Below are 49,536 nucleotides of genomic sequence, written 5' to 3'. Positions count from 1 at the left end.
GGGTACGCTTCCTGTGGTCAAATCGGATGGATCAGCCGGCGGGGCCGGTTTGTCGAGCCGTTTAAGGGTTTCGTCGCATTTGCGCAAGACTTAATTGCGTGCGCCGGAACGGCAAGGTCTCGCCTCTTCAGAAAGGCAGCGGCAAGCGGCGGCAGAAGTACCCAAAGCGTTACGCCTCGGGCTGGAAAATAGAACGTAAACAAGCGCGTGCGGCACAAACCTGAAGTGCAGCGGAATTTTTGGTGCTTTGAAAGAGAAGCTGGAGCGGGTAGCGGGAATCGAACCCGCGTATTCAGCTTGGAAGGCTGCTGCTCTACCATTGAGCTATACCCGCGGGCCTTCGATCCTGAAGCAGAATGGTGGAGGGAGTTGGATTTGAACCAACGTAGGCTGAGCCAACGGATTTACAGTCCGTCCCCTTTAACCACTCGGGCATCCCTCCATTTTTCTGTCGGGATCAATCGACCAAGCATTTGAGATCGCGTAAGAACCGGCGTCGTTTGTCGCCGCCCCGCGATCTGCGCCGGGTATATGACCGCCTGCATTCGTCCTGTCAACACGGCGAAATGCAAATTCTCAGAATTTCTCCACTGCCGACCGCAGCGGCGATTTCCGAAATCAGTTTCAACCGGAGGCGAAGCTCACTATAAGACCGGCATGAGCAAGGACAAGACCGGCGACAAGAGCGCCAAAGACACCCACTATGCAAATCTGCGCCGTGCGCATCGGGACGCCCGGCGCGAACGCGGGGAGATTCCGACTCCACGCCAGGACAAGCGCGGAAAGCTGCCCGCCGACTGGAAGCCGCCGGCACTCGCCCCGGACCAGGTGCTTCTCTACGGCCTGCACACGGTCCGCGCCGCCCTCGACAATCCGGAACGCCGCATCATCCGCCTCTCGGTAACGCAGAACGCCGCCGCGCGCCTGGAGCTCGGCGATCTTTCGGCGCTCCCCTTCCCGGCCGAGACTGTAACACCGCAGGAGCTCGACCGCATGCTCGGGCCCGATGCCATTCACCAGGGCGTGATGCTGGAGACGCAGCCTCTGCCGCACCGCAAGCTCGAGGCTCTTCGCGACTGCCCCTTGATTCTCGTTCTCGATCAGGTGACCGATCCCCACAATGTCGGAGCGATCATGCGCTCGGCGGTCGCCTTCGACGCAGGCGCGCTCATTACGACGATGCGCCACAGTCCAACCGAATCAGGTGTGCTGGCGAAATCGGCCTCGGGTGCGCTGGAACTCATTCCTTATATCCAGATCACCAATCTCGCCGACACCCTCGAAGAGCTCCACGAACTCGGCTTCATGACGATAGGCCTCGATTCCGAGGGGCCGCAGCCGCTCGAAGGCACATTCGCCGGCGACAAAATCGCGCTGGTGCTCGGTTCGGAGGGTAAGGGCCTGCGCCAGAAGACCCGGCAGACGGTCAAGGCGCTCGCACGGCTCGACATGCCCGGCGCGATCAAGTCGCTGAACGTGTCGAATGCCGCCGCCATTGCGATGTACGCGGCAAGACATCATCTTAGGGGATAGGAGCCGGCGGGACGATCGTCACGGCGAGCCCCGCCGTCGGGCAGCCGTCCTGCAATCTCTTCCAGGTCGTGACGTTGAGGTTCATTTCGCAGCGCGCGAGATAGGAGACGTCGCCGATGCGGATGCACGCAGTCTGGCCGAGTTCGTATTTGCCCCCATCGCGGTGACGGCAGGTGCACCGCCCGCCCGGCGCAGACGCGGAAACACTTCCGGCCACCAGGGCGACGGCCGCGAGCGACAACGCCAGAAACCGCAGGGCGCGCACGCATTTCATGCCCGACAGAATAGCGCAGTTTCGACCCGATCAGAAACGGAGAATGCCGGCTGATTGCTCGGCCGGCATCCTCCGCAACGAACCGGCGCCACGGCGCCGGCCGAATGATTAGCTTGCGAGCTTCAGAACGTTGCCCTGAGCAATCGTCTTTTCGGCTTCGGCTATGGCGAACTGCTTCTGGTCGGGGCCGAGGTTCAGGCCCTCAGCGCGGATGAACTCGATGTCCGTTATGCCGAAGAAACCGAAGACCGACCGCAGATAGGTTTCCTGGTGATCCATGGCGGAAGCCGGGGCGACCGAATAATGACCGCCACGGGTGGAGGCGACGATAACCTTCTTGCCCTTGGCGAGGCCTTCCGGTCCTGCTTCGGTATAGCGGAAGGTTTTGCCGGCAACGGCCAGACGGTCGATCCACGCCTTGAGCTGGCTCGGGATCGAGAAGTTATACATCGGCGCACCGACGACGACCGTGTCGGCAGCCAGGAATTCCTCGAGCATCTGGCGGCCGATGCGCACATCGGCGGCCAGAGCGGCATCGACACCATCGAGGTCTGCAGGCGCCATGATCTGTGCGCCGGTCAGGTGCGGAACGCGTTCGGATGCGAGATCCCGATAGGTGATCTCCGCATCGGGCTGGTCGGCCTTGAGCTGCGACACGATTGCCGATGTCAGGCGGCGGGAGACGGAGTGTTCGCCGAGAATGCCGGAGTCGATATGAAGGATTTTCATGGGAAGCACCTTTGCTTACGTTGCGGTGCATCACATATGATCTGCAAACAATCATTCGATAAGTCAGCGAATATTTGACATTCCGTTTCCCCAGGGAAACAATTCGGCATATATCGCGGCAGATGGCCCCCTGAGCTCCAATCGTTACCCTCCAATCGACGGGGAGCCGCACCGAACGTCGATACCGCCTTTGATGGGAGGCACTCATGCAGGATCTCAACGATATCGCGCTTTTTGCCGCAGTCGTCAAACACAACGGCTTCAGCGCCGCCGCGCGCGACTTGAACGTGCCGAAATCCAAGCTCAGCAAACATGTCGCACGCCTGGAGGAGCAATTGGGCGTGCGTCTGCTCGAGCGCTCGACGCGCAAGCTTCGAATGACCGAAATCGGCCGTGTCTTTTACGAGCACGCCCAGGGGCTGCTCGACGGCGTGGCCGCCGCCGAAGCCGAGATCGCCGCAGTGCGCGCCGAGCCGACGGGCGTCGTCCGGCTCGCCTGTCCCATCGGCTTCACACCGATGCTCGCCGACATCCTGCCCGCCTTTCACCGCCGATATCCGGGTGTCCGCCTGTTGATCACCGCCTCCAACCGGCGGATCGATCTCATCGAGGAACGGATCGACGTGGCCTTGCGCGCACGCGACCAGCTCGACACCGACAGCCAGCTGATCGTCCGCAAATTCGGCGAAGTGCGCCAACGCCTCGCCGCCAGTCCGACGCTTCTCGCGCGCCTCGGTGAGATCACGACCGACAATCTTTCGCAAATGCCGACGCTGTCGATGAACGAGCAGCACCCCAATGATGTCTGGCGGCTCGTACACGCAACCGGGGGAGCGATCGAGATCGCTCACCGGCCCGTCGTCGGCTGCAGCGATTTTCTCATCCTCGAACGCGCGGCCATCGAAGGCATGGGCATAGCGCTTCTGCCCGACCACATTTGCGAGCGCGCCTTCCGAACCGGCGCCCTCGTTCCGGTCCTGCCGGAGTGGACCTCCGGCAACGTCATGGTTCACCTCGTCTTCCCCTCGCGCCACGGCCTGCTGCCCGCGACCCGCGCCCTCATCGACTTTCTGGCGGAAAATCTGATCAAGGCGCTGGAGCGCTGCCGCGAGGTCGACCCAAGGCCGGCCGCGTCGTTCGAGATTTGATGCGACGGTTGGATGGCTGCGCCACTTCGATGCCGATGAAACCTTGCCGGAGCGAAGGGGGCAACCGGAAGGAAGCGTGGGCGACGCATTGTTTTCAGGGTTTTCTGGTGCCCCCAGAGAGACTCGAACTCCCGACCTACTGATTACAAATCAGCCGCTCTACCAACTGAGCTATAAGGGCACGTTAGGGCTGGGAGTTACCATATTCTCTCCCGGTGTAAAGCAAAAATGCGGCTTCTCCCAATTTTTCGGATGCGTTCGTGCCGAGGCCGTGCCAGAAAAAGCGACCGTGGCGTCTATAGCGCCGCCCGCCTAAATTGACGCGAAAACAAGCGGAAGCGCCCCTGCCCCCGCAATGACAGACGGACTGAGTTCATGGCCCGCAAGTTCAACTCCCTCGCCTTCATCGCATCGCCGGCAGAGGAAGCGCAGAAGGCGGCCGAGGATCTCCGGGCCCTCTATGGAGATCATGATGCGGACAAGGCCGAAGTGATCGTCGCGCTCGGCGGCGACGGCTTCATGCTGCATACGCTCCACAGGACGATGAATACCGGCAAGCTCGTCTACGGGATGAACCGCGGCTCGGTCGGGTTCCTGATGAACCGCTACAGCACCGAGAACCTGCATCAGCGCATCGCCAATGCGGACGAAAATGCATTTCATCCGCTTGAGATGCGCACCACGGACGTCAACGGCGACAAGTTCACCGCGCTTGCCATCAACGAGGTCTACCTTTTCCGCCAGTCCTACCAGGCCGCAAAGTTGAAGGTCATCGTAGACGGAAAGACGCGGCTCGACGAACTGACCTGCGACGGGCTGCTTCTGGCGACACCTGCGGGCTCCACCGCCTATAATCTTTCTGCGCACGGGCCGATCCTGCCGTTGGAAGCGCCGCTTCTGGCGTTGACGCCCGTCAGCCCATTCCGGCCGCGGCGCTGGCGCGGGGCGCTGTTGCCGAATCACGTGACGGTGGACATCGAAATTCTCGAGGCCGACAAGCGCCCGGTCAACGCCGTGGCAGACCACCAGGAAGTCAAGTCCGTCGTGCATGTCCGCATCGCCGAATCGGAAAAACTCACGGCGCGGATCCTTTCGGATCCGGACCATTCCTGGTCCGATCGCATTCTCGCCGAGCAGTTTTCCAATTGAAATCACACGTTGCAAGGCCGATATGGTATGATCACGGGCGGTAGCGTGCCTCGCGGTCCCGGCGTTCGGTTGCGAAGGATATCCACAATGCACAAGGCCCTGCTGATAGCGCTCTGCCTGACCCTGCCCTCAAGCGCGCTTTTCGCTCAGGACAATGGCCTCCTGCCCTCGAACGTCATCTTCGTGACGAGCACGGGCTTTTGGGAGGAGAGCGGCGGCGCGCCGCAGCCGGACGAAAGCAGGGATGGCGAAAAGGGTGCGAAGACTGCGGCGCCCGGTGGGCGGCGCGGCTATTATAAACTGATTGCCGTTCGACAGGAGGACGGCACCGCGCAGGTCCATCTGCAGCAGATCGCCTCCACTCCGACCGGTCCCGAGGTGGTTTCCTCCGCGGAACTGGAGGAATTCACGGCGCTGAAACCCTATGTCACCGATATTCGCCCCGAAACCTCGACAGGGATCACGCCGCAGCCGGGAATGTTCGCGACGGTTTATCTGAAGACCGAAGCGGGCGCGACCGAGCCCGAGACCTGGACGGTCCTCATCGACGAGCTCGGCGACATCAAGATCGAGCGCGCGACGAATTGAGGGGCACCGAACTTCGCCCCCTCATCCGCCTGCCAGCACCTTTATAACTTGTCATTAACCGAATCCGCCATGCTTGTGGATGCGGTGGCGAAGGGGACTGGGGCCTGCCGCGAGTCCCCTTCGCCCCGCTTGCGGGGAGAAGGTGGCCGGCAGGCCGGATGAGGGGCGGCTTTCAGCGCAGACCGCATGCCGCGCATGCCGAAAGGAATTTCCCCTCGCCCCCTCAACACCGGGGCAACGGCAATCAGCTCAGGTCGTCGACGGCCGCATCCGCGCCACCGCTGACGCGATGCGCAAGGGCTGCCTCCATGAACTCGTTCAGTTCACCGTCGAGCACGTCGCCCGGGCTGGTGCTTTCGACGCCCGTCCTCAAATCCTTCACCAACTGATAGGGCTGAAGGACGTAGGAGCGGATCTGGTGACCCCAGCCTATATCGGTCTTCGACGCCGCCTCGACGTTGGCGGCCTCCTCGCGCTTCTTCAGTTCAGCCTCGTAGAGCCGCGCGCGAAGCATGTCCCATGCCTTGGCGCGGTTCTTGTGCTGCGAGCGTTCCTGCTGGCACTGCACCACGATGCCGCTCGGCATATGGGTGATGCGCACGGCCGAATCGGTCGTATTGACGTGCTGACCGCCGGCGCCCGAGGAGCGGTAGGTATCGATCCGGCAATCGCTTTCGTTGATGTCGATCTGGATCGATTCGTCCACGACGGGATAGACCCAGATGGACGAAAAGGACGTATGGCGGCGAGCGTTGCTGTCATAGGGAGAAATGCGGACGAGGCGATGCACGCCCGATTCCGTCTTCAGCCAGCCATAGGCATTGTGCCCCTTGACGAGAAGCGTAGCGGATTTGATGCCTGCTTCTTCCCCGTCCTGGATTTCCATGAGCTCGACCTTGTAGCCCTGGCGTTCGGCCCATCGCGTATACATGCGAAGCAGCATGTTCGCCCAGTCCTGGCTTTCCGTGCCGCCGGCGCCCGAATGGACTTCGAGATAAGTGTCGTTCTGGTCGGCCTCGCCCGAAAGCATGGCCTCGACCTGCTTCTTCGCCGCCTCGCCGCGCAATTGGCGAAGCGCTTCCTCGGCCTCGGATACGATCGCCGAATCGCCCTCCTCTTCACCGAGTTCGATGAGCTCGATGTTGTCGTTGAGCTGCTGCTCGAAGCGGCGCAGGCCATTGATGCCATCGTCGAGCTGCTGGCGCTCGCGCATCAGTTTCTGCGCCTCGGCCGCATCGTTCCAGAGCGACGGATCTTCCGCCTTGTTGTTCAACCAGTCCAGTCGTCTTACCGCCTGATCCCAGTCAAAGATGCCTCCTCAGCAGGCTTATGGCCTGCTTGATTTCGTCGACGATGTTCTCGATTTCGCTGCGCATGATCCTGCTTCTTCAGGTGACTTTTCCAACGTGACGGTCAAATAGCGGTGCCCGCCGCCGATGTAAAGGCGACGGGCACCGCGTGCAATGGAAAGGGTCAGAACAGTCCGTTGGAGCCGGAGGTTACCGCCTGGTTGGCCTGCGGAGAGGTTCTCAATATTTCTTCCGGCGGCGCATATTCGTCGAGGTCGCCGATGACCGAGAAGGTGTCCGCAGGGCCGGTGCCCGGCTTGAAGGCTTCGATGATCGTGTCCGGCTCGCCCTCGACGGCCGCCATGCCGGTTTTGCGGTTGACGGGAATAAGGCTCATGCCTTCCGGCACCACGAACTTGCCGGGACGGGTACCCTCCACCGCCTTCTGCATGAAGGCGTTGAAGATCGGCGCCGACAGGCCGCCGCCGGTCGACCCGCGCCCGAGCGGTGCCGGGTCGTCGAAGCCGAGATAGAGCCCCGCGACGAGGTCGGGAGTGTAACCCACGAACCAGGCGTCCTTCTCGTCATTGGTCGTGCCGGTCTTGCCTGCGACAGGGCGATCGAGTTTGATCTTGCCTGCCGCGGTTCCCCGCGCGACTACGCCTTCCATCATGGAGGTGATCTGATAGGAGGTCATCGGATCGAGGACCTGCTCACGATTGTCGATCAGCACCGGCTCTTCCTGAGCTTCCCAATGATCGGCATTGCAATTCTCGCAGGCCCGGTCCTCATGGCGGAAGATGGTCTTGCCGTAACGGTCCTGAATCCGGTCGATCAGCGACGGCTTGATCTGCTTGCCGCCATTGGCGATGACGGCATAGGCGGACACGAGACGCAGCACAGTCGTTTCGCCGGAACCGAGCGACATCGCAAGAAGCGGCGCCATCTTGTCGTAGATCCCGAAACGCTCGGCATATTCGGCGACGATGTTCATGCCCAGGTCGTTGGCAAGCCGGACCGTCATCAGGTTGCGCGATTTTTCGATGCCGAGGCGGAGCGTCGACGGTCCGGCAGAGCCGCCGCCGTAGTTTTCGGGCCGCCAGACCTGACCGCCCGCGACGATCTCGATAGGCGCATCCAGAATGACCGATGCCGGCGTATAGCCGTTGTCGAGGGCGGCCGCGTAGACGAAGGGCTTGAAGGCGGAACCGGGCTGGCGCATCGCCTGAGTCGCGCGGTTGAACTCGGACTGTCCGTAGGAAAACCCGCCGACCATCGCCAGCACGCGGCCGGTATGCGGGTCCATCGCGACCAATCCGCCCTGAACCTTCGGCGGCTGGCGCAGCCGATATTCGCCGGCCTCTTGCAACGGCTCGACATAGACGACGTCGCCCGGCCCGAGGACCCCCTCCGGCGACTTGGCGTTCTTGCGCTTTCCGCCCGCGGAGCGATAGGCCCACTGCATGTTCTTGGCGGCAATCCGCCCGGTCACCCGTTCAGGCACGATCTTGCCCGAGACTTCCTTTTCCGGCTGGACGCCGATTTCGGCGCCTTCGCTATCTACCGAGAGCACGACTGCCAGTTTCCATTCCGGCACGTCGCTGAGCGTGGGGATCTTGCTCAGCGGCTCGCCCCAGTCGCCGCCGATCTCGATTGTCTTCACCGGACCGTGAAAGCCCCGCCGCTCGTCGTAGTTCAAAAGCCCGTCCTGAAGCGCCTTGCGCGCCGCAATCTGCAGCCGCGGATCCAGCGACGTACGTACGGAAAGCCCGCCCTCGTAAAGCGCCTTGTCACCGTATTTCTGGATGATCTGACGACGCACTTCTTCGGCGAAGAAATCGGAGGCGAAGAGGTGCGCGCCGCCCCGCCGCGGCTTGACGCCGAGCGGTTGTTGCTTTGCCTCCTCACCGTCAGCCTTGGTGACGTAACCATTCTCGACCATCCGATCGATCACCCAGTTGCGGCGCTCGATCGCAGCCTCGACCTGGCGGAACGGGTGGTAATTGGCCGGCCCCTTGGGCAGGGCCGCAAGATAGGCGGTCTCGGCAATCGTCAGTTCCGTCACCGACTTGTCGAAATAGGTCAGCGCCGCGCCGGCGATGCCGTAGGAATTCAGCCCGAAGAAAATCTCGTTGAGATAGAGCTCGAGAATGCGGTCCTTGCTGTAGGCCTGTTCGATGCGGAAGGAGAGGATCGCTTCCTTGATCTTGCGATCGAGCGTCTGGTCGGAGCTCAAAAGGAAATTCTTGGCGACCTGCTGGGTGATCGTCGACGCGCCGACCGGGCGCCGGCCGGAGCCGAAATTCTGCACATTGACCACGATGGCGCGCGCAAGGCCCGTCACGTCGACACCCGGATGCCGGTAGAAATTCTTGTCTTCCGCCGAGATGAATGCGGCCTTGACGCGATCGGGTATCGCCTGAATGGGCAGATACAGCCGGCGCTCGCGCGCATATTCGGCCATCAGCGCGCCGTTACCCGCATGGAAGCGGGTCGTCACCGGCGGCGCATAATTGGCCAGCACCTCATAGTCGGGCAGGTCCTTGGTGATGCCGCCGAGATAGATCGCGACGGCCGCGGCTGTGCCAAGCAGCAGAAACGCACCAATGCCAAAAAAATATCCAATCAGTCTGATCATCAGTCAGGTACCGGTATCTAATTATCGTCCTATTGCGAGGTCGCCGAGTGCCCGAACGCTCGTTTTCCGCGAAAGGAGGCCGACGTCGCCAAACTCTTCCAAAGAAAACGTCCGGCATTTTCAGTTACACGCGTTTGGGCTCCCTCATATGGCCAGGAACCTGAAGCATCAACACCGTTTCCCACAAATCGGGACGCCCTCCCCCTAAGGGGCCTGGATTGTGAGTAAAATAGGGCTGTTACCGGATTATACAGTGCGCATCCGCTGAAAAGCATATCGCTGTTACCGGCTCGACACAAATCACATCCCCATTCCGTGGCGCCGGGCTGGGACGAGATCAGCGGCCCCGGAATGCCCTGCACATTCAACCGCCGTTTGCAACCGCGGTGTTCCGGTAGCGCTGAACGGCGCCGGCAAGCAGGGCGGATACCTTCTTCCTCCATTCCGCATCGAGCAGTTGCTTCTCATCTTCCTTGTTCGACAGGAAGCCGAGCTCGAGCAGAACCGAGGGCACGTCCGGCGCCTGCAGGACCCGGAACCCCGCATAGCGGTGCGGATTGTTGATCAGCTTGATCTGCCCTTCGAACGAGGAAATGACGCTTCGGGCGAGATTGACCGAGAAAGCCTGAGTTTCGCGGCGGGTGAGATCGATGAGAATATCCGCGACTTCGGCCGGCTCGCTTTCGAGCGGAATCCCGGCAATCTCGTCGGAGAGATTCTCGCGTGCGGCAAGATCGGCCGCGAGGTGGTCGGACGCCTTGTCGGAGATCGTGTAGACCGTGGCGCCCCGAATATCCTTCTGCCGTAATGTGTCGGCGTGAACCGAAATGAACAGGTTGGAGCCTCGCTGGCGTGCAATCTGCACGCGTTGAGGAAGGGAGAGAAATTCGTCGCGTTCCCGCGTCAGAAACGCCTCGATGCCGGGTTCGTGATTGAGCCGTTCCACCAGCTCCTTCGCGAAGGCCAGGGTCACGTGTTTCTCTTCGGTTTTCGTGACGCCGCCGATTGCACCGGTATCGATTCCGCCATGGCCGGCATCTATCGCAACCACGAAGGCCCCGGCCTTCGGGGGCGGCGCGGCGGCCGGCCGGTCGGTCTTGGCGGAGGGCACCGTGCCGGTCCACTGCTGCTCGGCCAGGAGCGTGTCGAAGCGGTCCTGGCCGATCCTCTCCGCATCGAGCACGAGGCGAAAGCCCTTCCCGTCCTCCACCGGCTTCACTTCCGCGTGGGTCACCTCCGTCGGCCCCTTGGCGGAGAGCACAAGCCGCGAGGCCCCTGCCCCCATTCCGCCATAACGGATGGCGTCGAACAAGCCGCGAGGCTCCAGGCTCTCCGGTTTCAGTCCGAACGACGTTTCCGGCAGATCGACGATGACGCGAACGGGATTGGCGACGTAGTGGATGGAGAAGGCCGGCTCGCGATCGAACTCGATGACCAGGCGCGTGCGGGCATCGTCGCCGGCAATCCGCGCGGCATAGGCGAGGAGAGGCACCGGCTCGCCGGCGCGCAGGCCCGCCACGGGCGACAGGAGAAGCAAAACGGCACCAAAGGCAGCGACGAGCACGCGCATACCGCGACGACGCCCGATCGCCTCCATGGAACACAGCCTAGTCGCCGAACGCTTCACCTGAAACCCCGCATCCATCCAATAAATGTGCCGGCGAAGGTCTCCCCGGCACCCCCTTATCCGCCCCTCAACCAATGAACCCTCAGGGTTAACCAAAGCTTGACGCGGAGGCCGTCGCACCGCCCGTCAGCCGGCGCTGTCTTCTCCTGAAGGTCCGGTTACACCCGCGCAAGCGAATCGATCAATATTGTGGCGGCAAAGGCTTTTCCCTTGCCAATGTGACATGGAAAACATAAAAGCGTCACAAGGAGAAAGTGTTGACGGGATAGAATCGTCGGCCGGGCAGCCGGAGCTTTTAGACGAGCTTGGCGCCAGGGAGTGATCGAGCCGGAACAACCGGTTGCAACCGTATCAAGCTTCCGCGGCCGCAGGAATTCATCCGCCGTCGCCGCATTTCCTCCTCCGTATACTGGTTCGCAAATTTCCGGCGGTGGCCGGAGTTCTTGATGGTGAATTTCACCGGATGCCCGCAAGCGGGCGCATTCATCGGGCCTCTTCCAGAGGTCCAGGACATTGGCATTCTTGTTTGGTCTTTGATGTGACTCAGCAGTATCGGTCAGAAGTAGAGCGGCCCCGGGACCCCAGCGTTCCGGCTGCCGTCTGGCTGCTGCACCATCGCTTGCGCCAAACAGGACCTTTCATATCCGGCGCAGCCTCCGACGTCTTCGACAGCCTTCTTGAAAAAGGCACTCTGTCTGTCGTCCCGCCGCGCCGAGGAGCACAGCTTAGATGGCAGAGAAAATGCTTATCGATGCGTCTCACTCAGAGGAGACGCGCGTCGTTGTCGTACGCGGGAACCGCATAGAAGAATTCGATTTCGAATCGGAACATAAGAAACAGATCCGCGGCAATATCTACCTGGCGAAGGTAACCAGAGTGGAGCCGTCGCTCCAGGCGGCCTTCGTCGATTACGGCGGCAATCGCCACGGGTTTCTGGCCTTCGCCGAAATCCATCCCGACTACTACCAGATCCCCCTCGCCGATCGTCAGGCCCTGTTGAAGGCGGAAGCCGAAGAGGCCCGCCGCGACGATGACGAGCCGAACGACACCGTGGCGGAACAGAAGTCCGCGCCGGCCGGCGATACGGTTGCCGAAGTCGTGGCACAGGCCGAAGCCGCCGAGGCAGCCGGAGAAGCCGCCGAGGCCGCCGAGGCCGCTGCGGAGAAGCCCAAGGCCAAGGCCAAGCCGAAGCGTACCCGCCGCGCAAAGCCGAAGGCCGGCGAAGAGCCCGTAGCGCCTGAGGGCGGCCCGTCGGAAGACGGAGAAGGCGACAAGAACGAAATGGCCGCGGTGGTCGATACCGATTCGATCTCCGAGGATATCGACGCGCGTCGTCAGCGTGACGACGACGATGACGACGACAATCACGACGGCGAAAAGGAAATCATCGAATCCGTCGGCGCCGAAGATGCCATGGAAGAGGTGGCGGATCGTCATATCCGCAAGCCGCGCAAGCAATACCGCATTCAGGAAGTGATCAAGCGCCGGCAGATCCTGCTGGTTCAGGTCGCAAAGGAAGAGCGCGGCAACAAGGGTGCGGCACTCACGACCTATCTTTCGCTCGCAGGCCGCTACTCCGTTCTCATGCCGAACACGGCGCGCGGCGGCGGTATTTCGCGCAAGATCACCAACCTGCAGGACCGCAAGCGTCTGAAGGAAATCGCCCGCGGTCTCGACGTGCCGCAGGGAATGGGTGTGATCCTGCGCACCGCCGGAGCCAATCGCACGAAAGTCGAGATCAAGCGCGACTTCGAATACCTCATGCGGCTGTGGGAGAACGTCCGCACGCTGACGCTGAACTCGACTGCCCCCTGCCTCGTCTACGAAGAGGGCAGCCTTATCAAGCGATCGATCCGCGATCTCTACAACAAGGACATCAGCGAGATCGTCGTTTCGGGCGAGGAAGGCTACAAGGAAGCCAAGGGCTTCATGAAGATGCTGATGCCGAGCCACGCAAAGGTCGTGCAGCCCTATCGCGACGTGCATCCGATCTTCTCTCGCTCCGGCATCGAAGCGCAGCTCGATCGCATGCTGCAGCCGCAGGTGACGCTGAAGTCTGGCGGCTACATCATCATCAACCAGACCGAAGCTCTGGTTTCCATCGATGTGAACTCCGGTCGTTCGACGCGCGAGCACTCGATCGAGGATACGGCTCTCCAGACGAATCTCGAGGCAGCCGAGGAAGTAGCGCGGCAATTGCGCCTTCGCGACCTTGCCGGCCTGATCGTGATCGACTTCATCGACATGGAAGAGAAGCGGAACAACCGCTCCGTCGAGAAGAAGCTCAAGGATTGCCTGAAGAACGATCGGGCCCGTATCCAGGTCGGCCGCATCTCGCATTTCGGCCTGCTCGAAATGTCTCGCCAGCGCATCCGCGCCTCGGTGCTGGAAAGCACGATGCAGACCTGCCCGCACTGTAACGGTACGGGCCATATCCGTTCGCAATCCTCAGTTGCCCTGCATGTCCTGCGCGGCATCGAGGAACATCTGCTCAAGAACACCACGCACGACATCAGCGTGCGCACGACACCCGATATCGCGCTCTATCTGCTCAATCAGAAGCGCAGTTCGATCACGGATTACGAACAGCGCTTCGGTGTCTCCATCTTCATCGAAGCGGACGCCCAGGTCGGGGCGCAGCACTTCGCGATCGATCGCGGTGAACCGGTCGAAAATCCGGTGAGGATCGACCAGATCCTGCAGTTCGAGCCGGAGCCGGAAGACGAAGAAGAGGTCCTCATCGAGGAGGAGTCCGACGAAGAGGAAGCGGAAGAGATTGCTGCCGACCGTCAGGACCAGAAAAAGGCGCAGACCGACGAACAAGGCGGCCGCAAGCGCAAGCGTCGTCGCCGCCGGCGCGGCAAGGGTGCGGGTCAGGGAGCGGACGAAGCCTTCGCTGAGGCAGCCGACGCGGCTGAGGACGAGACCGGCGATGAAGGCGCCGTGGACGATGCCGAGGATGAAGGCGACGCCACGGATGCCCTGAATGGCGATAGCGAGCAGAAGCGCAAGCGTCGCCGCCGCGGCAAGCGTGGCGGCCGCCGCAGTCGTCAGGATGAACTGGCTGAAGCCGAGGGCGAGGCCGGCGTGGCTGCAGAAGCCGGCGAAGCGGCCGGTGACGACGCAGAGGCGGAAGTCCCCCCAGCCGCGGCAGCCGAGGAGACGTCGCCGGATATCGCGGCAGCCGCTGCCGTCGAGGCAGCAGCGGAGGAGCCGAAACCGGCAAAACCCCGGCGCAGCCGCAAGAAAGCAGTCAAGGCCGAGGAGCCGGCCGAGAGTGTCGATGAAGGAGCCGAGAAGGCCGTCGAGTCCCAACCCGAAGCACCCGAAGCCGCCCCTGAGGCGGTGGAGGAAGCTGTTGCCGATCTGGAAGGCGCAAAGCCCGCGCGCGCAAACCGGGATCTGTCGGCGATCGCTACCGAGCCGGTCGTGACGTCCAGCAAAAGCGAGGGCGAAGAGGAGCCGGCAAAACCCAAAAAGGGCGGCTGGTGGCAGCGCCGCGGTTTCTTCTAAGAAGCAAAGAAATAGCCCGGAGCGATCCGGGCTTTTTCATGGCTGGGATGGGTGGCGGCTCAGGTGTGAGCTTCCCCTTTGAAAAACTCCGCCCTTTCCGGACGGAATGCCGCACATAGTTTTCCTTGTCCCGCTCTATACTTTCCAGAGGGAGACGAGGCCATGCACAAGTTCACAGTCATCGTTACGGAAGAGTTCGAAGCCGACACTGCCGAGGAGGCTGCCTTGCTCATGTATCAGCAACTGACCAACGGGCCGGCCCCTTTGCATTATTCGGTCAGCGATGAAACGAAGATCGCAACCAACCTGACACTGGACCGGAAACAGGCAGATGAGTTTGCGAGTGTCGATCACACCGCAGACCCCGGCAACTGGTAAAACCCGGCGCGGGCGGCCCGAATCTCAACAGGCCTTAGGCCAGCCAGCGCGCGATGCGGTTCATCGCCTCCTCCATCTCGGTAGCCGCGCCCGCATAGGAAAAGCGCATGGTGCGATGCCCTTCGACGGGATCGAAGTCGAAGCCGGGCGTTGCCGCGACGTCGATCTCGGCCAGCATCCGACGGGCGAAGGCCATGCTGTCATTGGTGAAGCGGCTGACATCCGCATAGGCGTAAAATGCGCCGTCCATTGGCGAGGCGATCGAAAAGCCGATCTGCGGCAGCCGTTCGAGCAGCAATGCCCGGTTCGCGGCATAGGCACGCTTGTAGCCGTCGAGCTCCTCATGCGCGCCGAGAGCCGCCTCCGCGGCAATCTGTGACAGCTCCGGCGGCGAAATATAGAGGCTCTGCGCGATGCGCTCGAAGGCACGCACCCGCGCCTCGGGCAGAACCATCCAGCCGATGCGCCAACCGGTCATGCAGTAATATTTGGAGAAGGAGTTGATCACGACGGCGTCGTCGGCGACTTCAAGCGCCGTCGTCTCCTCCCCGGCGAAAGTAAGGCCGTGATAGATCTCATCGGAGATGAAGGCGATCGAGTGGTCCCGGCAATAGTCGGCGAGCGCCTTCAGCTGCGCCTTTCCGGTCACCGTTCCAGTCGGGTTCGCCGGGCTTGCGAGAAGCACGCCCTTCAACGGTTTTCCGCCACGTGCCGCGGCGCGCTCGAGGCTGTCCGGGGTCAAAGTGAAGCCGGCATCGGCATTGGCTTCGATCTCGACCACTTCGAGCCCGAGCGCGGCCATGATGTTGCGATAGGCGGGATAGCCCGGGCGGGCGATGGCCACGCGATCGCCCGGATCGAACAGGGCGAGAAAAGCGAGATTGAACCCGGCCGACGATCCGGTCGTCACCGCAATCCGCTGCGGATCGAGCGTGATGCCGTGTCGGTTGTGATAGTGAGCGGCAATCGCCCTCTTCAGGGAGAGTGTGCCAAGAGCATCCGTATAGCCGAGCCGACCGTGATCGAGCGCACGCCTTGCTGCATCGAGTGCCGCTTTCGGCGCCGGATGCGCGGGCTGACCGACCGCCATGGATATGACCGGGTGACCGGAATCGCGCCGCCGCGTGGCCTCGGCCAGCACATCCATGGCGTGGAACGGCTCGACTGCGCTGCGTTTCGACATCTGTGCCAAAAGTACGGTCCTCGCAAGTTTCTCAATGCCCTTTGCCCCATCGCTCGCGGCTTCACAAGTCCGCGAACGCCGCAATTCGGCCGATTTTGCCGTTTCGTTTCCCCCCGCCACGCCCTATGCTTCAACCAGTCGGCGCAAGCCGGGACTTGCCGTCGTCTTCAAACTGGCGCATTGACGCAAGCGTGCGGAGCCTACGACCGACATAGAACAGCAGACCACGAGGAAAGAATGACGCTCAAGATGAAGATGATTGCCGCAGCATCCCTGATCGCGCTTGCTGCCGGCGTCGCCCTGCCCGGTCCCGCGGCGGCGCTCGATGCCAAGCAGAAGGAGGAATTCGGCGCCTTCATCAAGGAGTACCTGCTCGCCAATCCGGAGATCATGCTGGAAGTGCAGGAAGCCCTCACCTCCAAGCAGCGGGCCAAGCAGCAGGAAACCGCCCAGGCGGCAATCGCCGACAACAAGAAGGCGATCTTCAACTCTGCCTACGACATTGCCCTCGGCAATCCGGAAGGCGATGTGACGATCGTCGAGTTCTTCGATTACAACTGCGGCTATTGCAAACGGGCTCTGTCCGACATGGACGACATCCTCGCCAAGGACAAGAATGTCCGCTTCGTTCTCAAGGAGCTCCCAATTCTCGGACCGGACTCGCTCGCGGCCCACAAGGTCAGCGCCGCCTTCCGCGTGGTCGCACCAGAGAAATACGGCGATTTCCATCGCGCCCTGCTCGGGGGAGAGGAGCGCGCGACGGAGGAAACCGCGATCGCCGTTGCGGCCAAGCTCGGCGTGACGGAAGCGCAGTTGCGCGAGAAGATGGATGACGGGCCGTATGATGCCTCGATGCGCGAAGCCTATACGCTCGCCAACGAGCTCGGCATCACGGGAACGCCATCCTACGTCGTCGGCAACGAGGCGGTCTTCGGCGCTGTCGGGGCGCCAGAGATCGAACAGAAAGTCGCCAACATGCGTGCGTGCGGCAAGACCGTCTGCTGACGGCCGGCCGGCCACCGCCCCTATAGGAACAGCACGACTTGTGGACAAAGCCCGCTGGTACCCAGGGGGCTTTTCCTCGGGGAACCATCAGTCTATAGGTAACCCTCCATCACCGGACCGGATTCCCTTATGCCTTCGACTATCTTTGTGCTGAACGGCCCAAACCTGAACGCGCTCGGCAAACGCGAACCGGGTATCTATGGCGGCAAGACGCTTGCCGACATCGAAGCGATGTGCAAGGAGGAGGCCAGACACCTCGGCTTCGACGTCGACTTCCGGCAGTCGAACCATGAAGGCACGTTGGTCGACTGGTTACACGAGGCTGGCGAAAAGGCAGTCGGCATCGCCATCAATCCCGCCGCCTACGGACACACCTCCATCGCCATGCACGATGCCATTCGGGCGATCACCGTCCCCGTGGTGGAGCTGCATCTTTCCAATATTCATGCGCGCGAAGAATTCCGGCACAAGTCGATGATCGCGCCAGCCGTCAAAGGCGTTATCTGCGGTTTCGGCGCACAGAGTTACATTCTGGCGCTGCATGCGCTAAAGAACCTGACGGAAAAATCCAAATAAGAAGAACACGAGGCTCATATCCCATGGCTGAAAAGAAACCGGGTATCGATCAGGCGCTGATCCGTGATCTCGCCAATATCCTTAACGATACCGACCTCACCGAGATCGAAGTGGAGCAGGACGATCTGCGCATCCGCGTTTCGCGGAACGGCACGCCTGTTGCCATGTCCATGCCGGCGATGCCCGCCTACCAGGTGCCGCCCGCCATCGCCGCTGGTCAGCCGGCTGGTGCGCCCCAGGGTGCCGCCGAAGGCGGTCACAATGCCAAGAACGCAGTGACGGCCCCCATGGTCGGCACCGCCTATCTCGCCCCGGCTCCGGGCTCCCGCCCCTTCATCGAAGTCGGTGCGGTGGTGAAGGAAGGTCAGACGATCCTGATCATCGAGGCAATGAAGACGATGAACCAGATTCCGGCCCCCCGCTCCGGCAAGGTGACGGAAATTCTCGTGCAGGACGCCGCCCCGGTCGAATATGGCGAACCCCTGATCGTGATCGAATAGGGCACGGTGGCGATGATCTCGAAAATCCTCATTGCCAATCGCGGCGAAATTGCTCTGCGCGTCCTGCGTGCCTGCAAGGAGCTCGGCATCGCGACCGTGGCCGTGCACTCGACGGCGGACAGCGACGCCATGCATGTCCGGCTCGCTGACGAGAGCGTCTGCATCGGCCCGCCGCCTTCGCGCGAGAGCTATCTGAACATCCATCAGATCGTTGCCGCCTGTGAGATCACCGGTGCGGATGCGGTGCATCCGGGTTACGGCTTCCTCTCGGAGAACGCCAAGTTCGCCGATATCCTCGATGCGCACGGCATCACATTCATCGGACCGACTGCCGAGCACATCCGCCTCATGGGCGACAAGATCACCGCCAAGAAGACGGCGGAAGAACTCGGCATTCCGGTGGTTCCGGGCTCCGATGGCGAAGTGAAGCCGGAGAACGCACTGGAGATCGCCCGCCAGATCGGATTCCCCGTGCTGATCAAGGCGACGGCGGGTGGCGGTGGCCGCGGCATGAAGGTCGCCCGCACCGAGGAGGAACTCGAAAACGCGGTTGCGACGGCACGTTCCGAAGCGGCGGCCGCATTCGGCAACGACGCGGTCTACATGGAGAAGTTTCTCGGCAAGCCGCGCCATATCGAAATCCAGGTCGTCGGGGATGGCGAAGGCAATGCGATCCATCTCGGCGAACGCGACTGCTCGCTGCAGCGCCGCCATCAGAAGGTCTGGGAAGAAGCCAATTCCCCGGCCCTGAACGTCGAACAGCGCATGAAGATCGGTCAAATCTGCGCCGACGCGATGAAGAAGTTGAAATATCGCGGCGCCGGCACGATCGAGTTCCTCTACGAGAACGGCGAGTTCTACTTCATCGAGATGAACACGCGCCTGCAGGTCGAACACCCGATTACCGAAGCGATCACCGGGATCGACCTCGTGCACGAGCAGATTCGCGTTGCGTCCGGAGCCGGCCTCTCTGCCAAGCAGGAAGATATCGTCTTCTCCGGTCACGCCATCGAATGCCGCATCAATGCCGAAGATCCGCGCACCTTCGTCCCTTCTCCGGGCACGATCACGCATTTCCACGCCCCGGGCGGCCTCGGTGTGCGCGTCGACAGCGGCGCCTATCAGGGTTACCGCATCCCCCCCTACTATGACAGCCTGATCGGTAAGCTGATCGTCCACGGCCGGACGCGCGTCGAATGCATGATGCGGCTGCGCCGCGTACTCGATGAATTTGTCATCGACGGCATCAAGACGACTCTTCCCCTTTTTCAGGACCTGATCAACAATCAGGATATCGCAAACGGCGATTATGATATCCATTGGCTGGAGCACCATCTGGCCACAACATCCGCATAGGATACGACATTGAAGGAGACGCGCAGCAAACAACCGGATATCACGCCGGACATGTTGTTGCGCGCCTACTCGATCGGCCTCTTCCCCATGGCCGACTCGGCCGACGATCCTGAACTTTTCTGGGTCGAGCCCGAGATCCGCGGCATCATCCCGCTGGACCGGTTTCACGTCTCGCGCAGCCTCGCCAAGGCGATCCGCAGACGTCCCTTCGACATTCGCTTCGATACGGCCTTCACTGAAGTCATGGAGGGGTGCGCTCAGCCCGCACGGGACAGGCCGACGACCTGGATCAACGACACGATCCGCTCCCTCTATGCGGCCCTGCACCAAATGGGCCATGCGCACAGCGTCGAGGCATGGGAGGGAGACGTACTCGTCGGCGGGCTCTACGGCGTTTCACTCGGCGCAGCCTTTTTCGGCGAGAGCATGTTCTCGCGGCGCACCGACGCATCGAAGATCTGCCTCGTCCATCTGGTCGAGCGATTGAGGTCCAAGGGATTTCGGCTCCTCGACACGCAATTCACGACCGAACACCTGAAGTCCTTCGGCGCAGTCGACGTGCCCAAGGCTCAGTACGAAGTTCTGCTCGCGAAAGCCATAGCTTCGCCAAATCTCGAATTCTGAGGATCATGCCTTCTCAAGGGAAGGCTTACGCTTTGCGTCGCTCCGGTGAGTGGCAGGCAAAGAGAGATGGATCGCAGGAGGCGCCTTGCCAAGTGCTCTATTGCTTTGCCGCCGTGTCCGGCGGGGGGACGTCCGACGAGGTCTTGCAGGACTGCAGCCAAACGTCATAGACGGGGTGCTCGACCGCATTGAGCCCCGGGCTGTCGGCAAACATCCAGCCGGTGAAGATGCGGCGGATCTTCCGGTCGAGCGTGATTTCGTCCACCTCCACAAAAGTGGTCGTCTTCGGCGCTTCCGTTTCGTCGCGGCTGTGGCAGACGCGCGGCGTTACCTGCAGCGCACCGAATTGCACCGTTTCGCCGATATAGACGTCAAAACTGGTGATGCGGCCGGTGATCTTGTCGATGCCGGAGAAGACCGCGACGGCGTTGGAAAGGCGCGCCGCCTGCGCGGTTTCGACGGTAGACGTCACCGGAGCGGCAAGGAGAAGGGCAATGGCAGCGAACCGCCCTCCCCGGCCAATCAAATCCCGCAGACAGAAACCCGCCATTACCGCCAATCCCCCGCACATTGCTGTTAGTCCCGGATGGACTTCAGGCGCTAAACCCGAAATGTGGCTGCGCCGTGATCGTCCCGCATGTCGCGGGATGATACCCGAAGAGCCCAGGCTCAGGAGCGCGGCGTCCAGGCGTCGTAGTCGCCGGTCACACGCGGGCGCTTGCCGGCGCCGGCAATCGACCCCTTCGGCCGGTAGGCACCGGGCGTGCCGGTCGGGTTGGCGCGGTGGGGCTTCTGCCACTCGCGGACGACATATTTCTCGTCGGCGGGGGAGACGTCGGTGCGGTGATGCATCCAGCCATGCCAGCCCGGCGGGATCGCAGACGCCTCGGCAGGGCCGTTGTAGATCACCCAACGCCGCGTCCGGCCCTCGGAGTCGGTGCCGCCCTGATAGTAGACGTTGCCGAACTCGTCTTCCCCGACGCGCTGGCCATGGCGCCAGGTGTGAAACCGGGTACCGATCGTCTGTCCGTTCCACCAGGTGAAAATCTGCAGCAGGAGCTTCATAGGCATCGTCCTTTACCGGCCGATGGGAGCCAGCCGGATGTCAAAATCTCGCCCCCGCTTATGCCGCGCCGCTTCCGGCTTGTCCAGTGATTCCGCTCTTTGCTGCGGGGCATTTCACCTGCATCTGGCGGCCGAAGCGGCTGTGTCGCATCGATGCGAGCGGCGTCAAAGGTCAGGATAGACGCTTTTCGAGGATGAGCGCCGGTATGCCGGACTGCTCGTCGCCGCAACTGGATGTTTTTGCGACTTCCACAAATCCATGCGCGCGATAAAAGGCGAGCGCGTGCAGGTTCTGCGGCTCCACCTCCACCCGCATGCGTTCCGCATCCGGGAAGCAGGTCTCGAGCTCCGCGAACATGTCGCGACCGACGCCATGGCGTTGATACTTCGGCAGCACATAGAGCTGGTGCAACACGGCTGTCTTTTCCAGCGACTCGGACATGGCGGCATAGCCCATCCCGGCAAGCTCGCTGCCGTTGTCGGCGACGACAAACTCGGAGTGCTTGCGCTGCAACCGCGCGCGAAGGGCCTCGACGGAATGCCACCTCGCCGTCAGTTCATTGACCTTTTCGACACCGTAGAACGTATCGTAGGTCGCGTGCCACGTCTCGGCAAGCAGAGCGCGAACCTTTTCGAGGTCGCGCTCGCTCGCGGTACGGACGAAGAACATCGTCACTCCTCGATGCCGAGCTTGGATTTTACGAGGGCCTGCACCGCCTGCGGATTGGCCTTGCCGCCGGTCGCCTTCATCACCTGCCCGACGAACCAGCCGGCCAGCGACGGCTTCGCCTTGGCTTTTTCAACCTGGTCGGGATTGGCGGCGATGATCTCGTCGACCGCCTTCTCGATCGCACCGGTGTCGGTTACCTGCTTCATACCGCGGCTCTCGACGATCTCGGCCGGATCGCCTCCCTCGCTCCAGAGGATTTCGAAGAGATCCTTTGCGAGCTTGCCGGAAATGGTGCCGTCCTTGATGAGATCGATGATACCGCCGAGCTGCGCCGGCGAGACCGGCGTTTCCTCGATGGTCTTTCCGGCCTTGTTCAGCGCGCCGAGAAGATCGTTGATCACCCAGTTCGCCGCCGCCTTGCCGTCACGGCCTTCGGCCACGGCTTCGAAGTAATCGGCAATCGCCTTTTCCGAGACGAGAACGGACGCATCGTAAACGGACAGACCGAGATCGCGAACGAAGCGTTCCTTCTTGTCGTCCGGCAATTCGGGAAGATCGGCCTTGAGCGCTTCCACGAAGGCATCGTCGAACTCGAGCGGCAGGAGATCCGGATCGGGGAAGTAGCGGTAGTCGTGCGCCTCTTCTTTCGAACGCATCGAGCGGGTCTCGCCCTTGTTGGCATCGAAGAGACGGGTCTCCTGGTCGATCGCGCCGCCGTCCTCGAGGATGGCGATCTGGCGACGGGCCTCGTATTCGATCGACTGGCCGACGAAGCGGATCGAGTTGACGTTCTTGATTTCGCAGCGCGTGCCGAAAGCTTCGCCCGGGCGGCGAACCGAGACGTTGACGTCCGCGCGCATCGAGCCCTCGTCCATATTGCCGTCGCACGTGCCGAGATAACGCAGGATCGAGCGGAGCTTGGTGAGATAGGCTTTCGCCTCGTCCGACGAACGCAGGTCCGGCTTCGAGACGATCTCCATCAGCGCGACGCCCGACCGGTTGAGGTCGACATAGGACATGGCGGGATGCTGGTCGTGCATCGACTTGCCGGCATCCTGCTCCAGATGCAGGCGCTCGATGCCGATCTCGACGTCTTCGAACTGCCCCTGGCGATCCGGACCGACGGAAATGATGATTTTGCCCTCGCCGACGATCGGATCCTTGTATTGCGAGATCTGATAGCCCTGCGGCAGGTCCGGATAGAAATAGTTCTTCCGGTCGAAGATCGAGCGATTGTTGATCTTTGCCTTCAAGCCGAGGCCGGTGCGCACGGCCTGCTTGACGCATTCCTCGTTGATGACCGGAAGCATGCCGGGCATTGCGGCATCGACCAGCGACACATTGGCGTTCGGCTCCGACCCGAACTCGGTCGACGCACTGGAGAACAGCTTCGAATTGCTCAGCACCTGCGCATGGACTTCCATGCCGATGATGACCTCCCAGTCGCCGGTGGCGCCTGGAATGAAGCGTTTCGGATCAGGAGTGCGGACGTCGACGATGCTCATGTCATGCTCTTCTTTGAAGCCTGAATTCGTGGTTTCTCGGTAGAGCAATTGATCCCACGGTGCAAGCTTGTAAGGCGCGGCCGCACATGGGGCACTGGACAATGCCGGCTCTCGCAGCCGGTCATTGCAACCTTGACGATTGCGCGGCGATCTCCTAGAAAGCGCGATATCCGACAGGAGTCTTTATGTTCCATCAGTCTGAGTCCCGCTAAGGGCCCTGCCCGCTTCCACTGAAAAGCGCGCATGGGCCGGAAACGTAAACCCCGCTCTTCTCACGAAGAACGGAACGTTTTCCTGCGTTCTGACGAACGCCATTCCGGAACACTCCAACGATGGACATTTCACGCGCCGAACAGCGCATTCTTCACCATTTGGCCCAGGGCGGCCGCATTGAAATCACCCGCGAAGGCAAGGCGATCGCGGACGTTCGCTGCTTTACGAGAGACGGCTGGGTCTATCCCGGTGTCGATCTCGAGCTTTTCCGTAAGCTGAAACGAAAGAGAGCGATCAAGTCGTCGGCCGGTAAGCCCTATCGCATCACCGAACGCGGACTGCATCTGGTCAGATCGGAGCTCAACAACCGCTGAGCGCCGGCGATCCGAATTGCACCGGATGCCGGAGATATCGTCTCCGGTGTCCGATGCGGTCGGTGTTGCCGCGATTTCGACGGATTACGTCTCTTTACGCCGTCACCACCACTTGGACGGCGTGAAGCGGCCGGCGGCCTGTTCGATGACATGGGCCGTCTTGAACAGCGTTTCTTCTTCGAAGGGCTTGCCGATGAGCTGCAGACCGAGCGGCAGCCCCTTGCGGTCGAGCCCGCCCGGCACCGCAATACCCGGAAGGCCGGCCATGTTCACCGTCACGGTGAAGATGTCGTTCAGGTACATCTTCACCGGATCGGATGCGAGGTCCTCGTCGGCAATGCCGAAGGCGGAGGACGGCGTGGCCGGCGTCAGGATCGCATCGACACCCGCCTGGAAGGCGAGCTCGAAGTCGCGCTTGATCAATGTGCGGACCTTCTGCGCGCGCAGGTAATAGGCATCGTAATAGCCGGCGGAAAGCACATAGGTGCCGATCATGATACGGCGCTTGACCTCCTGGCCGAAGCCGGCGGCGCGCGTCTTCTCATACATGTCGATGATGTCCTTGCCGTCGACGCGCAGGCCGTAGCGAACGCCGTCGTAACGCGCGAGGTTGGACGACGCTTCGGCCGGAGCGACGATGTAGTAAGCGGGCAGCGCGTATTTCGTATGCGGCAGCGAGATATCGACGATTTCGGCGCCGGCGTCCCTGAGCCAGGCGATGCCCTGCTGCCAGAGCGCCTCGATATCCTCCGGCATGCCGTCGACGCGGTATTCCTTCGGAATGCCGATCCGCATGCCCTTGATCGACTGGCCGATCGAGGCTTCGTAATCCGGCACCGGCAGATCGACGGAGGTCGTGTCCTTCGGATCGATGCTCGCCATCGACTTCAACAGGATCGCCGCATCGCGCACGTCGCGGGCGATCGGGCCCGCCTGGTCGAGCGACGAGGCGAAGGCGACGACGCCCCAGCGCGAGCAGCGGCCATAGGTCGGCTTGATGCCGACGGTGCCGGTGAACGCCGCCGGCTGGCGAATCGAGCCGCCCGTATCGGTCGCGGTGGCGCCGGCGCAAAGACGCGCCGCGACCGCGGCCGCAGACCCGCCGGAAGAGCCGCCCGGAACCAGGTCCAGATTCGAGCCTTTAGCGCGCCACGGGTTCTTGACCGGTCCGTAATAGGAGGTCTCGTTAGACGAGCCCATCGCGAACTCGTCCATGTTAAGCTTGCCGAGCATGACTGCGCCGTCGTTCCACAGGTTCTGGGTCACGGTCGATTCGTAGCGCGGCTCGAAGCCGTCGAGTATGTGGCTGCACGCCTGCGTGTGGATGCCCTCCGTGCCGAAGAGATCCTTGATACCAAGCGGGATGCCCTCGAGCGCGCCGGCCTTACCGGCCGCGATGCGGGCGTCCGATGCCTTCGCCATCTCGCGCGCCTTTTCCGGCGTGACGGCGACATAGGCATTGATCGTCTGGTTGGCTGCCTCGATCGCGGCAAGATAGGCGTCGGTCAACTCGACCGCGGTGATCTCCTTGGCGGAAAGCTTCGCGCGGGCTTCGGCGATCGTGAGGCTCGTAAGGTCGGTCATGGTGCAATCGGACTTTCGCATTCAAAACGGCGGGGCGGACGGCGGGTGGTTATTCGACCACCTTCGGAACGAGGAAGAAGTTGCGATCCGAGTTCGGCGCGTTTGCGACAATGTCGTCCGCCTTGTCACCATCCGCGACGATGTCGTCGCGCTTTTTCATCTTCATCGGCATCACCGACGTCATCGGCTCGACTCCGTCGACATCGACTTCGGAGAGCTGCTCGACGAAGCCCAGGATACCGTTGAGTTCGCCGGTCATCCGCTCGGCTTCCTCATCGCTGACAGCGATGCGGGCAAGGCGCGCGACGCGCTTCACGGTGGCAAGATCTACGGACATGATCGTCTCCGGTATCGCAAAGTTTCCCCCGCTATAAAGGCGAGTTGCACAACGTGCAACTCGCGAATAGCGCCGACCGGTTTCCGGCTGGGCTGCGCTCCTCTTCAGAGGGTTACTGCGCCACCGACCTCGGGGATGGCGACCAATGTCGAGGCACCGTCCATGCCCGCAACGAAGGTCTCCGGCGTCTGGTCGATGATCGGGAAGGAGCCATAGTGGCAAGGGATCGCCGTGTTGAACTTGAAGTAACGCTGGCATGCGAGCGCGGCCACGGCACCGCCCATGGTGAAACGGTCGCCGATCGGCACGATGCCGATTTCCGGCTCGTGCAGTTCCTGCACGAGCGCCATGTCGGAGAAGATGTCCGTGTCGCCCATGTGATAGAGCGTCGGCTCGTCGTCGAAATGGAGAACAAGGCCATTGGCGTTGCCGAGCGAATGCGAAACGCCGTCGTCGGTGATCTGCGCCGACGAGTGCAGCGCGTTGACGAATGTGGCGGTGAAGCTCCCGAGCTGAATGGTTCCGCCCGTATTGCCCGGCTCCAGCTTCGAAATACCCTGCCGGCCGAGCCACATGCAAAGGTCGAAATTGGCAAGGACCGTCGCGCCCGTTTCCTTGGCTATGGCAACGGTGTCGCCGACGTGGTCGCCGTGGCCGTGGGTGAGCAGAATGTGGGTCAGCCCCGCCGTTGCGGCCTTGCGCTCCTCGTCCCGAAAGGCGGGATTGCCGGTGAAAAACGGATCTATCAGGATTTTGGCTTTCGCCGTTTCGATGTGGAAGGCGGAATGTCCCAGCCATTTGATGTTCATGATGTTCTCCTCAGATCGCGCGCGGCACCCCAGACGAGTCGGGCGATAAAATCGTTCGATTTATGTCTAGGACAAGCATATGGATCAGACCAGCGCACTGGAAAGATCGAATCGGTAAATCCCATGGCAATTCTCACGATGGAGGAACTCGCGGAGCGGCTGCCGCCCTATAGGTCGGTGGCCGGCCTGGATCTCGGGACGAAAACGATCGGCCTTTCGGTTTCCGATCTGGGGCGGCGCTTTGCGACGCCGCGCGATGTGATCCGCCGCGTCAAGTTCGGCGCCGACGCGCAGGCGCTCCTGGCCTTTGCGGAGAAGGAAGGGATCGCGGCCTTCATCATCGGCTTGCCGGTGAACATGGACGGATCCGAGGGGCCGCGCTGCCAGGCGACGCGGGCCTTCGTGCGCAATATGGGGGAAAAGACGGATATCCCCTTCGTCCTATGGGACGAACGCCTGTCGACGGTGGCAGCCGAGCGGGTCCTGATCGAAATGGACGTATCGCGTAAAAAGCGGGCCGAACGTATCGACTCGGCAGCCGCTTCCTTCATTCTTCAGGGAGCGCTGGATAGATTGGCATCGCTGGCGAGAGGCGCTTCCGGCGATCGTGACGCACCGTAACGGCGCCGATACCAGGCCGCGATCTGCCGCCGCTTCCTGAGCGCGACAAGGCCGAACACGATCAGGCTGTCGACGATCATGGCCCGGGCGACGAGCGGCGGAATGGTTTCCGGCGGCATTCCCAGGATATTCCCGTAAACCCGGAAGACGAGCTCATGCGCCTCCCGCGTCAGCATGAAGACGCCGAAGCTCATGTCGTAGTAGGAGAGCCCGTACCAGCCCGTAAGCAGCATCACGGGACCGCCCCAGAAGATCAGCAACCACTTCATGAGGCGCCCCTCTCCGGCTGATGGCCGCGCAGAAGCGAGCTGATCGCACGATCAAGCAGGACGAATGTGGTCAGGACGGTCGCGAGGCTCGCTATATCGAGCGCCAGGCCGGCAAAAAACATCACCATGATGATCAGCAAGGCAGCTCTCATCGGCCGCTCCGTTCCATCCTTGAAAAAATCGCACCGCCAGTATCTCCGCCTCTGAGGCAGAAGCGCAACGTAAACCATTTGTTAAGGTTAATATTCACGGTAAACGCCGGCTTGCGGCCGGCGGTCCAGCGGCCTACAGCGAGTTCTGCGCACCTCATAAGAATGCGCGGCGCTACGTGCTTGAACCTGCCTGGAGCCCTGATGACCATCGTCTTCGAAAGCATTCTGCCCGTCTTCCTGCTCGTGCTCCTTGGTGTCGCGCTCCGACGCTCTACGCTTGTCGACCAGGGGCTATGGATCGGGCTCGAGCAGTTCGGCTATTATTTTCTCTTTCCCGCGCTGCTCTTCTCGACGCTGGCGAAGGCGGACTTGGCCGGACTCGAGGCCGATGCGACGGCCGTCGCTACGGTCGGCAGCGTGACATTGATGTCGGCCGCCCTCCTCTCGGCCTGGCCTCTGCTGCGTCGAAGCGGCATTTCGGGCCCCACCTTCACGTCGGTCTTCCAGACGGCCACGCGATGGAATGCCTTCATTGCACTGGCGGTCGCTGAAAAACTCTTCGGCGCGGTTGGACTCAGCCTGACGGCCCTCGTCATGGCACTGCTCATCATCCCGATCAATTTCTACAATATCGCCGTTCTGACCTGGTTCGGCGGCGGCAGCCGTGGCATCGGTTTTTTCTTTTTGAAGATCATCACCAATCCCCTGATCATCTCGTCGGCGCTCGGGATATTGTTCAACTTGACGGGCATCGAACTCTATGAGCCGGTGATGACGGCGGTCGACATGCTGGCGAGCGCTTCGCTCGGGCTTGGGCTGATCCTGGTCGGGGCCGGCCTCAAGGTCGCCGACGCCCTGAGCCCGAGCATCCCAGCCCTCTTCGCGGTCGTGCTCAAGCTGATCGTCATGCCGCTGTTCATGGTGGGCGGCAGCGCGCTTCTCGGCATCCGGGGGGATGCCCTGCTGGTCATCGCCGTGGGTGCGGCCGTCCCCACCGCCATGAACGGCTATCTTCTGGCCAAACAGATGGGGGGTGACGCGGAGCTTTACGCCTCCGTCGCCACGATCCAGACGGCGGCCTCCTTCCTGACGATACCGCTCGTGCTCTTCGTTACGGGCTATGTCGCCGCCGGATAGAGCAGGTCCAGGACATAGGCCGAATCGAAGCGCGAATCGAGCATGCCGTAAGTCGAGCGCCAGCCGGCGGCCAGGCGCGATTCCAGAAACGCATCGGCGATGCGCCCGGCCCCGAGCCTGTAGAGTTCGGCAGCAGCCGCCGCCAGCGCCAGTTGCTCGACCAGCATGCGTGCCGCGCCCTCGTCACGCTCGCAGAGCGACATGGCGGCACGCAGTACCTCGATCGTCTTGCGCCCGGCGGGACCCAGATCGCGGCCGATCGTTGCGAAGAGCTGCTCGAACAGTTCCTTGCGGCGCCCGAGCACCCGCAGGACGTCGAGCGCCATAACGTTGCCGGAGCCTTCCCAGATCGCATTGACCGGCGCTTCGCGGTAGTGGCGCGCAAGCGCCCGCTCCTCGACATAGCCGTTGCCGCCCATGCACTCCATGGCCTCGTAGATCAGCGCGGGGGCGATCTTGCAGCACCAGTATTTCGCGACCGGCGTCATGATGCGGGCATAAGCGGCATCCTCGGCGCTGCCATGGGCATTATCGAAGGCTTCCGCCAGGCGGAACGACAGCGCGCTTGCGGCCGCGACATCCAGGGCCATGTCGGCGAGCACTCTGGTCATCATCGGCTGGCTGACAAGCGCTTTGCCGAAAACCTTGCGGCCGCGGGTATGATGGACGGCTTCGGCGAGCGATGCGCGCATCATGCCGGCCGAGGCCAGCGCGCAGTCGAGCCGGGTCAGCGTCACCATGTCCAGAATCGTACGGATACCGGCATCCGGCGTACCGAGCAGGAAACCGAAAGTGTCGGAAAACTCGACCTCGGAGGACGCATTGGAACGGTTGCCCAGCTTGTCCTTCAGGCGCTGGAAACGCAGGCCGTTGGCCCCACCGTCCTCCAGCAGCCGTGGGACCAGGAAGCAGCCGAGCCCCTCCCGGGTCTGTGCCAGCATCACGAAAGCGTCGCTCATCGGCGCGGACATGAACCATTTGTGTCCGGTGAGGCGATAAATGCCCTCCCCCACCCGTTCGGCCGTGGAGGTATTGGCGCGCACGTCCGTGCCGCCCTGCTTCTCGGTCATGCCCATGCCGATCGTGACCGCGGATTTCTGCATCCACGGCCGATTGGACGAATCATATTTGCGCGAGAGTATCTTCGGCGCCCATTCCTTCTGAACGGCGGGGGAAGCGGTAATCGCCGCGACCGAGGCACTCGTCATCGTCAGCGGGCAGAGATGGCCGCATTCGAGCTGCGCGGTCAGATAGAAGCGGATCGCCCTTACCTTGTGCGAGCGGCCACGCTCATCGGGCAGGTTCTCCCAGGCGGAAGAATGCAGGCCGGTCGTCATGGATCGGCGCATCAGCGCATGCCAGGCGGGATGGAACTCGACGACGTCAAGGCGCTCGCCGCGCGGCCCGTGCGTCTTCAGCTTCGGCACGCCTTCATTGGCCATCCGGGCCAGTTCCTGCGCCTCGGGCGAAGTCACATAGCGCCCAAGCCCATCGAACTCGTCGCGCAGCGTCTTCGGCATGCTGGACGTGATGTCGACCACCAGCGGGTCGGAGCGAAAGGCGTTGACACCGGACCAGGGCTTTGGCTGGTTCAGTTCTGCAAGTTTCTGTTCTGTCCGGTTCATCTGATTCATGGGCCGGTTTTAGAGCCTTTCCTGTCTAAATGGAAACAATTCTGTCGGCCCAAGTTTTCTTCGGAACGGGCGGCGCGCCGCTTGCCGCGCCGGGGTCCACGTTCTATAGAGCGACCGAATTCCAGAAATGCAAGGGCGGCCCATGATCACCTTCCCGCATCGCCACCTGCTCGGCATCAAGGGGCTGACGGAACAGGATATCACGCTCCTGCTCGATCGCGCCGACGAGGCCGTCAAGATCTCTCGACAGAGGGAGAAAAAGACCTCCTCGCTGCGCGGGCTCACGCAGATCAATCTGTTCTTCGAAGCCTCGACCCGGACCCAGTCTTCATTCGAGCTCGCCGGAAAGCGGCTCGGCGCCGACGTCATGAACATGTCCGTCGGCAATTCCTCGGTGAAGAAAGGCGAGACGCTGATCGATACGGCGATGACGCTGAACGCCATGCACCCGGACGTGCTGGTCGTTCGCCACTCGTCGGCCGGGGCCGCCTCGCTGCTTGCCCAGAAGGTCTCCTGCTCGGTCGTCAACGCCGGCGACGGCCAGCACGAACACCCGACTCAGGCGCTGCTCGACGCGCTGACGATCCGGCGCGCTAAAGGCAAGCTCTCGCGGATCATCGTGGCGATCTGCGGCGACGTTCTCCACTCGCGCGTCGCCCGCTCCAACATCCTGCTTTTGAACCAGATGGGCGCCCGTGTGCGGGTCGTCGCGCCGGCGACGCTGCTTCCCGCCGGCATCGCCGAGATGGGCGCCGAGGTCTACCACTCCATGGCCGAGGGCCTCAAGGATGCGGACGTGGTGATGATGCTGAGGCTCCAGCGCGAGCGCATGGCCGGCTCATTCGTGCCTTCGGTGCGCGAATACTTTCATTACTACGGGCTGGACGCCGAGAAGCTCAAGGTCGCGAAGGACGACGCGCTCGTCATGCATCCGGGGCCGATGAACCGCGGCGTCGAGATCGCCTCGGAGATCGCCGACGGGCCGCAAAGCGTGATCGAACAGCAGGTCGAGATGGGCGTCGCCGTGCGCATGGCCGTGATGGAAACATTGCTTCTCTCCCAGAACCAGGGGCCGCGCCTATGACCAGACCACTCGTTCTGCAGAACCTCCGCATCGTCGATCCTTCTCGGAACCTCGACGAAACCGGCACCATCATCGTCGGGGACGACGGCCGTATCCTCGCGGCGGGGAAGGATGCGCAGAACCAGGGCGTACCTGCGGGCGCCTTCGTCAAGGACTGCGCCGGTCTCACCGCCGTTCCGGGCCTGGTCGATGCGCGCGTCTTCGTCGGCGAACCGGGCAGCGAACATCGCGAGACGATCGAGTCGGCCTCGCGTGCCGCGGCGACCGGCGGCGTCACTTCTTTCATCGCCATGCCGGACACCGATCCGGTGATCGACGATATGGCGCTGGTCGAATTCGTGCAGAAGACCGCGCGCGACAAGGCGCTCGTCAACGTGCATCCGGCGGCGGCCCTGACCAAGGGACTGCTCGGCCAGGAGATGACCGAGATCGGGCTGCTTCGCGATGCGGGCGCCGTCTGCTTCACCAATGGGCGACAGCCGGTGCACGATACGCTCGTGCTTCGCCGCGCGATGACCTACGCGCGCGAGTTCGGTGCCGTCGTCGCGCTCGAGACCCGAGATAAGTATCTCGGCGCCAACGGCGTCATGAATGAAGGACTGCTGGCGAGTTGGCTCGGCCTTCCCGGCGTTCCGCGCGAAGCCGAGATCATTCCGCTCGAACGCGACCTGCGCATCGCCGGCCTTACGCGTGCGGCCTATCACGCAGCCGAAATCTCCGTTCCCGAATCGGCCGAGACCATTCGCATCGCCCGCGAGAACGGCACCAACGTCACCTGCGGGATCTCGATCAATCACCTGACTCTGAACGAGAACGACATCGGCGAGTACAGGACTTTCTTCAAACTCTCGCCGCCTTTGCGCACCGAGGACGATCGCGTCGCAATGGTCGAGGCGCTGGCCGACGGAACGATCGATATCATCGTCTCGTCCCATGATCCCCAGGATGTCGACACCAAGCGCCTGCCCTTCGCGGATGCGGCGGACGGGGCGATCGGTCTCGAAACACTGGCGGCAGCGGCGCTGCGGCTCTACCACAGCGGCGAAGTGCCGCTGATGCGGCTGATCGATGCTCTGTCCACCCGCCCGGCCGTGATCTTCGGCCTGGATGCCGGCACGCTGAAGCCCGGCGCCCGGGCCGACATCGCCGTCATCGACCTTGACGAGCCTTGGGTTCTCCACAAGGAGACACTCGTCTCACGCTCCAAGAACACGCCTTTCGAAAATGCACGCTTTACCGGACGGGTCGTCCAAACCTATGTTGCGGGCGAACTCGTGCATTCGGCATAACCGGCGCGGGTCAGCGGAAGGGGGGACCGGTGGACATGTTTTCCTGGCAGTTGGGGCTGCCTTCGACGCTCGCATGCCTTGTTTTCGGTTATCTGCTGGGCTCGATCCCGTTCGGCCTCATCCTGACGCGGATGGCCGGCCTCGGTGACGTACGCAAGATCGGCTCCGGCAATATCGGCGCGACGAACGTGCTCAGAACCGGCAACAAGAAGCTTGCCGCCACGACGCTGCTGCTGGATGCCCTGAAGGGCACGGCTGCCGCGGCGGTCGCATCCTACTGGGGTGTCGAAGCGGGCATCGCCGCCGGTTTTGCCGCCTTTATCGGGCACTTGTTTCCGGTCTGGCTTTCGTTCCGGGGCGGCAAGGGCGTTGCCACCTATATCGGCGTGCTGCTCGGCCTCGTGCCGGTGATGGTGCTCCTCTTCGCCGTCATCTGGCTGGCAATGGCAAAGATCACGCGCTACTCATCCCTGTCGGCGCTCGTCGCTACCGCTGTCGTCCCCATCGCGCTCTATGCAGCCGGCCACGGCAAGGTGGCCGTGCTCTTCGCGGTCATGACGGCCATCGCCTGGATCAAGCACCGCGCCAACATCCAGCGCCTTCTGAGCGGCACCGAAAGCCGGATCGGAGAAAAGGGCTGATGCCGCCGGGCGCTCGACGTGCCGGGATGGCGCTGAGCGAACGGCAGAAAATCGCATGGTTGCGGCTGATCCGAAGCGACAATGTCGGCCCCGCAACCTTCCGCGATCTGATCAGCCATTTCGGCACTGCAGAGGCGGCGCTCGAGGCGCTGCCGGAACTTTCGCGTCGTGGCGGGGTGGACCGGTCCTTCCGCGTCGCCACGGTGGACGAAGCCGAGCGAGAACTCGAGGCCGCACACCGGTTCGGCGCCGTGTTCGTGGGCATTGGCGAGCCCGATTACCCGGATGCGCTCAGACAGATCGACGGCGCCCCGCCGCTTCTCGCGACGAAGGGCAATTTGAAGGCGGCGGCCCGCCCCTCGCTTGGGATCGTCGGTTCACGCAATGCCTCGGTCAGCGGCGCGAAGTTCGCGGCGATGATCGCCCGCGACGCCGGAGCTGCCGGCTATGTCATTACATCAGGGCTCGCCCGCGGCATCGACACCGCCGCCCACCGCGCCAGTCTGCGGACAGGCACGATCGCCGTGCTCGCGGGTGGCCTCGACCGCCCCTACCCGCCGGAAAATCTCGGCCTGCTGCAGGAAATCGTCTCCGGCGAGGGGCTGGCGGTCAGCGAGATGCCCTTCGGCTGGGAACCGCGCGCCCGGGATTTCCCGAGGCGGAACCGGCTCGTCGCGGGCATCAGCCTCGGTGTTGCGATCGTCGAGGCCGCGAGCCGCTCAGGGTCACTGATCACTGCGCGTTACGCCGCCGATTTCGGCCGGCTGGTCTTTGCCGTGCCCGGGTCGCCTCTCGATCCGCGCTGTCACGGCACCAACGACCTCTTGAAACAGGGCGCGACCGTCACGACCTCTTCGGCGGACGTGATCGAGGCACTGGCGCCTCTCAGCCGCGACGATCTTTTCTCGCGGCTGGACCTGAAGGAACCGGGTATCGAGGAACCGCGATCGACGCCGCCGGCCCCGGACGACACCGATCGCGCGCGCGTCGTCCAGGCTCTGGGGCCGACCCCAGTCGAGATCGACGATCTCATTCGATATACGGGGCTTGCCGCACCGCAGATCCATATGGTGCTCGTCGAACTGGATCTTGCCGGTCAGCTCTGCCGGCACGGAGGCAATCTCGTATCGCTTGCGACCGCCGAATGACGGCCAGGATCCGCCGCTCCGCCGCCCCAAAGACAACGGCAAGAAAGACGACCACCGGTTGAGCCGAATCGAATGTTGCCGCTTGGTTGCGGTCGAGCGCGATATAGCTATTTTCGATCAAACCCCTTGACCGCGCCCGAATCCCTGTCCATGTCGTGGCGTCGGTATTGGCGCGCAGGGTCGCCAAACAAGTTGTCTCAGAGAATGTCGATGAATGTTGTAGTGGTGGAATCGCCTTCCAAGGCCAAGACGATCAACAAGTACCTGGGCCCAGGCTACAAGGTGCTTGCCTCGTTCGGCCATGTGCGTGACCTGCCTGCCAAGGACGGATCGGTTCGCCCCGACGAAGACTTCGAGATGTCCTGGGAGGTCGACGGCGCCTCCGCCAAGCGGATGAAGGACATCGCCGATGCGGTGAAATCGTCCGACGGTCTCATTCTCGCAACCGACCCCGACCGCGAGGGCGAGGCGATCTCCTGGCATGTGCTCGACCTTCTCAGGAAGAAGAAGGTCATCGGCGACAAACCGGTCAAGCGCGTCGTCTTCAATGCGATCACCAAGAAGGCCGTGCTCGATGCGATGGCCGAACCCCGCGACATCGATGCCTCGCTGGTCGACGCATATCTCGCACGCCGCGCTCTCGACTACCTCGTCGGCTTCAATCTTTCGCCCGTGCTCTGGCGCAAGCTGCCGGGCGCACGCTCCGCGGGCCGCGTGCAATCGGTGGCGCTGCGCCTCGTCTGTGACCGCGAGGCGGAAATCGAGCGCTTCGTCACCGAAGAATACTGGAACATCTCGGCGCTTCTGAAGACGCCGCGCGGCGACGAATTCGAAGCGCGCCTCGTTTCGGCCGACGGCAAGCGGCTGCCGCCGAAGGCGATCGGCAATGGCGAGGAAGCCAACCGGTTGAAGTCCCTGCTCGACGGCGCGAGCTACGTGGTAGAGAGCGTCGAGGCAAAGCCGGTCAAGCGCAACCCCTCCCCGCCCTTCACCACTTCGACGCTGCAGCAGGCCGCCTCCTCGAAACTCGGCTTCTCGGCATCGCGCACCATGCAGGTTGCGCAGAAGCTCTATGAAGGCGTCGATATCGGCGGAGAAACCGTAGGTCTCATCACCTATATGCGTACGGACGGCGTGCAGATGGCGCCGGAAGCGATCGCCGCCGCGCGCCAGGCGATCGGCAGCCAGTTCGGAGAGCGCTATCTTCCGGAAAAGCCGCGCTTCTATTCCACCAAGGCAAAGAACGCCCAGGAAGCGCACGAGGCCATTCGCCCGACGGATTTCGACCGCACGCCGGACCAGGTTCGGCGCTTCCTCGACGGCGACATGCTCAGACTCTACGATCTCGTCTGGAAGCGCGGCATCGCGAGCCAGATGGCATCTGCGGAGATCGAGCGCACCACCGCCGAGATCGTTGCCGACAATGCCGGCAAGAAGGCGGGCCTCAGGGCAACCGGTTCGGTCATCCGCTTCGACGGCTTCATCGCAGCCTATACCGACATGAAGGAAGACGGCGAGCAGTCGGATGACGGCGACGAGGGCGGCCGCCTTCCGGAAATCAACGCGCGCGAAAATCTTGCCAAGCAGAAGATCAACGCCAGCCAGCACTTCACCGAGCCGCCGCCGCGCTATTCGGAAGCGACGCTCATCAAGAAGATGGAAGAGCTCGGCATCGGCCGTCCGTCCACCTATGCGGCGACCGTCACGACCCTCATCGACCGCGACTATGTGGAAATCGACAAGCGCAAGCTGGTGCCGCAGGCGAAGGGCCGTCTGGTCACGGCGTTCCTCGAAAGCTTCTTCACCCGCTATGTCGAATATGACTTCACCGCATCGCTCGAGGAGAAACTGGACCAGATTTCGGCGGGCGAGCTCAACTGGAAGGACGTGCTGCGCGACTTCTGGAAGGACTTCTTCTCCCAGATCGAGGACACCAAGGAACTGCGCGTCACCAACGTGCTCGATGCGCTCAACGAGGAATTGGCACCGCTCGTGTTCCCGAAGCGGGAAGATGGCGGCGACCCGCGCCTTTGTCAGGTCTGCGGCACCGGCAAACTGTCCCTGAAACTCGGAAAGTACGGCGCTTTCGTCGGATGCTCCAACTACCCGGAATGCAACTACACGCGGCAACTCTCCTCCGACAGCAGCGGTGACGCCGAAGCAGCCGCAGCGAACGAGCCGCAAAGCCTCGGCAAGGATCCGCATACCGGCGAGGAGATCACGCTGCGCAACGGCCGCTTCGGCCCCTATGTCCAGCGCGGCGACGGCAAGGAGGCGAAGCGTGCCAGCCTGCCGAAGGGCTGGACGCCTGCAACGATCGATCATGAGAAGGCCCTGGCTCTTCTCTCCTTGCCGCGCGACATCGGGCCGCATCCGGAAAGTGGAAAGATGATCTCCACCGGCATCGGCCGTTATGGCCCCTTCGTGCTTCACAACGGTACCTATGCCAATCTGGAGTCGGTCGAAGACGTCTTCTCGATCGGTCTGAACCGCGCGATTTCCGTCCTCGCCGACAAGCAGTCCAAGGGCGCCGGCGGCGGTCGCACTGCCGCGGCGGCCCTCAAGGAGCTTGGGGAACATCCGGACGGCGGCGCGATTACTGTTCGCGACGGACGCTTCGGACCCTATGTCAACTGGGGCAAGGTGAATGCCACGCTGCCGAGGGGCAAGGACCCGCAATCGGTGACGGTCGAGGAGGCGCTTGCGCTCATCGCCGAACGCGAAGCGAAGGGCGGCGTGACCAAGGGCAAGGCGGCAAAGGGAAAATCGGCCGCAGGAAAATCGGCAGGAGCGAAGTCTGCCAAGGCTGCATCGGCCGGAACCGCGAAAGCGGAGAAGCCGAAATCAGCAACGAAGACGAAAACGAAAGCGGCCGCGAAGGCCAAGAAGGACTGACTTTGACCAGGATTCCGCGCGACCCGACCGAAACGCCCGCAAAGGGCGCAGGCAAGAAGTCCGGCCGCGCGGCCAGGACGGCACCGGCCGGAGAAAAGGAGACGATCGTTCACGGCGTCGTTCCTTCCCGCGAGGTGCTGATGCGCTTCATCGCCGAGAACCCGCAACACGCCTCGAAGCGCGATATCGCCAAGGCGTTCGGCCTGAAGGGCGAAGCACGGGTAGAACTCAAGGGATTGCTGCGCTCGCTCGAGGAGGACGGACTCCTCGACAAGAAGCGCAAGTCGCTCGTTCGCCCCGGCGGGCTCCCGCCCGTCACCGTTCTTGACATTACCATTCGCGATGTCGATGGCGACCTGATCGGCCGCCCGGCCGAGTGGCTCGACGACGACGGCGTCGCGCCCGCAGTCCTGATCAAGCAATCAAGCGTCGCCAGGGCCAAGGGCAAGACGCCCGTAGGCGGTCTCGGCGACCGGGTGCTCGCAAAGATTTTCCCGGCCAAGGAACGTGGCGGCCCCGCCTATACCGCGCGTATCATCAAGGTGCTCGACAAGCGCAAGGACGCGGTGCTCGGCGTCTTCCGCGCCACGCCGGGCGGTGGCGGCCGACTGATGCCGATCGACAAGCGCGGCGAGGAACTTCTCATCGATCCGGACTTCACCGGCGACGCCAAGGAAGGCGATCTCGTCGAAGCGCATCTCTCGCGGATCGGCCGCTACGGTCTGCCGCGCGCGCAGGTGCAGAACGTCATCGGCTCGGTCGCATCCGAAAAGGCGATCTCGATGATCGCCATCCATGCGCATGGTATTCCGCACGTCTTTCCGGAGAGGGTGTTGCAGGAGGCGGAAGCCGCGCGTCCTGCAACAATGGCCCATCGCGAGGATTGGCGCACCCTGCCGCTCATCACCATAGACCCGGCAGACGCCAAGGATCACGACGACGCGGTCTACGCGGAGCCGGATCCGTCGCCGGACAATCCAGGCGGCGTCATCGTCACCGTCGCGATCGCCGACGTCTCCTGGTACGTCCGGGCACGCTCGGCGCTCGATCTCGAGGCGTTGAAACGCGGCAACTCGGTCTATTTTCCGGACCGGGTCGTACCGATGCTGCCCGAGCGCATATCCAACGACCTCTGCTCGCTGAAGGAAGGCGTCGACCGCCCGGCGCTTGCGGTCCGGATGCGCTTTTCCAAGGAAGGCCGCAAGGCCGGCCATACGTTTCACCGCATCATGATGCGGAGCGCGGCCAAGCTCTCGTACCAACAGGCGCAGACCGCGATCGACGGTGCTCCCGACGACAAGACCGGCCCCATACTGGATACGATCCTCAAACCGCTCTGGGACGCCTATCGTATCCTCACACGCGGAAGGGAGCGCCGTCAGCCGCTCGAACTCGACGTGCCGGAGCGCAAAATCATCCTGAAACCGGACGGAACGGTCGATCGGGTGTTCGTGCCGGAACGCCTCGATGCGCACAAGCTCATCGAAGAGATGATGATACAGGCGAATGTCGCCGCCGCCGAGACGCTGGAACAGAAACGTCAGGTTCTGATCTATCGTGTCCACGACCAACCCTCGCTCGCCAAGCAGGAGAGCCTTCGCGAATTCCTGGCGACACTCGAGATCGCGCTCGCCAAAGGTGGCAACATGCGGGCGAACCATTTCAACGGGATTCTCGCCAAGGCCGACGGAAAACCTTACGAGACGATCGTGAACCAGATGGTGCTGCGCTCGCAAAGCCAGGCGATCTACAGCCCGGAAAATATCGGTCATTTCGGCCTGAACCTGTTGCGCTACGCCCACTTCACCTCGCCGATCCGGCGCTACGCGGATCTGATCGTACACCGCGCGCTCGTTTCCGCGCTCGGGCTCGGCGAAGGCGGCATCATGCCCGAGGAAGAAGCGACGCTCGACGATATCGCCGCCGAAATCTCGACCTTCGAGCGGCGCGCCATGGCGGCTGAACGCGATACCGTCGATCGCCTGATCGCCCATCATCTGAACGGCCGCGTCGGCGAAGAGTTCGACGGACGGGTTTCCGGCGTCACCAAGGCGGGACTATTTGTCACTCTCCCCGCCTATGGCGCCGACGGATTCATCCCTATATCTACGCTCGGGCGCGACTATTTCATCTATGATGAAGCGCATCAGGCCCTTTCCGGCGAGAAGTCCGGGCTGGGCTACCGTCTCGGGGACCCGGTGCAGGTCAAGCTTGTCGAAGCGGTGCCGTTGGCCGGTGCACTCCGCTTCGAAATGCTGAGCGAGGGACGAAAGATGCCGACGGCAATGCGCTCCTTCCACAAGGCCGGCCGCCGCGACCGGACGGGCGCGCGCAAACGGCCGGGGACGCGGCCGCCCCGCGGCAGGCACTGACAGCCGGACGCGCGACGTCCGGCACGAGGATTGGACATGAAGGCAACGGCGACAGACATGCTTCAGCTCGGCGGAGCGGAGGGCGACAAAAGGCCTGTCGGCCGCTCGATCAAGCGTGGCCTTTTCGGATCCTGTCCGGCCTGCGGCCGCGGCCGGCTGTTCCGCGCCTTCCTTAAATCGGTGGACGCCTGCGACGCTTGCGGCGAACGCATGGATCACCACCGCGCCGACGATTTCCCGCCCTATATCGTCGTCACGATTGTCGGCCATGCCGTGCTCGGCGGTTATATGATGACCGATCTCGTGCTGCCGCTTACGACATGGCAGCATCTCGCGATATGGGCGCCGGTTACGCTTGCCAGTTCGCTCGCCCTGATGCAGCCGGTCAAGGGCGCGGTCATCGGCCTGCAGTGGGCTTTGAGAATGCACGGTTTCGGCGGTCACGACGATCTGCCTGAAGACGTGCTTCCGCCGCGAGATCCTTCGGCATGACCCCGGAGCGGCTTGGCGGCCGCGCTTTCGCACTCGACGCCGAAGCGGAGAGTTGTCCGACGGTCAGGACGCGCGATGCGGCCTCCATCATGCTTCTCGACAGATCGGGCACGGGCATTCGCGTGTTGATGGGCAAACGCCACAGCGCCCACGTCTTCATGCCGGACCTTTACGTCTTCCCGGGTGGACGCCGCGATCCCGGCGACCACCGCCTGAGATTTGACGGCGATCTTCATCCGGCGGTTCTGCGATCCCTCAGGGCAGGCGAAGGGCGGGCGATCACGGTGGCTCGCGCACGCGCGCTAGCACTTGCGGCCGCGAGGGAACTCTACGAAGAAGCCGGAATAAGCCTCGGCCGGACGCACGAGCGCCAAGGCTCGGCGCTTCCGTTTCTTCCCGATCTTTCGAATTTGCGCTATATGGCGCGGGCCATTACTCCTCCGGGACTGCCGAGGCGATTTGACACGCGGTTCTTTGCCGTTTTCGCGGACGAGGCCGAGATCGATCCCTCACTGGTGGCGGAAAGCCGGGAGCTTCAGGATTTGCAATGGATCGATGTCAACGACTTTTCCGCGCTTCGCGTGCCGGAGATCACCGCGATCATCCTCTCGGATCTGAGAAACGGTCTCGAATCGGATCCTTCGCTCCCGCCTGAAAGAACCGTTCCATTTTATTTTACGCGCCATGGGCGCTTTCACCGTACGCTTCTCTGAGGGCCCTGTCGCATGTCGAAGCCGCCGCCCGGTACGTCAGGACCGGTTGACGAAATCCACTGGCCTTCATTGATCGCCGCGCTCGCGTCGATCACTGCCGTCGGCATCGCGATCGGCCTGGGGCTCCCGCTGCTCAGCGTCATCATGGAAAAGCGGGGCATAGCGCCCACGCTGAACGGGCTGAATGCGGCAATGGCCGGCCTCGCATCGATGGCCGCCGCGCCGTTCACCATGAAATTCGCCCATCGTCACGGCGTCGCTCCGACCATGCTGCTGGCAATAGTGTTTGCGGCGGCGAGCTCGCTCGGTTTCTACTACCTCACGAATTTCTGGCTCTGGTTTCCCCTGCGCATCGTCTTTCACGGCGCGATCACTGTCCTCTTCATCCTTTCGGAGTTCTGGATCAACGCCACCGCGCCCCCCAACAGGCGCGGCTTCGTGCTCGGGATCTACGGCACGGTACTCTCGCTCGGCTTCGCGAGCGGTCCCCTGCTCTTCTCGATCCTGGGCAGCGAAGGCTTCCTGCCCTTCGCGGTCGGCGCGGGCGTCATCCTGCTTTCCGCGATTCCGATCTTTCTCGCGCGCAATGAAAGTCCGGTGCTGAACGAAAAGCCGAAACGCCATTTCATGCGTTATGTCTTGCTGGTGCCGACCGCGACGGCCGCCGTCTTTATCTTCGGTGCAGTGGAATATGGCGGCCTTTCCCTGTTTCCAATCTTCGGGACACGCGCGGGCTTCAGCGAATCGCAGGCAGCGCTGCTGCTGACGGTCATGGGCGTCGGCAATTTCATCTTTCAAATCCCCCTCGGCATGCTTTCCGACCGCGTGAAGGACCGCCGTACGATCCTGTCGGCGCTGACCCTGATCGGGTTCGTGGGCGCCCTGTTCCTGCCTATGCTGGTCGAAAACTGGTTCCTGATGGCGCTTGTTCTTCTGTTCTGGGGCGGATGCGTCTCCGGTCTCTATACGGTCGGCCTCAGCCACCTCGGCTCCCGTCTCCAGGGAGCGGATCTTGCGGCCGCCAATGCCGCCTTCGTGTTTTCCTACGCCGTCGGTACGGTAGCGGGTCCGCAGGTGATCGGGGCGGCCATGGATGTGACGGGCAATGACGGATTTGCCTGGGCAATCGCCGGCTTCTTCGGGCTTTATGTCGTACTTTCCCTGGTCCGCATCGTTTTGAAACCAAAACGGCCTTGACTTTTCGATCGTGATTTGTAGTTTCGCGGCAACTTGACCGTGGCCCGCAACAGGTTGTCCACGGCTTTCAATTTTTCATAAAGGCAGGACGACCATGGCGAAAGCTACCACCATCAAGATCAAGCTGCTGTCGACGGCCGACACCGGTTACTTCTACGTCACCACCAAGAACAGCCGCACGATGACCGACAAGATGACGAAGACGAAATACGATCCGGTCGCGAAGAAGCACGTCGAATTCAAGGAAGCCAAGATCAAGTAAGGTCGCTGCTTTCTTCGATCCAGAAGCGCCGCCCGCAGGGCCGGCGCTTTTTCTTTGCCCTTCTCCCGAGGGGACGGACAAAGCGAAAACGCCGCCTCTTTCGGAGCGGCGTTTTCGAATGGGGGTCGACTGGTCCGGTTGCAGCACGAGGAATCCGCAAATCCGAGGCCAGCCGACCGACCCCACGACCCAGGAGATGCGGCGGACCTGAGCATCATGGGGTAACCGAATTCTGTGGAAGTTTCCTTCCTCGCTTATCAGCATTGCCTGAAACTAAAAAAAAATCAACGCATTCTTAATCGCGGAGCGGGGGTTGCTCGGCGTTTGGTTAATTCTGTTCCAAAATCGGACAGTGTCGCCTGCGGATGTGCTTACTCCGGCACGGCCGCGCAACCTGGAAGAGCCGGCGCGCGAGGCCCTGAATAGCACAGCATGTGCGGCGGATCAGGCTGCGGCAGCGACAACCCGGTTCCGTCCGCCGTTCTTCGCCTGATAGAGCGCCATGTCGGCGCGCTTCAGCAAAGCCTCGGCCGTATCGCCATCCGGCCTCAGGGTTGCAATGCCGAGCGACGCCGTGACGTTCAGGACCGTCGCGGCCTGCGGAATGTCGAAGCCACGGCTCTCGACCGCCAGTCGGAGCCTCTCCGCAACGATCGCTGCCATTTCGGGCGTCGTATCCGGCATGACGACCACGAACTCCTCCCCGCCGAAACGGCAGGCGAGATCCGCGCCGCGCACCGTGGCGCGAACGCGGTTGGCAAATTCGCGCAGTACATCGTCACCGGCGTCATGACCGTAGGTATCGTTAACACGCTTGAAGCGATCGATATCCGTGATGCAGATCGACAGGGGACGCCCCCTTGTGGTCGCGCGATCGATCAGCAGCTTCAGGTGGCTTTCCAGATAGCGCCTGTTGTGGAGCCCGGTGAGATCATCGGTCACGGCCAATTCGATCGTCTGTTGTACACTGGCGCGCAGGCGATCGTTGCAATGCTTGCGCCGGATCTGCGTTAGGGAACGGGCGACAAGTTCGTTCGGATCGACCGGGCGCATGATGTAGTCCGTCACGCCCAGTTCGAGTGCGCGGACGATTCTCTCATCGTTTCCCTGCTCGGTTACCAGCAGGATCGGAATGAAGCGGGTCCGCTCGAGCGACCGCAATTGCGAACACAGACGCAAGGGGTCGTAATCGTCGAAATTCGCGTTGACGATGATCAGGTCGAAACTGCTTTCGGCAGCCTCGAACAGAGCGGCCTGCGGGTCCGATATGACGGCGACATCGGCGATCGGCTTCAGGGCACGCGTCAGCCGCTCCTGTGAGGAAGCACGGCCATCGACGAGCAGAACGCTGCCGGGCTCGTCCGGCCGATCGACGCGGCCCGTCTCCTGCAGCCCGATCGTTTGTGCCGTCTGGGCTCTGAGACGCAGCTCGTCGCTGACGTTCTTCAGGCGTACGAGACTTTTCACGCGCGACATGAGCTGCAGATCGTTCACGGGCTTGGTCAGGAAGTCGTCCGCGCCGGCCTTCAGCCCGCGCACGCGATCGGACGGCTGGTCGAGCGCCGTTATCATCACCACCGGAATATGCGCGGTCCGGCTGTTCGCCTTCAATCTTTCACAGACCTCGAAACCGTCCATCCCCGGCATCATGACATCGAGCAGGACCAGATCCACCGGCGTCTTTTCGCATGTCGCCAAGGCGGCATTCCCGTCCGGTGCCGTCAGCACGTCGAAATATTCGGCCACCAGCCGCGCTTCCAGGAGCTTCACATTGGCTGGTACGTCATCAACGACGAGGATGCGCGCAGTCATATCGATCTTTCCGGCAGTCAGGCATCGCCCAGATATGTTTTGATGGTCTCAATGAATTTTGGTACGGAAATCGGCTTGGAGACATAGGCCTCGCATCCCCCTTGGCGGATGCGCTCCTCGTCGCCCTTCATGGCAAAAGCGGTTACGGCGATGACCGGAATCACGTGAAGCTCATCGTCTTCCTTGAGCCATTTCGTGACCTCGAGGCCGGAAACCTCCGGCAGCTGGATGTCCATCAGAATCAGGTCGGGACGGTGCTTGCGCGCGAGTTCGAGGGCTTCCATGCCGTTGCGCGTCTGGATCGTCGCGTAGCCCGAAGCCTCAATCAGGTCGCGGAAGAGCTTCATATTCAGCTCGTTATCCTCAACAATCATCACCTGTTTGGGCATGTCGATCCCTTGCTGTCTGCCGCCGCCTTGCAAGTCTCCGGGAGAGATTTAAGTTGCAACAACGGCGACTCGACCCTTTTCGTCGATCGCCAGGCTAGCGCGATTTGGTTGAAAAATAGGTAATTGCGGCCGGCAAACGAGAAGAGAGTGGATATCATGAAGAACGCTGAGGATACGGCGATCGCCATCCTGACCTGGCTCGCGAACGAGCCTGAGCTGATGTCGCGCTTTCTGGCGCTCACCGGCACCGACCCTGCCTCCCTGCGCGGCGCCGTCGGCGAGCCGGGCTTCATGGGGGGCATCGTTGCGTTCCTGATGGAGCACGAGCCGACGCTGATGGCCTTCTGCAACGAAACGCAAACCTCGCCGGACGAGGTCGTCCGGGCGCACCATGCCCTCTCCGGCCCGCGCGATTTCGAGGAAGGCTGAATGCTGCCGGCACGCGGCGTGCGCAGCGCGGTGCACCGCCCGGTGCCGAGTGCGCCGTGCCGACTAAAGGGCATCCCGAAGTCCGGCCGGCGATCGGCCGGCACCGTCTCAAATTTAACTGCGATATCCAAAACAGCCTCCAGCCGCCGCCTTGAGACTCAGCAGCGTAGAGCGTAAAGTCGCCGCGTTCAACATTTGTTCCGGATATGATCGACAGCGCCGCCCCACCCTCCGGCTTCTGCCGTGATTGCCTCAAGGAGCAAGCCGCCCAGGCACCGCGGTGCCTCGCCTGCGGCAGTCCGCGGCTCCTCCGGCACCCCGAACTCTACCGGCTGACCCTGGCGCACATCGACTGCGATGCCTTCTATGCCTCGGTCGAGAAGCGCGACAATCCGGAGCTCGCCGACAAGCCCGTGATCATCGGCGGCGGTAAGCGTGGCGTCGTCTCCACGGCCTGCTACATTGCCCGCATCAACGGCGTGCGCTCCGCCATGCCTATGTTCAAGGCCCTCGAAGCCTGTCCGCAGGCCGTGGTGATCAGGCCCGACATGGAGAAATATGTGCGCGTCGGGCGGGAGGTCAGAGCGATGATGCAGGAGCTGACGCCTCTCGTGCAGCCGCTGTCGATAGATGAGGCCTTTCTCGATCTGAGCGGCACCGAGCGGCTTCATCACGATCCGCCCGCCCGAACGCTTGCCCGCTTCGCCAGGCGTGTGGAGCAGGAAATCGGCATCACCGTCTCCGTCGGGCTCTCCTACTGCAAATTCCTGGCCAAGGTCGCCTCGGACCTTCAGAAGCCGCGCGGCTTTTCGGTCATCGGCCAGGCCGAAGCCATCGACTTCCTGAAGGCCAAACCCGTTACTCTCATCTGGGGCGTCGGCAAGGCCTTCGCCGCCACGCTCGAAAGAGACGGAATCCGCGCGATCGGGCAGCTCCAGACGATGGAAGAGGCGGACCTCATGCGCCGCTACGGCACGATGGGCCGGCGGCTCTACAGGCTCTCGCGCGGCCTGGACGAAAGATCCGTGGAGATCGAAGGCGAAGCGAAGAGCGTCTCCTCCGAGACAACCTTCAACGACGACCTGGCACGCCAGGAAGACCTCGTAACGCATCTGAGGGGCCTCAGCGAACAAGTGGCATTCCGCTTGCGAAAATCCGACCTCGCCGGACAGACGGTGGTGCTGAAGCTCAAGACCGCGGACTTCAAGACCCGCACGCGCAACCGCAGGCTGGAAAGCCCCACCCGCCTTGCCGACCGCATCTTCCGCACCGGCCTGCAGCTGCTCGAGAAGGAGGTCGACGGCACGAAATACCGGCTGATCGGGATCGGCGTCAGCGATCTGGTCGATCCCGACCTCGCCGATCCGCCGGATCTTGTCGATCCGCAGGCATCCCGGCGTGCCGCCGCCGAGGACGCGATCAACAAGCTGCGCGACAAGTTCGGCAGGACGAGCGTCGAGACCGGCTATACGTTCGGCAAGGGGCGGCGCCGGCAATAGCAGTCACGGTTGCCCGACCGGACGGCTGACGCATCGTATGGGGCAATTCCTTAAATATTGAACGCTAGCCTGCTTCCACGGCTCCGTCGTCCGTTTGCGGTGCCGCCACTGTCTGAATGAGGGTAGGTGTTGCGTTTCGCTCTCCGGATGGGATTCGCGGTTTTCGTCATGGCGTCGCCGTCCGCGCTTGCGGCCGGCGCCAAGGCGCCGTTGCAGATCGTCGTATCGAGGGAGCAGCAGTCCCTCGTCGTCTATGACGGCGACACGGTGGTCGCCACGTCGAAAGTGTCAACCGGCAAGGCCGGGCACGCGACGCCGACGGGCATTTTCTCGATCCTGGAGAAGCGCCGACGCCACGAGTCGAACATCTATTCGAATGCGCCGATGCCGTTCATGCAGCGGCTTACCTGGTCCGGCATTGCCCTGCATGGCTCAAACCATGTACCGGATTATCCGGCTTCGCACGGTTGCGTGCGGCTGCCGAGCAAATTCGCGGCGAGCCTGTTCAAGATGACGGGCTACGGCATGCATGTGGTCATATCGGATCGGCAGATCGCCCCGGTCGAGATCGCGCACGAAATGCTTTTCCAGCCGAGCCAGTCGCGCCCGCAGGGACCTGCCCTGTCGGACGTCCCCCTGCGGCCGGCGATCGGGGAGTTCAACCGGAGCGCAGTTGAAGTCGCCATGACCGACAAACGCCCCTCGCCCGTCACATCCGACGAGGCGAAGGCCCCGATACGTATTCTGATTACCCGGCGCGGTACGCAAGAGAGCGTGCGCGACCTCCAGACGCTCCTCAATACGCTCGGCTACGATGCAGGTCTGCCGGATGGCTTCAGCGGTCCGGCAACGGCCGCCGCGATCGAAGCGTTCCAAAGTGCCGAAGCTCTGCCCGTCGATGGCAAGATAACGCCGGAGCTGATCGAAGCCGTCTTTCGCAAGGCGGGCCGCAGTACACCGTTGAATGGCGTGTTGCGCGTGCGCCGGCAATTCCAGCCGCTTTTCGAAGCCGAGATTGCCATCGCAGAGCCGGGAATGGCGCTCGGGACACATCTGCTGCAGTTCCAGGATCTCGATACGAAAACCGGACAGGGCAAATGGTTCGGCATGTCGCTCGAGAACAAGCTGCCGAAAACGACGAAGAAGCGACTTGGCATCACAGAGGAAGGCGAGCCCGACACGCTGGAGAGGACGTTGAGCCGCATCACGGTGCCCGAAGACGTTCGCGAACGCCTCGCCGGCCTCCTTGCAAACGGCTCGTCACTCTCGATCACCGATACCGAATCGGGACTGGAGACGGGCAAGGGAACGGATTTCATCACCGTGACGAGGGAGCGGCGCGGGTGAAAGGCATGGGGTGATTTCCGCACCCTGGTTTGCCCCTTGTCGCCCTGCCTTCTCCCGGCAAGCGGGGCGAAGAGAAAAGCGGCAAAGGCCCGCTCTTCGAGGGGGTGATATGGTAGCCTGTCAATGGACAAGACATAGAGCAGCTCAAAGTGCTGCAGCGACCTTTGCGTGTCTGATAGACGCGGCGGCGCTGTAGGAAACTTTTCGGAAAGCTGCGCTCTCTCATCCTCATCTCTCTCTGTGCTTGTCAAAGAGATCCAGCAGCGCCGCATACGCGGCGCGGGAAAAGTTCTTTCAGCCCAAGGACTTGGTCTGGAAGGCTCTTCCGCGCCGCAGACGCGGCGCTGCTCTCATCCCTGTGACGAGCACAGGGATGAGAGCAGAGAGGGTGCGGTCCCTCAGCGCGCTTCATAAACCGTGAAGATAGCGAGGCGGCGCCGAAGGTCCCGGGTCACGCCCGTATACAGCGTCCCGATTCGCTTCGATGTAGTAGCCGCACATCCCAGTTCCTCATTCCTGTGCTTGTCACAGGAATCCAGCCAGACCAAGACCTCGGGCTGGAAAGGGTCTTCCGCGCCGCAGACGCGGCGCTGCTGGATCTCTGTGACGAACACAGAGATGAGGATGAGGAGAGATTGCAGCCCTCCGAAAAGTTCCCTACAGCGGCCGCGCGTCTTACGAGACGCGAAATGAATCTCGACGGGCCCTAAACCAGCTCGACGTCCACCACCCCGGGAGCGGAGCGAAGGGCGGCGGCGATCTCGGGTGAGATCCGGTATTTCTCGTTGAGCTCGACTTCGATCTCCCGCTGCCCGTTGTCCTTGATGACGATGAAGGAAACCAGGCCGTCCCCCTTGGCGTTCAGATGCGAGGCGATGGAGCGCAGCGGTCCGCAGTCGCGCACATAGACGCGCAAGGCCTTCTGCATCTGCAGCGATTCTTCCTCGAGCGAACGCAGGGTTCGGATGCGAAGGCCGATCCCTTCCGGCCGCTCCTCGGCGTCGACCGTCATCACCAGCGATTTGCCGGGCTCCAGAAGGTCGCGATACTGGTTCAGCATTTCGGAGAAGAGTACGGCCTCGAATTGGCCCGAAGCGTCCGAGAAAGCGACGATCCCCATCTTGTTGCCGGTGCGCGTCTTGCGTTCCTGCTTCGACGTCACCGTCCCGGCGAGGCGGCCCGCCGCCGCTCCCTGTTTTACGGCTGCCGAGAAATCCGCAAATGTCTGCACGCGCATCTTGGCGAGCAGATTGTTGTAGGTGTCGAGCGGATGGGCGGAGAGATAGAAGCCCAAAACCTGGAACTCGCGATGCAGCTTCTCCGAGGCGAGCCACGGCGTATAGGGCGGGAGCGCGATCTTCTCGGGCCCGGTTGCGGCGCCCGCGCCGAACATGTCGCTCTGGCCGCTCACCTTGTTTTCCTGGGCGCGCTGGGCGAAACCGAGGATACGATCGAGGCCGCCGACGAGCTCCGCCCGGTCGTAGCCG

Annotated in this window: 46 protein-coding genes and 3 tRNA genes (1 of these 49 only partly in view); 27 read left to right on the top strand and 22 right to left on the bottom strand. The window is 62.5% G+C overall.

Annotated features, from left to right (window positions below):
• Positions 1–260: 260 nt before the first annotated feature.
• Positions 261–334: transfer RNA gene (locus AC6CIG_RS11735), tRNA-Gly, on the bottom strand.
• Between the two features lie 23 nt (positions 335–357).
• Positions 358–442, bottom strand: a tRNA-Tyr gene (locus AC6CIG_RS11730).
• A gap of 215 nt (positions 443–657) precedes the next feature.
• Here AC6CIG_RS11730 and AC6CIG_RS11725 point away from each other — a divergent pair.
• Positions 658–1,533, top strand: coding sequence for a TrmH family RNA methyltransferase (locus AC6CIG_RS11725; protein WP_127709234.1), 876 nt, complete (start codon positions 658–660; stop codon positions 1,531–1,533).
• Here AC6CIG_RS11725 and AC6CIG_RS11720 read toward each other — a convergent pair.
• Both AC6CIG_RS11720 and AC6CIG_RS11715 read right to left on the bottom strand, forming a co-directional pair.
• Positions 1,523–1,807, bottom strand: coding sequence for a hypothetical protein (locus AC6CIG_RS11720; protein WP_100672240.1), 285 nt, complete (start codon positions 1,805–1,807; stop codon positions 1,523–1,525). The two genes, AC6CIG_RS11725 and AC6CIG_RS11720, sit on opposite strands and share 11 nt — an antisense overlap.
• Before the next feature lie 108 nt (positions 1,808–1,915).
• Complete coding sequence (locus AC6CIG_RS11715) at positions 1,916–2,536, bottom strand: FMN-dependent NADH-azoreductase (protein ID WP_018094902.1); 621 nt, start codon at positions 2,534–2,536, stop codon at positions 1,916–1,918.
• A 206-nt stretch (positions 2,537–2,742) separates the two neighbouring features.
• Between AC6CIG_RS11715 and AC6CIG_RS11710 the strand changes: the two genes are divergently transcribed.
• Positions 2,743–3,684 (top strand): LysR family transcriptional regulator, encoded by a 942-nt coding sequence (locus tag AC6CIG_RS11710; RefSeq protein WP_018094901.1) that lies wholly within the window; start codon positions 2,743–2,745, stop codon positions 3,682–3,684.
• 105 nt (positions 3,685–3,789) lie between these two features.
• Here AC6CIG_RS11710 and AC6CIG_RS11705 read toward each other — a convergent pair.
• Positions 3,790–3,865, bottom strand: a tRNA-Thr gene (locus AC6CIG_RS11705).
• Positions 3,866–4,059: 194 nt separating this feature from the next.
• On the opposite strand from AC6CIG_RS11705, the gene AC6CIG_RS11700 reads away from it, so the two are divergent.
• A complete protein-coding gene (locus AC6CIG_RS11700; RefSeq protein WP_018094900.1) occupies positions 4,060–4,833 on the top strand; it encodes an NAD kinase in 774 nt (257 codons plus the stop codon).
• Between the two features lie 87 nt (positions 4,834–4,920).
• Positions 4,921–5,421, top strand: a complete 501-nt coding sequence (locus AC6CIG_RS11695) for a hypothetical protein (protein ID WP_127709236.1) — start codon at positions 4,921–4,923, stop codon at positions 5,419–5,421.
• Between the two features lie 244 nt (positions 5,422–5,665).
• Here the strand turns inward: AC6CIG_RS11695 and prfB are convergent.
• The 3 genes from prfB to AC6CIG_RS11680 all read right to left on the bottom strand — a co-directional run bounded on the left by prfB (position 5,666) and on the right by AC6CIG_RS11680 (position 10,945).
• Positions 5,666–6,797 (bottom strand): peptide chain release factor 2 gene (gene prfB / locus AC6CIG_RS11690; protein ID WP_100672234.1). Its coding sequence is split into 2 segments (ribosomal slippage): positions 5,666–6,727 and positions 6,729–6,797, totalling 1,131 coding nucleotides; the frame shifts between segments, so codons are not numbered across the junction.
• Positions 6,798–6,894: 97 nt separating this feature from the next.
• Positions 6,895–9,348: a penicillin-binding protein 1A gene (locus AC6CIG_RS11685; RefSeq protein WP_102761415.1), complete on the bottom strand. Its 2,454-nt coding sequence runs from the start codon at positions 9,346–9,348 to the stop codon at positions 6,895–6,897.
• A 364-nt stretch (positions 9,349–9,712) separates the two neighbouring features.
• Positions 9,713–10,945: an N-acetylmuramoyl-L-alanine amidase gene (locus tag AC6CIG_RS11680; RefSeq protein WP_164866814.1), complete on the bottom strand. Its 1,233-nt coding sequence runs from the start codon at positions 10,943–10,945 to the stop codon at positions 9,713–9,715.
• A 759-nt stretch (positions 10,946–11,704) separates the two neighbouring features.
• Between AC6CIG_RS11680 and AC6CIG_RS11675 the strand changes: the two genes are divergently transcribed.
• A complete protein-coding gene (locus AC6CIG_RS11675) occupies positions 11,705–14,488 on the top strand; it encodes an Rne/Rng family ribonuclease (protein ID WP_437411673.1) in 2,784 nt (927 codons plus the stop codon).
• A 162-nt stretch (positions 14,489–14,650) separates the two neighbouring features.
• The gene (locus AC6CIG_RS11670; RefSeq protein WP_437408990.1) at positions 14,651–14,866 is read left to right on the top strand and encodes a hypothetical protein; all 216 of its coding nucleotides are present in this window, start codon (positions 14,651–14,653) and stop codon (positions 14,864–14,866) included.
• 34 nt (positions 14,867–14,900) lie between these two features.
• Here the strand turns inward: AC6CIG_RS11670 and AC6CIG_RS11665 are convergent, their stop codons facing one another.
• Complete coding sequence (locus tag AC6CIG_RS11665; RefSeq protein WP_018094894.1) at positions 14,901–16,058, bottom strand: pyridoxal phosphate-dependent aminotransferase; 1,158 nt, start codon at positions 16,056–16,058, stop codon at positions 14,901–14,903.
• Between the two features lie 228 nt (positions 16,059–16,286).
• On the opposite strand from AC6CIG_RS11665, the gene AC6CIG_RS11660 reads away from it, so the two are divergent.
• The 5 genes from AC6CIG_RS11660 to aat all read left to right on the top strand — a co-directional run bounded on the left by AC6CIG_RS11660 (position 16,287) and on the right by aat (position 20,110).
• Positions 16,287–17,054, top strand: coding sequence for a DsbA family protein (locus tag AC6CIG_RS11660; protein WP_018094892.1), 768 nt, complete (start codon positions 16,287–16,289; stop codon positions 17,052–17,054).
• Positions 17,055–17,183: 129 nt separating this feature from the next.
• Positions 17,184–17,630 (top strand): type II 3-dehydroquinate dehydratase, encoded by a 447-nt coding sequence (aroQ, locus tag AC6CIG_RS11655; protein ID WP_018094891.1) that lies wholly within the window; start codon positions 17,184–17,186, stop codon positions 17,628–17,630.
• 23 nt (positions 17,631–17,653) lie between these two features.
• Complete coding sequence (accB, locus tag AC6CIG_RS11650; protein ID WP_003533074.1) at positions 17,654–18,130, top strand: acetyl-CoA carboxylase biotin carboxyl carrier protein; 477 nt, start codon at positions 17,654–17,656, stop codon at positions 18,128–18,130.
• Between the two features lie 12 nt (positions 18,131–18,142).
• The gene (accC, locus tag AC6CIG_RS11645; RefSeq protein ID WP_018094890.1) at positions 18,143–19,486 is read left to right on the top strand and encodes an acetyl-CoA carboxylase biotin carboxylase subunit; all 1,344 of its coding nucleotides are present in this window, start codon (positions 18,143–18,145) and stop codon (positions 19,484–19,486) included.
• Positions 19,487–19,495: 9 nt separating this feature from the next.
• Positions 19,496–20,110 (top strand): leucyl/phenylalanyl-tRNA--protein transferase, encoded by a 615-nt coding sequence (gene aat, locus AC6CIG_RS11640; protein WP_127709242.1) that lies wholly within the window; start codon positions 19,496–19,498, stop codon positions 20,108–20,110.
• Between the two features lie 97 nt (positions 20,111–20,207).
• On the opposite strand, the gene AC6CIG_RS11635 is transcribed toward aat, so the two are convergent.
• From AC6CIG_RS11635 to gatB, 4 genes are all read right to left on the bottom strand, one after another.
• On the bottom strand, positions 20,208–20,660 hold the full coding sequence (locus tag AC6CIG_RS11635) for a DUF2155 domain-containing protein (protein ID WP_275596405.1): 453 nt from the start codon (positions 20,658–20,660) through the stop codon (positions 20,208–20,210).
• A 119-nt stretch (positions 20,661–20,779) separates the two neighbouring features.
• Positions 20,780–21,175 (bottom strand): NADH:ubiquinone oxidoreductase subunit NDUFA12, encoded by a 396-nt coding sequence (locus AC6CIG_RS11630; protein WP_018094887.1) that lies wholly within the window; start codon positions 21,173–21,175, stop codon positions 20,780–20,782.
• A 172-nt stretch (positions 21,176–21,347) separates the two neighbouring features.
• Positions 21,348–21,845 carry a GNAT family N-acetyltransferase gene (locus AC6CIG_RS11625; protein ID WP_018094886.1) on the bottom strand — a complete coding sequence of 166 codons (498 nt, stop codon included), beginning with the start codon at positions 21,843–21,845 and terminating at the stop codon, positions 21,348–21,350.
• Between the two features lie 2 nt (positions 21,846–21,847).
• Entirely contained in the window at positions 21,848–23,350 is a 1,503-nt protein-coding gene (gene gatB, locus AC6CIG_RS11620; RefSeq protein ID WP_018094885.1) for an Asp-tRNA(Asn)/Glu-tRNA(Gln) amidotransferase subunit GatB, read from the bottom strand.
• Positions 23,351–23,682: 332 nt separating this feature from the next.
• Here gatB and AC6CIG_RS11615 point away from each other — a divergent pair, with 332 nt between their 5' ends.
• On the top strand, positions 23,683–23,937 hold the full coding sequence (locus AC6CIG_RS11615; RefSeq protein WP_018094884.1) for a YjhX family toxin: 255 nt from the start codon (positions 23,683–23,685) through the stop codon (positions 23,935–23,937).
• Positions 23,938–24,039: 102 nt separating this feature from the next.
• Here the strand turns inward: AC6CIG_RS11615 and gatA are convergent, their stop codons facing one another.
• The 3 genes from gatA to AC6CIG_RS11600 form a co-directional block, all read right to left on the bottom strand.
• Positions 24,040–25,521 carry an Asp-tRNA(Asn)/Glu-tRNA(Gln) amidotransferase subunit GatA gene (gatA, locus tag AC6CIG_RS11610; protein WP_127709244.1) on the bottom strand — a complete coding sequence of 494 codons (1,482 nt, stop codon included), beginning with the start codon at positions 25,519–25,521 and terminating at the stop codon, positions 24,040–24,042.
• Between the two features lie 49 nt (positions 25,522–25,570).
• Positions 25,571–25,858, bottom strand: a complete 288-nt coding sequence (gene gatC / locus AC6CIG_RS11605; RefSeq protein WP_003533050.1) for an Asp-tRNA(Asn)/Glu-tRNA(Gln) amidotransferase subunit GatC — start codon at positions 25,856–25,858, stop codon at positions 25,571–25,573.
• Between the two features lie 104 nt (positions 25,859–25,962).
• Entirely contained in the window at positions 25,963–26,667 is a 705-nt protein-coding gene (locus tag AC6CIG_RS11600) for a metal-dependent hydrolase (RefSeq protein ID WP_018094882.1), read from the bottom strand.
• Positions 26,668–26,790: 123 nt separating this feature from the next.
• Between AC6CIG_RS11600 and ruvX the strand changes: the two genes are divergently transcribed.
• Entirely contained in the window at positions 26,791–27,288 is a 498-nt protein-coding gene (ruvX, locus tag AC6CIG_RS11595) for a Holliday junction resolvase RuvX (protein ID WP_018094881.1), read from the top strand.
• Here the strand turns inward: ruvX and AC6CIG_RS11590 are convergent.
• Both AC6CIG_RS11590 and AC6CIG_RS11585 read right to left on the bottom strand, forming a co-directional pair.
• A complete protein-coding gene (locus AC6CIG_RS11590) occupies positions 27,222–27,557 on the bottom strand; it encodes a DUF6105 family protein (protein WP_018094880.1) in 336 nt (111 codons plus the stop codon). The genes ruvX and AC6CIG_RS11590 overlap by 67 nt on opposite strands.
• Positions 27,554–27,709: a hypothetical protein gene (locus AC6CIG_RS11585; RefSeq protein ID WP_127709248.1), complete on the bottom strand. Its 156-nt coding sequence runs from the start codon at positions 27,707–27,709 to the stop codon at positions 27,554–27,556. Before AC6CIG_RS11585 ends, AC6CIG_RS11590 begins: the two co-directional genes overlap by 4 nt.
• Positions 27,710–27,910: 201 nt before the next feature.
• Here AC6CIG_RS11585 and AC6CIG_RS11580 point away from each other — a divergent pair, with 201 nt between their 5' ends.
• A complete protein-coding gene (locus AC6CIG_RS11580; protein ID WP_127709250.1) occupies positions 27,911–28,846 on the top strand; it encodes an AEC family transporter in 936 nt (311 codons plus the stop codon).
• On the opposite strand, the gene AC6CIG_RS11575 is transcribed toward AC6CIG_RS11580, so the two are convergent.
• On the bottom strand, positions 28,828–30,480 hold the full coding sequence (locus AC6CIG_RS11575) for an acyl-CoA dehydrogenase family protein (RefSeq protein WP_018094879.1): 1,653 nt from the start codon (positions 30,478–30,480) through the stop codon (positions 28,828–28,830). The genes AC6CIG_RS11580 and AC6CIG_RS11575 overlap by 19 nt on opposite strands.
• Positions 30,481–30,622: 142 nt before the next feature.
• Between AC6CIG_RS11575 and AC6CIG_RS11570 the strand changes: the two genes are divergently transcribed.
• From AC6CIG_RS11570 to rpmG, 10 genes are all read left to right on the top strand, one after another.
• Positions 30,623–31,564, top strand: coding sequence for an aspartate carbamoyltransferase catalytic subunit (locus AC6CIG_RS11570; RefSeq protein ID WP_003533035.1), 942 nt, complete (start codon positions 30,623–30,625; stop codon positions 31,562–31,564).
• Entirely contained in the window at positions 31,561–32,853 is a 1,293-nt protein-coding gene (locus tag AC6CIG_RS11565) for a dihydroorotase (RefSeq protein ID WP_127709252.1), read from the top strand. Before AC6CIG_RS11570 ends, AC6CIG_RS11565 begins: the two co-directional genes overlap by 4 nt.
• A gap of 29 nt (positions 32,854–32,882) precedes the next feature.
• Positions 32,883–33,494 carry a glycerol-3-phosphate 1-O-acyltransferase PlsY gene (gene plsY / locus AC6CIG_RS11560; protein ID WP_127709254.1) on the top strand — a complete coding sequence of 204 codons (612 nt, stop codon included), beginning with the start codon at positions 32,883–32,885 and terminating at the stop codon, positions 33,492–33,494.
• On the top strand, positions 33,494–34,642 hold the full coding sequence (gene dprA / locus AC6CIG_RS11555) for a DNA-processing protein DprA (RefSeq protein WP_127709256.1): 1,149 nt from the start codon (positions 33,494–33,496) through the stop codon (positions 34,640–34,642). Before plsY ends, dprA begins: the two co-directional genes overlap by 1 nt.
• 210 nt (positions 34,643–34,852) lie before the next feature.
• Positions 34,853–37,537 carry a type I DNA topoisomerase gene (topA, locus tag AC6CIG_RS11550; RefSeq protein ID WP_020487473.1) on the top strand — a complete coding sequence of 895 codons (2,685 nt, stop codon included), beginning with the start codon at positions 34,853–34,855 and terminating at the stop codon, positions 37,535–37,537.
• A gap of 2 nt (positions 37,538–37,539) precedes the next feature.
• The gene (gene rnr / locus AC6CIG_RS11545; RefSeq protein WP_437408988.1) at positions 37,540–39,909 is read left to right on the top strand and encodes a ribonuclease R; all 2,370 of its coding nucleotides are present in this window, start codon (positions 37,540–37,542) and stop codon (positions 39,907–39,909) included.
• Positions 39,910–39,945: 36 nt separating this feature from the next.
• A complete protein-coding gene (locus AC6CIG_RS11540; RefSeq protein WP_018094873.1) occupies positions 39,946–40,401 on the top strand; it encodes a DUF983 domain-containing protein in 456 nt (151 codons plus the stop codon).
• Positions 40,398–41,114 (top strand): NUDIX hydrolase, encoded by a 717-nt coding sequence (locus tag AC6CIG_RS11535; protein ID WP_437408987.1) that lies wholly within the window; start codon positions 40,398–40,400, stop codon positions 41,112–41,114. Before AC6CIG_RS11540 ends, AC6CIG_RS11535 begins: the two co-directional genes overlap by 4 nt.
• Before the next feature lie 12 nt (positions 41,115–41,126).
• A complete protein-coding gene (locus AC6CIG_RS11530; RefSeq protein ID WP_018094871.1) occupies positions 41,127–42,311 on the top strand; it encodes an MFS transporter in 1,185 nt (394 codons plus the stop codon).
• 94 nt (positions 42,312–42,405) lie between these two features.
• On the top strand, positions 42,406–42,573 hold the full coding sequence (rpmG, locus tag AC6CIG_RS11525; RefSeq protein WP_003537640.1) for a 50S ribosomal protein L33: 168 nt from the start codon (positions 42,406–42,408) through the stop codon (positions 42,571–42,573).
• A 444-nt stretch (positions 42,574–43,017) separates the two neighbouring features.
• Here the strand turns inward: rpmG and AC6CIG_RS11520 are convergent, their stop codons facing one another.
• Together AC6CIG_RS11520 and AC6CIG_RS11515 are read right to left on the bottom strand one after the other, a co-directional pair.
• Complete coding sequence (locus AC6CIG_RS11520; RefSeq protein WP_127709264.1) at positions 43,018–44,385, bottom strand: PleD family two-component system response regulator; 1,368 nt, start codon at positions 44,383–44,385, stop codon at positions 43,018–43,020.
• A 17-nt stretch (positions 44,386–44,402) separates the two neighbouring features.
• Positions 44,403–44,774, bottom strand: a complete 372-nt coding sequence (locus tag AC6CIG_RS11515; RefSeq protein WP_003537642.1) for a response regulator — start codon at positions 44,772–44,774, stop codon at positions 44,403–44,405.
• 156 nt (positions 44,775–44,930) lie between these two features.
• Here AC6CIG_RS11515 and AC6CIG_RS11510 point away from each other — a divergent pair, with 156 nt between their 5' ends.
• The 3 genes from AC6CIG_RS11510 (at position 44,931) to AC6CIG_RS11500 (ending at position 48,049) form a co-directional block, all read left to right on the top strand.
• Positions 44,931–45,203 carry a DUF3572 domain-containing protein gene (locus AC6CIG_RS11510; protein ID WP_026168581.1) on the top strand — a complete coding sequence of 91 codons (273 nt, stop codon included), beginning with the start codon at positions 44,931–44,933 and terminating at the stop codon, positions 45,201–45,203.
• Between the two features lie 206 nt (positions 45,204–45,409).
• Entirely contained in the window at positions 45,410–46,702 is a 1,293-nt protein-coding gene (locus tag AC6CIG_RS11505; protein ID WP_018094868.1) for a DNA polymerase IV, read from the top strand.
• 129 nt (positions 46,703–46,831) lie between these two features.
• Positions 46,832–48,049 (top strand): L,D-transpeptidase family protein, encoded by a 1,218-nt coding sequence (locus AC6CIG_RS11500; protein ID WP_437411672.1) that lies wholly within the window; start codon positions 46,832–46,834, stop codon positions 48,047–48,049.
• A 706-nt stretch (positions 48,050–48,755) separates the two neighbouring features.
• On the opposite strand, the gene dnaE is transcribed toward AC6CIG_RS11500, so the two are convergent.
• Positions 48,756–49,536: the 3' end of a DNA polymerase III subunit alpha gene (gene dnaE / locus AC6CIG_RS11495; RefSeq protein WP_437408985.1), read on the bottom strand. 2,729 nt of this gene lie beyond the right edge of the window; the window shows 781 of its 3,510 coding nt (coding positions 2,730–3,510); the start codon falls outside the window, past its right edge; the stop codon is at positions 48,756–48,758.

This window comes from Sinorhizobium sp. GQ132, from assembly GCF_059758575.1.
Note: the sequence above shows the minus strand (reverse complement) of the source record. Positions and strands in the feature narration are given on the sequence as shown.

Bases quoted from the DNA above. Each gene is read 5' to 3' on its own strand.
- AC6CIG_RS11725 (WP_127709234.1), top strand. From the start codon at position 658: ATGAGCAAGGACAAGACCGGCGACAAGAGCGCCAAAGACACCCACTAT.
- AC6CIG_RS11720 (WP_100672240.1), bottom strand. From the start codon at position 1,807: ATGAAATGCGTGCGCGCCCTGCGGTTTCTGGCGTTGTCGCTCGCGGCC.
- AC6CIG_RS11715 (WP_018094902.1), bottom strand. From the start codon at position 2,536: ATGAAAATCCTTCATATCGACTCCGGCATTCTCGGCGAACACTCCGTC.
- AC6CIG_RS11710 (WP_018094901.1), top strand. From the start codon at position 2,743: ATGCAGGATCTCAACGATATCGCGCTTTTTGCCGCAGTCGTCAAACAC.
- AC6CIG_RS11700 (WP_018094900.1), top strand. From the start codon at position 4,060: ATGGCCCGCAAGTTCAACTCCCTCGCCTTCATCGCATCGCCGGCAGAG.
- AC6CIG_RS11695 (WP_127709236.1), top strand. From the start codon at position 4,921: ATGCACAAGGCCCTGCTGATAGCGCTCTGCCTGACCCTGCCCTCAAGC.
- AC6CIG_RS11685 (WP_102761415.1), bottom strand. From the start codon at position 9,348: ATGATCAGACTGATTGGATATTTTTTTGGCATTGGTGCGTTTCTGCTG.
- AC6CIG_RS11680 (WP_164866814.1), bottom strand. From the start codon at position 10,945: ATGGAGGCGATCGGGCGTCGTCGCGGTATGCGCGTGCTCGTCGCTGCC.
- AC6CIG_RS11675 (WP_437411673.1), top strand. From the start codon at position 11,705: ATGGCAGAGAAAATGCTTATCGATGCGTCTCACTCAGAGGAGACGCGC.
- AC6CIG_RS11670 (WP_437408990.1), top strand. From the start codon at position 14,651: ATGCACAAGTTCACAGTCATCGTTACGGAAGAGTTCGAAGCCGACACT.
- AC6CIG_RS11660 (WP_018094892.1), top strand. From the start codon at position 16,287: ATGACGCTCAAGATGAAGATGATTGCCGCAGCATCCCTGATCGCGCTT.
- aroQ (WP_018094891.1), top strand. From the start codon at position 17,184: ATGCCTTCGACTATCTTTGTGCTGAACGGCCCAAACCTGAACGCGCTC.
- accB (WP_003533074.1), top strand. From the start codon at position 17,654: ATGGCTGAAAAGAAACCGGGTATCGATCAGGCGCTGATCCGTGATCTC.
- accC (WP_018094890.1), top strand. From the start codon at position 18,143: ATGATCTCGAAAATCCTCATTGCCAATCGCGGCGAAATTGCTCTGCGC.
- AC6CIG_RS11635 (WP_275596405.1), bottom strand. From the start codon at position 20,660: ATGGCGGGTTTCTGTCTGCGGGATTTGATTGGCCGGGGAGGGCGGTTC.
- AC6CIG_RS11630 (WP_018094887.1), bottom strand. From the start codon at position 21,175: ATGAAGCTCCTGCTGCAGATTTTCACCTGGTGGAACGGACAGACGATC.
- AC6CIG_RS11625 (WP_018094886.1), bottom strand. From the start codon at position 21,845: ATGTTCTTCGTCCGTACCGCGAGCGAGCGCGACCTCGAAAAGGTTCGC.
- gatB (WP_018094885.1), bottom strand. From the start codon at position 23,350: ATGAGCATCGTCGACGTCCGCACTCCTGATCCGAAACGCTTCATTCCA.
- AC6CIG_RS11615 (WP_018094884.1), top strand. From the start codon at position 23,683: ATGGACATTTCACGCGCCGAACAGCGCATTCTTCACCATTTGGCCCAG.
- gatA (WP_127709244.1), bottom strand. From the start codon at position 25,521: ATGACCGACCTTACGAGCCTCACGATCGCCGAAGCCCGCGCGAAGCTT.
- gatC (WP_003533050.1), bottom strand. From the start codon at position 25,858: ATGTCCGTAGATCTTGCCACCGTGAAGCGCGTCGCGCGCCTTGCCCGC.
- AC6CIG_RS11600 (WP_018094882.1), bottom strand. From the start codon at position 26,667: ATGAACATCAAATGGCTGGGACATTCCGCCTTCCACATCGAAACGGCG.
- ruvX (WP_018094881.1), top strand. From the start codon at position 26,791: ATGGCAATTCTCACGATGGAGGAACTCGCGGAGCGGCTGCCGCCCTAT.
- AC6CIG_RS11590 (WP_018094880.1), bottom strand. From the start codon at position 27,557: ATGAAGTGGTTGCTGATCTTCTGGGGCGGTCCCGTGATGCTGCTTACG.
- AC6CIG_RS11585 (WP_127709248.1), bottom strand. From the start codon at position 27,709: ATGAGAGCTGCCTTGCTGATCATCATGGTGATGTTTTTTGCCGGCCTG.
- AC6CIG_RS11580 (WP_127709250.1), top strand. From the start codon at position 27,911: ATGACCATCGTCTTCGAAAGCATTCTGCCCGTCTTCCTGCTCGTGCTC.
- AC6CIG_RS11575 (WP_018094879.1), bottom strand. From the start codon at position 30,480: ATGAATCAGATGAACCGGACAGAACAGAAACTTGCAGAACTGAACCAG.
- AC6CIG_RS11570 (WP_003533035.1), top strand. From the start codon at position 30,623: ATGATCACCTTCCCGCATCGCCACCTGCTCGGCATCAAGGGGCTGACG.
- AC6CIG_RS11565 (WP_127709252.1), top strand. From the start codon at position 31,561: ATGACCAGACCACTCGTTCTGCAGAACCTCCGCATCGTCGATCCTTCT.
- dprA (WP_127709256.1), top strand. From the start codon at position 33,494: ATGCCGCCGGGCGCTCGACGTGCCGGGATGGCGCTGAGCGAACGGCAG.
- topA (WP_020487473.1), top strand. From the start codon at position 34,853: ATGAATGTTGTAGTGGTGGAATCGCCTTCCAAGGCCAAGACGATCAAC.
- AC6CIG_RS11540 (WP_018094873.1), top strand. From the start codon at position 39,946: ATGAAGGCAACGGCGACAGACATGCTTCAGCTCGGCGGAGCGGAGGGC.
- AC6CIG_RS11535 (WP_437408987.1), top strand. From the start codon at position 40,398: ATGACCCCGGAGCGGCTTGGCGGCCGCGCTTTCGCACTCGACGCCGAA.
- AC6CIG_RS11530 (WP_018094871.1), top strand. From the start codon at position 41,127: ATGTCGAAGCCGCCGCCCGGTACGTCAGGACCGGTTGACGAAATCCAC.
- rpmG (WP_003537640.1), top strand. From the start codon at position 42,406: ATGGCGAAAGCTACCACCATCAAGATCAAGCTGCTGTCGACGGCCGAC.
- AC6CIG_RS11520 (WP_127709264.1), bottom strand. From the start codon at position 44,385: ATGACTGCGCGCATCCTCGTCGTTGATGACGTACCAGCCAATGTGAAG.
- AC6CIG_RS11515 (WP_003537642.1), bottom strand. From the start codon at position 44,774: ATGCCCAAACAGGTGATGATTGTTGAGGATAACGAGCTGAATATGAAG.
- AC6CIG_RS11510 (WP_026168581.1), top strand. From the start codon at position 44,931: ATGAAGAACGCTGAGGATACGGCGATCGCCATCCTGACCTGGCTCGCG.
- AC6CIG_RS11505 (WP_018094868.1), top strand. From the start codon at position 45,410: ATGATCGACAGCGCCGCCCCACCCTCCGGCTTCTGCCGTGATTGCCTC.